Annotated in this window: 51 protein-coding genes, 1 tRNA gene and 1 pseudogene (2 of these 53 cut by a window edge); 36 read left to right on the top strand and 17 right to left on the bottom strand. The window is 40.7% G+C overall.

All coding sequences use genetic code 11. From position 1 onward, the window contains the following. The 5 genes and pseudogenes from C8P65_RS07035 to C8P65_RS07015 all read left to right on the top strand — a co-directional run. Positions 1-251, top strand: the 3' portion of a protein-coding gene (locus C8P65_RS07035; protein ID WP_232748737.1) for a hypothetical protein. It extends 55 nt beyond the left edge of the window; 251 of the gene's 306 nt are visible here — the last part of the coding sequence; its start codon lies off the left edge, out of view; its stop codon occupies positions 249-251. A gap of 49 nt (positions 252-300) precedes the next feature. Beyond that, positions 301-729 (top strand): hypothetical protein, encoded by a 429-nt coding sequence (locus C8P65_RS07030; RefSeq protein WP_107782198.1) that lies wholly within the window; start codon positions 301-303, stop codon positions 727-729. A 27-nt stretch (positions 730-756) separates the two neighbouring features. Then, positions 757-1461: pseudogene (locus C8P65_RS07025) on the top strand (Abi family protein); the annotation flags it as partial. A gap of 154 nt (positions 1462-1615) precedes the next feature. Then, complete coding sequence (gene tsaE / locus C8P65_RS07020) at positions 1616-2023, top strand: tRNA (adenosine(37)-N6)-threonylcarbamoyltransferase complex ATPase subunit type 1 TsaE (RefSeq protein WP_107782196.1); 408 nt, start codon at positions 1616-1618, stop codon at positions 2021-2023. A gap of 74 nt (positions 2024-2097) precedes the next feature. Next, entirely contained in the window at positions 2098-3123 is a 1026-nt protein-coding gene (locus tag C8P65_RS07015) for an o-succinylbenzoate synthase (RefSeq protein WP_107782195.1), read from the top strand. On the opposite strand, the gene mnmC2 is transcribed toward C8P65_RS07015, so the two are convergent. Next, entirely contained in the window at positions 3086-3748 is a 663-nt protein-coding gene (gene mnmC2, locus C8P65_RS07010) for a tRNA (5-methylaminomethyl-2-thiouridine)(34)-methyltransferase MnmC2 (protein ID WP_107782194.1), read from the bottom strand. The genes C8P65_RS07015 and mnmC2 overlap by 38 nt on opposite strands. 130 nt (positions 3749-3878) lie before the next feature. Between mnmC2 and C8P65_RS07005 the strand changes: the two genes are divergently transcribed. The 9 genes from C8P65_RS07005 (at position 3879) to C8P65_RS06965 (ending at position 13669) form a co-directional block, all read left to right on the top strand. Further along, entirely contained in the window at positions 3879-4148 is a 270-nt protein-coding gene (locus C8P65_RS07005; protein WP_107782193.1) for a hypothetical protein, read from the top strand. A 127-nt stretch (positions 4149-4275) separates the two neighbouring features. After that, positions 4276-5328, top strand: a complete 1053-nt coding sequence (locus C8P65_RS07000; RefSeq protein ID WP_107782192.1) for a branched-chain amino acid aminotransferase — start codon at positions 4276-4278, stop codon at positions 5326-5328. Between the two features lie 88 nt (positions 5329-5416). Beyond that, a tRNA-Arg gene (locus C8P65_RS06995) sits at positions 5417-5490 on the top strand. 100 nt (positions 5491-5590) lie between these two features. After that, a complete protein-coding gene (rsmH, locus tag C8P65_RS06990; protein WP_107782191.1) occupies positions 5591-6505 on the top strand; it encodes a 16S rRNA (cytosine(1402)-N(4))-methyltransferase RsmH in 915 nt (304 codons plus the stop codon). Between the two features lie 10 nt (positions 6506-6515). Next, positions 6516-6845 carry an FtsL-like putative cell division protein gene (locus C8P65_RS06985; protein ID WP_009392752.1) on the top strand — a complete coding sequence of 110 codons (330 nt, stop codon included), beginning with the start codon at positions 6516-6518 and terminating at the stop codon, positions 6843-6845. A gap of 17 nt (positions 6846-6862) precedes the next feature. Next, positions 6863-8878, top strand: a complete 2016-nt coding sequence (locus C8P65_RS06980) for a penicillin-binding protein (RefSeq protein WP_107782190.1) — start codon at positions 6863-6865, stop codon at positions 8876-8878. Positions 8879-8896: 18 nt separating this feature from the next. Beyond that, positions 8897-10360: a UDP-N-acetylmuramoyl-L-alanyl-D-glutamate--2,6-diaminopimelate ligase gene (locus C8P65_RS06975; protein WP_107782189.1), complete on the top strand. Its 1464-nt coding sequence runs from the start codon at positions 8897-8899 to the stop codon at positions 10358-10360. A 137-nt stretch (positions 10361-10497) separates the two neighbouring features. Next, on the top strand, positions 10498-12237 hold the full coding sequence (locus C8P65_RS06970; protein WP_107782188.1) for a hypothetical protein: 1740 nt from the start codon (positions 10498-10500) through the stop codon (positions 12235-12237). Positions 12238-12538: 301 nt separating this feature from the next. Continuing rightward, positions 12539-13669 (top strand): hypothetical protein, encoded by a 1131-nt coding sequence (locus tag C8P65_RS06965; protein WP_146162922.1) that lies wholly within the window; start codon positions 12539-12541, stop codon positions 13667-13669. Positions 13670-13741: 72 nt separating this feature from the next. Here C8P65_RS06965 and C8P65_RS06960 read toward each other — a convergent pair whose 3' ends face one another. Beyond that, positions 13742-14635: a helix-turn-helix transcriptional regulator gene (locus C8P65_RS06960; RefSeq protein WP_107782186.1), complete on the bottom strand. Its 894-nt coding sequence runs from the start codon at positions 14633-14635 to the stop codon at positions 13742-13744. A gap of 402 nt (positions 14636-15037) precedes the next feature. Between C8P65_RS06960 and C8P65_RS06955 the strand changes: the two genes are divergently transcribed. The 15 genes from C8P65_RS06955 to flxY all read left to right on the top strand — a co-directional run bounded on the left by C8P65_RS06955 (position 15038) and on the right by flxY (position 33701). Beyond that, a complete protein-coding gene (locus C8P65_RS06955; RefSeq protein WP_107782185.1) occupies positions 15038-18163 on the top strand; it encodes a SusC/RagA family TonB-linked outer membrane protein in 3126 nt (1041 codons plus the stop codon). Positions 18164-18176: 13 nt separating this feature from the next. Then, positions 18177-19643: a RagB/SusD family nutrient uptake outer membrane protein gene (locus tag C8P65_RS06950; protein WP_107782184.1), complete on the top strand. Its 1467-nt coding sequence runs from the start codon at positions 18177-18179 to the stop codon at positions 19641-19643. A gap of 140 nt (positions 19644-19783) precedes the next feature. Then, entirely contained in the window at positions 19784-20938 is a 1155-nt protein-coding gene (locus C8P65_RS06945) for an ABC transporter ATP-binding protein (protein WP_107782183.1), read from the top strand. A 14-nt stretch (positions 20939-20952) separates the two neighbouring features. After that, complete coding sequence (locus C8P65_RS06940) at positions 20953-22044, top strand: hypothetical protein (RefSeq protein ID WP_107782182.1); 1092 nt, start codon at positions 20953-20955, stop codon at positions 22042-22044. Between the two features lie 15 nt (positions 22045-22059). Next, on the top strand, positions 22060-23028 hold the full coding sequence (locus C8P65_RS06935; RefSeq protein ID WP_107782181.1) for a hypothetical protein: 969 nt from the start codon (positions 22060-22062) through the stop codon (positions 23026-23028). A 121-nt stretch (positions 23029-23149) separates the two neighbouring features. After that, positions 23150-23680, top strand: coding sequence for a ferritin (locus C8P65_RS06930; protein WP_009392737.1), 531 nt, complete (start codon positions 23150-23152; stop codon positions 23678-23680). Beyond that, complete coding sequence (locus C8P65_RS06925) at positions 23680-24636, top strand: NAD-dependent epimerase/dehydratase family protein (protein ID WP_107782180.1); 957 nt, start codon at positions 23680-23682, stop codon at positions 24634-24636. The genes C8P65_RS06930 and C8P65_RS06925 overlap by 1 nt, the downstream gene beginning before the upstream one ends. 2 nt (positions 24637-24638) lie before the next feature. Further along, on the top strand, positions 24639-25652 hold the full coding sequence (gene lpxK / locus C8P65_RS06920; protein WP_107782179.1) for a tetraacyldisaccharide 4'-kinase: 1014 nt from the start codon (positions 24639-24641) through the stop codon (positions 25650-25652). 22 nt (positions 25653-25674) lie between these two features. After that, positions 25675-26229 carry a thioredoxin family protein gene (locus C8P65_RS06915; RefSeq protein ID WP_095914500.1) on the top strand — a complete coding sequence of 185 codons (555 nt, stop codon included), beginning with the start codon at positions 25675-25677 and terminating at the stop codon, positions 26227-26229. A gap of 145 nt (positions 26230-26374) precedes the next feature. Beyond that, the gene (locus C8P65_RS06910; RefSeq protein ID WP_107782178.1) at positions 26375-27538 is read left to right on the top strand and encodes a sigma-54-dependent transcriptional regulator; all 1164 of its coding nucleotides are present in this window, start codon (positions 26375-26377) and stop codon (positions 27536-27538) included. 42 nt (positions 27539-27580) lie between these two features. Further along, on the top strand, positions 27581-28219 hold the full coding sequence (locus C8P65_RS06905; RefSeq protein ID WP_107782177.1) for a SanA/YdcF family protein: 639 nt from the start codon (positions 27581-27583) through the stop codon (positions 28217-28219). A gap of 24 nt (positions 28220-28243) precedes the next feature. Then, entirely contained in the window at positions 28244-28597 is a 354-nt protein-coding gene (locus C8P65_RS06900) for a 4Fe-4S binding protein (RefSeq protein WP_107782176.1), read from the top strand. Between the two features lie 73 nt (positions 28598-28670). Next, positions 28671-30308: a vWA domain-containing protein gene (locus C8P65_RS06895; protein WP_107782215.1), complete on the top strand. Its 1638-nt coding sequence runs from the start codon at positions 28671-28673 to the stop codon at positions 30306-30308. A gap of 77 nt (positions 30309-30385) precedes the next feature. Continuing rightward, the gene (locus C8P65_RS06890; RefSeq protein WP_107782175.1) at positions 30386-32389 is read left to right on the top strand and encodes a DUF3857 domain-containing protein; all 2004 of its coding nucleotides are present in this window, start codon (positions 30386-30388) and stop codon (positions 32387-32389) included. Between the two features lie 7 nt (positions 32390-32396). Then, positions 32397-33701, top strand: coding sequence for a flexirubin biosynthesis putative acyl-CoA ligase FlxY (gene flxY / locus C8P65_RS06885; protein ID WP_107782174.1), 1305 nt, complete (start codon positions 32397-32399; stop codon positions 33699-33701). Between the two features lies 1 nt (position 33702). On the opposite strand, the gene C8P65_RS06880 is transcribed toward flxY, so the two are convergent. After that, positions 33703-34146 carry an acyl-CoA thioesterase gene (locus C8P65_RS06880; protein WP_095914505.1) on the bottom strand — a complete coding sequence of 148 codons (444 nt, stop codon included), beginning with the start codon at positions 34144-34146 and terminating at the stop codon, positions 33703-33705. A gap of 120 nt (positions 34147-34266) precedes the next feature. On the opposite strand from C8P65_RS06880, the gene mraY reads away from it, so the two are divergent. After that, positions 34267-35520 (top strand): phospho-N-acetylmuramoyl-pentapeptide-transferase, encoded by a 1254-nt coding sequence (mraY, locus tag C8P65_RS06875; RefSeq protein WP_107782173.1) that lies wholly within the window; start codon positions 34267-34269, stop codon positions 35518-35520. Here mraY and C8P65_RS06870 read toward each other — a convergent pair whose 3' ends face one another. Then, a complete protein-coding gene (locus C8P65_RS06870) occupies positions 35521-36183 on the bottom strand; it encodes an alpha/beta fold hydrolase (protein ID WP_107782172.1) in 663 nt (220 codons plus the stop codon). It abuts the gene before it with no gap. Positions 36184-36381: 198 nt separating this feature from the next. Here C8P65_RS06870 and C8P65_RS06865 point away from each other — a divergent pair, with 198 nt between their 5' ends. The 6 genes from C8P65_RS06865 to C8P65_RS06840 are packed head-to-tail and all read left to right on the top strand — an operon-like array spanning position 36382 to position 42431. Continuing rightward, on the top strand, positions 36382-36663 hold the full coding sequence (locus C8P65_RS06865; RefSeq protein ID WP_107782171.1) for a GNAT family N-acetyltransferase: 282 nt from the start codon (positions 36382-36384) through the stop codon (positions 36661-36663). Positions 36664-36684: 21 nt separating this feature from the next. Continuing rightward, positions 36685-37638: a D-2-hydroxyacid dehydrogenase gene (locus C8P65_RS06860; protein ID WP_107782170.1), complete on the top strand. Its 954-nt coding sequence runs from the start codon at positions 36685-36687 to the stop codon at positions 37636-37638. Then, positions 37638-38699, top strand: coding sequence for a 3-phosphoserine/phosphohydroxythreonine transaminase (serC, locus tag C8P65_RS06855; protein WP_095914510.1), 1062 nt, complete (start codon positions 37638-37640; stop codon positions 38697-38699). Before C8P65_RS06860 ends, serC begins: the two co-directional genes overlap by 1 nt. Positions 38700-38705: 6 nt before the next feature. Further along, positions 38706-41183: a hybrid sensor histidine kinase/response regulator gene (locus tag C8P65_RS06850; RefSeq protein WP_107782169.1), complete on the top strand. Its 2478-nt coding sequence runs from the start codon at positions 38706-38708 to the stop codon at positions 41181-41183. Between the two features lie 7 nt (positions 41184-41190). Then, entirely contained in the window at positions 41191-42063 is an 873-nt protein-coding gene (locus C8P65_RS06845) for a nucleoside phosphorylase (RefSeq protein WP_107782168.1), read from the top strand. Then, positions 42060-42431 carry a hypothetical protein gene (locus C8P65_RS06840; RefSeq protein WP_009392716.1) on the top strand — a complete coding sequence of 124 codons (372 nt, stop codon included), beginning with the start codon at positions 42060-42062 and terminating at the stop codon, positions 42429-42431. The genes C8P65_RS06845 and C8P65_RS06840 overlap by 4 nt, the downstream gene beginning before the upstream one ends. Before the next feature lie 92 nt (positions 42432-42523). On the opposite strand, the gene C8P65_RS06835 is transcribed toward C8P65_RS06840, so the two are convergent. The 13 genes from C8P65_RS06835 to C8P65_RS06775 all read right to left on the bottom strand — a co-directional run. Continuing rightward, positions 42524-43684, bottom strand: a complete 1161-nt coding sequence (locus C8P65_RS06835; RefSeq protein ID WP_107782167.1) for a MalY/PatB family protein — start codon at positions 43682-43684, stop codon at positions 42524-42526. Positions 43685-43703: 19 nt separating this feature from the next. Continuing rightward, complete coding sequence (gene murA, locus C8P65_RS06830; protein WP_107782166.1) at positions 43704-45014, bottom strand: UDP-N-acetylglucosamine 1-carboxyvinyltransferase; 1311 nt, start codon at positions 45012-45014, stop codon at positions 43704-43706. Continuing rightward, positions 44995-45675, bottom strand: a complete 681-nt coding sequence (locus C8P65_RS06825; protein WP_107782165.1) for a DUF4290 domain-containing protein — start codon at positions 45673-45675, stop codon at positions 44995-44997. The genes murA and C8P65_RS06825 overlap by 20 nt, the downstream gene beginning before the upstream one ends. Continuing rightward, a complete protein-coding gene (locus C8P65_RS06820) occupies positions 45672-45962 on the bottom strand; it encodes a DUF493 family protein (protein ID WP_107782164.1) in 291 nt (96 codons plus the stop codon). The genes C8P65_RS06825 and C8P65_RS06820 overlap by 4 nt, the downstream gene beginning before the upstream one ends. A gap of 185 nt (positions 45963-46147) precedes the next feature. Then, a complete protein-coding gene (locus C8P65_RS06815) occupies positions 46148-47107 on the bottom strand; it encodes a bile acid:sodium symporter family protein (protein ID WP_107782163.1) in 960 nt (319 codons plus the stop codon). A 174-nt stretch (positions 47108-47281) separates the two neighbouring features. After that, complete coding sequence (locus C8P65_RS06810) at positions 47282-47905, bottom strand: hypothetical protein (RefSeq protein ID WP_107782162.1); 624 nt, start codon at positions 47903-47905, stop codon at positions 47282-47284. 130 nt (positions 47906-48035) lie between these two features. After that, positions 48036-48995, bottom strand: coding sequence for a zinc-binding dehydrogenase (locus C8P65_RS06805; protein ID WP_107782161.1), 960 nt, complete (start codon positions 48993-48995; stop codon positions 48036-48038). A 12-nt stretch (positions 48996-49007) separates the two neighbouring features. Beyond that, on the bottom strand, positions 49008-49718 hold the full coding sequence (locus tag C8P65_RS06800) for an ATP-binding cassette domain-containing protein (protein ID WP_107782160.1): 711 nt from the start codon (positions 49716-49718) through the stop codon (positions 49008-49010). After that, the gene (locus C8P65_RS06795; protein ID WP_425430560.1) at positions 49715-51265 is read right to left on the bottom strand and encodes an ABC transporter permease/substrate-binding protein; all 1551 of its coding nucleotides are present in this window, start codon (positions 51263-51265) and stop codon (positions 49715-49717) included. Before C8P65_RS06795 ends, C8P65_RS06800 begins: the two co-directional genes overlap by 4 nt. Positions 51266-51269: 4 nt before the next feature. After that, positions 51270-52451, bottom strand: coding sequence for an efflux RND transporter periplasmic adaptor subunit (locus C8P65_RS06790; RefSeq protein WP_107782159.1), 1182 nt, complete (start codon positions 52449-52451; stop codon positions 51270-51272). Positions 52452-52456: 5 nt separating this feature from the next. Continuing rightward, the gene (locus C8P65_RS06785; RefSeq protein ID WP_107782158.1) at positions 52457-56788 is read right to left on the bottom strand and encodes a CusA/CzcA family heavy metal efflux RND transporter; all 4332 of its coding nucleotides are present in this window, start codon (positions 56786-56788) and stop codon (positions 52457-52459) included. A gap of 85 nt (positions 56789-56873) precedes the next feature. Then, positions 56874-57194, bottom strand: a complete 321-nt coding sequence (locus C8P65_RS12400; protein WP_107782157.1) for a DUF6660 family protein — start codon at positions 57192-57194, stop codon at positions 56874-56876. Positions 57195-57255: 61 nt separating this feature from the next. Continuing rightward, positions 57256-57671 carry the 3' portion of a LytR/AlgR family response regulator transcription factor gene (locus C8P65_RS06775; protein ID WP_107782156.1) on the bottom strand. It continues 277 nt past the right edge of the window, so only the last 416 of its 693 coding nucleotides appear in the window; its start codon lies off the right edge, out of view; it ends in the stop codon at positions 57256-57258.

The following is a 57671-nucleotide window of genomic DNA, read 5'->3' as shown; positions in this document are numbered from 1 at the left end:
TATTTGCTTTGCCTTATACTTATGAAGGATTTAAATTCATTACTTCCGAAGATTTGGATGCTATAAAAGCCCATTTTCCCAAAAAGCCTTTCGCTATACGCCATTGGTTACAAGGGGCGGAGTTCTATGGCGGGGCTACTGACAGCATAGTGGTTTTAGATGGAGGTGAGCAGCTGGTGTATGCATCTTCATCAGAAAGTTCCTTTGAGGCGATGGATGATTTTTTAAAAGACATAGGAGAGGAAATGTAAGATTTGAGCAAGCAGCCATAAAATTAAAAATATTTTAATAGAATAAAAAATGAACAGCACAAAATCTATATTATTTTTAGATACTGAAAATGGAGATTTTTTTCTTATAAACGGTGTAGTGATTTCTTCTAAAACTACTTTTTCCTCGCTCAGAGAGCTGTTTCCTGATAATGATATCTGGGATGTGGGGACAGGGTTTTATTGGATTTATTTTGAAAAATGTCCTTTTGAGGGAAAAGAGTTTGATATTTCTATTTGTTTTGAAGGAGAAAAACTCGAAACGATATTTTTTTCTATGAAAGAAAGATATACACCTTGGGAAAACTGGACAGAGGAATATGAACTACAAACCGAAAAACTATATAAAAAATGGCTTGCAGCACACATAGGGGAAGAGTGGGAGTTTGTCTGGGGAGAGGTGGGAGCCGCTTTTGATAGGAAAGGAGGAAGGACAAATATGTGGGTCGCTTATATTTGATTTGCATAAAATACGAAAAAATGTAATTTTAGGTTAGAAACAAAATTTTCAGATGTAGTCGCATTGTATTATTTAGATGTAGATTTGCGAAATATTCTGATGAGATATATTAATAGAATTGAGATAAATTTTAGGACTAAGCTCATCTATTATGTTTCAAACAAGTATAAGTCTTTTCCTGCTTGGTTTGCAGATTCAGCGGTAATTTCGCAAAATTTCATAAACAATATAAATAAGTTCTACAATCAAGATTTTATAAGGAATAATGCTCTTATAAAGAGGCATCACGCTAAATATCCCAATGATATATACGCTCCTGCTTGGAAGACATTAGAGTTTTTCTCTTTTGGAATGATATTGAAGATTTATAAAAATCTTATTGAAGATGATATAAAAGAAGAGATTTCTAATCTTTACGATATAAAGAAGCCTAAAAAGTTTATCAGTTTTATGGAAACTATTGTATTAGTGACGAATACTTGTGCTCATTCTGCTGTTTTGTTTGATTTTAATACTCCAAAAGGCATTTTGTCTATTCCAGAAGTTTCTTTTGAAAGAGATAACCATTCTTTATTGGCTTGTATAAAAGTAATTGCTTATATACTCAGAAAAATATCACCTTCAAGAGAGAAAGAGATGTTAGATAGCATTCGGAGTACATTGCATAAACATAATGAAAATCAGGTGATTAATAGTATTATACAAAATAAAATGAAAATTTTTGAGTTGTAATTTTTGCTGATTAAGAAAAATATTGTACTTTTGCGGTAGAAAAATAGTGCCTCACCTCTCTCAGCATTGGTTATGCACTCTAAAATAACAATAATTCAATGCTCAGGCTTGCCCTGAGCATTTTTTTTATAACTTTGCCCAAAATAATAAGATTATGACGCAAATCACTTATACATTAGCCGATATTGAGGCGGTAGCCGAAAAGGTCTTACCGCTGCTCAAGCACAAAGTAGTTATTTTCAAAGGGGCTATGGGCTTTGGCAAGACCACCCTTATCAAGGCATTAGTCAAAGCCTTAGGCAGTACCGACAATGTGTCAAGTCCTACCTTTAGCTTAGTAAATCCTTATGAAGGTACAGATAGCAGAATTTATCACTTCGATTTCTACCGACTTAAAACTCCCGAAGAAGCCTTTGATATAGGTTTTGAAGAATACCTATTTTCAGGTGATTGGTGCTTTATAGAGTGGGCTGAACGAGTTGAAAAATACCTACCAGAGCAGTACAGTGTAATAGAGCTGATACAAATCGACAAAAACCACAGAAAACTGATAATTAGCTAATTGCCAAATCGACAAATCAGCAAATCGACAAATTGTTAAATCGACAAATTGACAAATCGACAAATCGACAAATTATGTACAAATATACGCTTCATTTTAAACGTCCAGCAGGCACTTCACGCGGAGTGCTGACCTCTAAAGACACGTATTTCTTAGTGATAGAACGCGATGGCAAGAGGGGCATAGGCGAGTGCAATCTCTTTCGGGGCTTAAGTGCCGATGATGTACCTGACTACGAGGCTACCTTGCAGTGGGTGCAGGCAAATATGCACTTGGGCGAGGAGGCATTGCTCACTCAGCTTACAACCTTTCCGTCTATACAGTTTGGGGTAGAACAAGCCTTCAGGTCGGTGGCAGCGGCTCAGTGGTATGAGCTTTTTCCCTCTGATTTTACGGTGGGCAAAGACGCTATCGCCATCAACGGACTTATCTGGATGGGTACCCCCGATTATATGAAGACGCAGATAAGAGAGAAACTCGCGCAGGGTTTTAGGTGTATTAAGATGAAGATAGGGGCGATAGCTTTTGAAGAGGAGTATCGTATTCTCAAGGCGTTGCGCAAAGAGTTTTCAGCAGAAGAAGTAGAGATAAGGGTCGATGCCAATGGCGCTTTTACGCCTTCGGAAGCCCCTGAGGTGCTCGCGCGTTTAGCCGAACTGCAATTGCATTCTATTGAGCAACCTATCAAGGCAGGACAGTGGGAGGCTATGGCGCAACTCTGCCGCACTTCACCGCTACCCATTGCCTTAGACGAGGAGCTGATAGGTGTTTTCGATTCCGCACAAAAAAAGCGACTTATCAATGAGATACAGCCGCAATATATTATCTTAAAACCCTCTCTTATAGGTGGATACAAAGGTAGTGAAGAGTGGATAACTCTAGCCGAAGCGCACCAAATAGGCTGGTGGGTAACGTCTGCTTTAGAGAGCAACATAGGGCTAAACGCTATTGCCCAATGGACGTACACCTTGCACAGCACTATGCCGCAAGGCTTAGGCACAGGGGCTTTGTACACTAACAATTTGCCTTTTCCTTTGTCTGTAGAGGGCGGACAGCTGAGGTTTAACCCTTCCGAGCCCGTAGCATTTCCCTTTTCATAGGTGGGCCTGGCAATCGTTCTACGCCGAAGCCACAAGCCTGCATAGCGCGCCGCACACTGCCCTTAGCAGCATAGGTCACTAAATAACCATTGGGTTTTAGGGCATTGTACATCTTTTGGAAGATAGAAACCTCCCAGAGTTCAGGTTGTACTTGTGCGCCAAAAGCATCGAAGTAAATAAGGTCGAAAGAAGCAGGGTCGTCAATCTCTTCAAAGCGTTGCAAACGTTTTTTGAAGCTGAAAGTAGGAGAGAGCGCAATAGGTTCGTCCCACGCACAAGTGTGCATCTGCTCAAAGATAGGCGATAGGGCAGGAGTGTTGAGTATAGAAGGGAAATTCATCAGTGAAGCCTCTTCCCACGATAGGGGATAGGCTTCTACAGTTTCGTAGCGTATGCTGAGGTTTAAATCAGTGTGTTTTAAGTAGGTAACAAGGGCGTTAAGTCCTGTGCCAAACCCTATTTCCAGTATGCTGACCGCTTGTTGCCGAAACAGTTGCAATCCGTTTTGTATAAACACGTGCAGGGTTTCTTGTAGGGCTCCGTGTTTAGAATGGTATGTTTCTTGCAGGTCTGCTATGTACAGACTTGTAGAGCCATCAGAAGTTTGTATAAGTTCGTGTTTCATAGGTATTAGGTGTAATTGTTTAATAGTTAATAGATTGTGAAATAAATATAAAGTTTTTTGAGTTTTAGGGCACAAAGTTAAAAAATAATTTGTACCTTTGACGAAATTTTGAAGTATAATAAAAAACGAAATGAAGACAACACTTACTAATAAATATGAGCCAGAGGTACTATCAGCCACAGGCTATGTACAGGAGGGAGAGCTTTCTGAAGCGTTGTTGCAACCAAAAGAAAAAAGTGTAGATGCAATAATTGATGAATGGCAAGCTAAGCAGTATGCTAAAAGGCGAGAAAATGAATATTTAGATGCCCTTATAGAAAAAGGGCGTACTGAGTTTATAGAACATAAAACCACCAAAATAAATCCTTTTAATATATGGGAGAGCCTACCTATACAATAGAACTTACTAAGAAAGATAGGGTAGTTTATCAAGTGTATGAAAGTATAAAAACGATAATAGTACTTCAATTGTTAGGTCATTATAAAGATAAGTAATTTGTAAAAAGAAATAAAAAAACTAAAACAATATGGATTTAAAAATTGAAAAAGTAAAAGAAAGTCGTATTAAAGAAGTAGACTTTTCTAAATTGAGTTTTGGGCGTACCTTTGCCGACCATATGTTTATTTGCGAATATAAGGACGGTAAGTGGCAAAACCCTACCATCAAACCTTACGGAGCTCTTTCTTTAGAGCCTTCAGCTAGCGTCTTCCACTATGGGCAAGCAGTTTTTGAAGGTATGAAAGCGTATAAAGACGATAACGGACATGTATTTTTGTTCCGTCCGCAAGAAAACTACAAACGTATCAACAAATCTTGCGAGCGTTTAGCGATGCCTGCTTTCCCTGAAGAATGGTTTGACAAAGCCCTTCGTACCCTTGTCGATATAGATAGCGAGTGGATAAAACCAGGCTTTGGCAATGCGCTTTACTTGCGTCCGTTTGTAATTGCTACCACTCCAGGGGTACAAGCCTCACCTGCTAAAGACTATTTGTTTATTATTATTACAGCTCCAGTACAATCTTACTACTCAGGCGATGTACGCGTAAAAATAGCCGACTATTACAGCCGTGCGGCTAATGGTGGTTTTGGTTTTGCTAAGGCAGCGGGCAACTACGCAGGTCAGTTCTATCCTACCCAACAAGCAGCTGCTGAGGGCTACCAACAAGTGATGTGGACAGACGATGCTACTCACCAATACTTAGAAGAAGCAGGTACTATGAACCTATGGTTTAGATTAGGCGACACCTTAGTAACTTGTCCTACTAGCGAGCGTATCCTCGATGGGGTAACACGTAAGAGTATCATAGCGGTTGCTGAAAAGTTAGGTATTAAAACCGAGATACGTCTTGTTAAAGTAACAGAGTTAATAGAGGCAGCAGAGAATGGCACTCTCAAAGAAGCGTTTGGTTGTGGTACAGCTGCGGTGATTAGTCCTATATCAGCTTTTGGCTACAAAGGCAAGGATTATGAGATAAACAGACCAGCAGAATTGTATACTGATAAAATAAAAGAAACGATACTTAACATACAGTATAACAGGTCAGAAGACCCATTTGGATGGAGAGTTCAAGTGAAGTAAGAAAAAATATTTTGAAAAAAAGTTGCCAAAAAATTTGGTAGTTTAAAAAAAGGTTGTACCTTTGCACCCGTAAAACAAAAACAACATTGGCCTCGTGGCGCAACTGAATAGCGCATCTGATTACGGCTCAGAAGGTTACAGGTTTGAATCCTGTCGAGGTCACTGAAAAATGTAACGCACTAATGAAAGTTAGTGCGTTATTTTTTTGTATTAATTATTTATTTCGTACTTTTGCCTCACGATTTTTAACCCTCTTTTTTTAATGAGCGATTCTATATCATATCACATTCCCGTATTGCTAAAGCAGAGTATTGACGGTCTGGCTATTAAGCCTGATGGCACCTATGTCGATGTCACTTTTGGTGGCGGTGGTCACTCGCGCGAAATACTCAATAGGTTAGGCGAAAACGGTAGGCTCTACGCTTTCGACCAAGATGCCGATGCGCTAAATAATACTATCGACGACCCGCGTTTTACCCTTATTCATCAAAATTTTAAGTACCTAAAGCAGTACTTGCGCTTCTATGGCGTTTCTGAGGTAGATGGTGTATTAGGCGATTTCGGAGTCTCTTCACACCAGTTTGATGTGGCCGAACGTGGATTTTCAACTCGCTTCGAGGGGGCATTAGATATGCGTATGAATCAGCAGTCAGAGCTTACCGCTCAGCAGGTGGTCAATGAGTATGACGAGGCAGCTCTTACTCGCATTTTCTCTCTTTATGGCGAACTAAAGAATGCCCGCGCTATAGCTCGCGCTATTATTGCCTTTAGGCAGCATACGCCCATTCGTTTAGGTAGTACCCTACAAGAGGCTGTCCGCGCTTTTTTACCAAAATTCAAGGAGAATAAGGTTTTAGCTCAGATTTACCAATCTATACGCATAGAGGTAAATGCCGAAATGGAGGTTTTGGAATCATTTTTGCTACAGCTGCCTGCCGTAGTAAAGGTAGGAGGGCGCATTAGTCTTATCAGCTATCATTCGTTAGAAGACCGTTGTGTAAAACGCTTTATCCGCGATGGACAAATGGAGGGTGCTCCAGAAAAAGATTGGTATGGCAATGTATCAGTACCTTTCAAAAAAGTAGGTGGACTTATCCTCCCTGACGAAGCTGAGATAGCCACTAATAACAGGGCGAGAAGTGCTAAACTTCGCATAGCTGAACGTATAAACGATTAATTTTGATAAAATGGGAACAGCTACTAATGAAATAAAGAATATTCTCAGAGGTAAATTCTTGGTAGAAGGCAAAGAAGCCAATCGCAATTGGCTTTTTATCTGTTTTCTTTTTGCCTTAGCTCTGATAGTGATTGCTAGTTCGCACATAGTAGACAAGAAAGTGCACCAGATAGCCAAACTCAATGAAGAGGTGAACGAGCTAAAAAGTGAGTTTGTCGATGTGCGTTCGCGTTTGCAGCGGGTTCGCTTAGAATCCTCATTATTAGAGCAGTTAGAATCAAAAGGACTAAAACAGCCTGAGAAACCTCCTCAAAAAATAAAAGTAATTATAGAAGAATAAATATTCCCCCTCATCAGATGGAAAAAAATGATAAAAAAATAACCTATCGCACCTATTTCATAGCGTTGGCTATGATACTAATGCTGATTGTTATTGCCGTTAAGTTAGTCACCATACAAATAGAAGGGGATACATATCGTGCTAAAGTAGACGAGAAAACGTTGCGCGAAGCAGAAATTACCCCTACACAAGGCAACTTGTACTCTGACGATGGCAGCCTTTTGGCTACCTCGGTAACGCGCTATGACATCAGGTGGGACTCAAAAGCTCCAAGCAAAAAGCTCTTCAAAGAAAATATAAAACCGCTGAGCGATTCGCTTTCCAAAATGTTTGGACGCTCAAGCAGCTACTATCAGAATATATTTACTAAAGAACGCGCTAATAATAATCGCTATATGTTGGTAGTCAGCAATATAGGCTATAGCGAATACACGCGTATTAGAAAGTTCCCAATGTTCTCAAAAGGAGCTAATTCAGGAGGCTTCATAGTAGAGAAAAAGGTTAAACGCGAGTATCCTTTAGGAGGGATTGCTCACCGAAGTATAGGCTATGCGCGTACCGATGAAACGGGCTTTACTACTCGTGTGGGGCTCGAGGGGGCTTATTCGGGCTACCTACTCGGCACTAAAGGGCGACGTATGGAGCAGAAAATAGCCAATAACCAATGGCGATTGGCGAGCGGTTTTAACATCATAGAACCCAAAGACGGCTATGATGTGGTTTCTACTATCAATATTAACATTCAGGATATAGCCCACCACGCCCTACTAACCCAGCTAAAGAAATACAAGGCACAGCACGGTTGTGTAATAGTAATGGAGGTGAATACAGGCGAGATAAAAGCTATTTCAAACCTTGAGCTTAACCCTAAAAACAATACTTATGCTGAGCGGTATAACTTTGCCATAGGCGAGGCACACGAGCCTGGTTCTATCTTCAAACTGATGACCGTAGTGGCAGCTATGGAAACTCGTAATATCGATACTACCTATGTAGTAGACATCAAAGACCGCAAGATGCAGTACTACGACAAGACTTTTGAAGACTCACAACACAAGTTCACAGGGCGTATTAGTATCAACAAGGCTTTTTCGGTATCATCTAACGTAGGGATGACCGAGTTGGTAGACCATCTTTATACCAAAAGCGAATCCGATTTTACTAATAAATTGTTGGATATGAACCTCAATCAGAAGTTAGATTTGCCTATAGCGGGCGAGGGACAGCCTTTTATACCTACCCCACGCGATAAGATATGGAGCGGGATAACGCTGAAATCAATGTCCATAGGCTATGCCGTGAAAATTACCCCTTTACAGAGTTTAACCTTCTACAACGCCATTGCTAATGGGGGCGTAATGGTAAAACCTCGATTGATAAAAGAAGTAAAAGAGTGGAATAAAACCATTGAGAAATTCAATGTAGAGATTATTAATGCAAAGGTGTGCAGCAAGCAAACAGCCGACCGTGCTAAAGGAATGTTAGCCGATGTGGTAAGGCGTTCGTATGGTAGTGCGCACAGACTCTATTCACCCGATTTTTCAATGGCAGGCAAGACCGGTACCGCTCGTAAAGATTACGCCCGAACCGATACCAAGCTGAGCTATATATCGTCTTTTGCTGGCTTTTTTCCGGTAGAAAATCCTAAATACTCTTGTATAGTAGTTATTCACGAACCAGACCGCAGTTTGGGTATCTATGGGGCAGATGTATCAGGCCCTGTATTTAAGAGTATCGCTCATAAGATATACACCAACTCTTTGCTGATAGACACAGTCGAAGATGTGGATAGAGTATCAGAAACCACCACTCATAACTACGAAGATTATTACGCCAAAGCCGCTAAGTATAAGACGGTTATGCCCGACCTCAAAGGGGTAAATGCTATGGATGCTATAGCCTTATTAGAGAATATGGGCTTGCGCGTCAGAGTATTAGGGCAAGGCAAAGTAGTAGAGCAATCAGTACTGAAAGGCACGCGTATAACACGAAATACTGTAGTAGTATTGCAGTGTGGTGAATTAGCAAATTGAACTAACAACTAATAACGAATGACTAATTTAACATCTTTATTAAACAACCTCACTATAAAAGCTTCTCTTTATGTAGAAGATAAACCTATTACTTCCGTTTGTTTTGACTCTCGCAAGGTAGAAAAAGGAAGTATGTTTGTTGCCATAGCAGGTACGCAATCCAACGGACACGAATATATAGACCAAGCTACACGCAGTGGAGCTACAGCAATAGTATGCGAGCAACTACCGCAACTGCTCTTTCCCGATGTTAGCTATATAGTAGTACCCAACAGCCATAGTGCTTTAGCCCTTATGGCAGCTAATTTCTATGGAAATCCATCTGAAAAGCTTACCCTAGTAGGCGTAACAGGCACTAATGGCAAGACTACCATTGCAACCTTGTTATACCAATTATTTAGAAAGGCGGGACAAAAGGTAGGCTTGCTCTCTACGGTGGCAGTGTATGTAGATGATCAGCGTTTCGAGGCTACCCATACTACCCCTGACCCTCTTCAGTTACATCATTATTTGCATTTAATGGTACAACAGGGGGTGAAATACTGCTTTATGGAGGTGAGTTCGCACGGTATCGACCAGCACCGTACTGAAGGATTACACTTTGCAGGGGGTATTTTCACTAACCTCACTCGCGACCACCTCGACTATCACAAAACTTTTGCAGCCTACCGCGATGTAAAGAAACGCTTCTTTGATGCGCTACCTTCTACCGCTTTTGCTTTGGTGAATATAGACGATAAGAATGGCGCTTTTATGTTGCAGAATACCAAGGCTCAAAAGAAAACATACGCCCTCAAAACACACGCCGACTATAAAGCGCATATTATAGAGAGTAGGTTTGACGGATTGCTATTGCGTATCAATCAGCACGAGGTTTGGACGAAGCTCATAGGCGAGTTCAATGCTTATAATCTTTTGGCAGTCTTTGGGGCAGCTACTCTTTTAGGGGTAGATGAGCTTGAGGCGCTCACTCTTATCAGTGCGATAGAGCCTGTCGCAGGGCGTTTTCAGTATGCCGTTTCAGCTACGGGCGTCATTACCATAGTCGATTATGCCCATACCCCCGATGCACTCGAAAACGTACTCAAAACGATTAACGATATACGCACCCACAACGAGACCCTCACTACTGTAGTGGGCTGTGGAGGAAATCGCGATAAAGGCAAGCGCCCTATAATGGCCGATATAGCCACAACCCTCAGCGATAATGTAATTCTTACATCTGATAATCCTCGTAATGAAGAGCCTGAAGCTATCTTATCAGAGATGGAACAAGGGGTACAAGCGCAGCACTTCCATAAAGTACAAACTATCACCGACCGTCGTCAGGCGATACAATCCGTTTGTAAGAACGCCCAAAAAGGAGACATTATCCTCATCGCAGGTAAGGGACACGAAACTTACCAAGAAATCAAAGGCGTGAGACACCATTTTGACGACTTTGAAATCGTCCGCGAATTTTTAGAATTATACAAGAAATAGAAGCGTAGAAAATATAATTTAAAAAATAGACTTTGCTAAGAGTTTTAGGGCTCTTAGCAAAGTTTTTTTGTACTGTATCACGAAATGATACACCTCCCCCTTTACCTTTGCCGCATCAAACTAAAAGTTTCTAACAAATGAATAAAGATACACTATCATTACAGTTGCCTATAGCGCTGCTCAGTAAGTCTAAAGTAACGATGCGTGCGCTTTTAGAGCGTGAAGTAGCGCAACAAGAGAGTTATATCAAAGAGACTCTCAAAGCTATTGAGATACCTTTTAAAGGTACACTACACCCGAAGATAGATAGAAAGGAAACTGTCTTTTCGATAAAAATGAAGCCCTATTTCAGTGATGAGGATTTTGAAAAAGTACAAAAAGCTTTTCCTAAAGGTTATGTGCAGCTCCATTCTAATTTTGTAGCTGAAGAGGTAACCTCTCGTTTTGTGTGGATAGCTATTCCTAACCAAACTACACATTTTGTATGTCTTAGTGAAATATTTGCTTCTAAGCACTTCAAACACTCTGCAATGTCTTTACCTATTGCCTTAGGAATGAATGATGAAGATCTTCATCTTATTGATTTGGCAACCGAAGCACATTTGGCTATTCAAGCTGATGATCCTACCTATCGGCGCAAATTACAACAGCTTGTATTGCTATCCTTGCTCTACAAACATACTCCTGAAACGCTTAAAATAGTGTGGATAGGAAAAGAAGACGATTGTTCCCCTGCGATGTTGCAAGTAATAGCACCTTATGCGTTCAGCACAGCTACTGATACTGAAGAAATTTTACAATCCTTAGTAGATGAAAACCAAAAACGCACTGAGAAGGCACTTACGTCACCTTATATAGTAGTCTTTATCAATGAGGCTGATACACTTTTTGAGAAACATTTTCTACTTTTGAATACTTTGAAAGATAGCCAAGCACAGGGTATTTTCCTTGTGGGTATTTCAGAGGTATTTGAGAGGAAAAGCATAACCGTAAAACAACTACTTGATTATCGTTTGCTGTTTAATAATTTGCTTTGGGTTCACGAAGAAGGAGCTGTAGGCTATGAGCGTACCTCACTTCTGTTACCCTTTTTTGAAGAAGAGGTTTTTGACAAGATCATACAATTTAGAGAAGGAAAAATAAAAGTACCACCAGAAGAGTTGCTTTCAGAGAGAGCTGAAACCCTACAAAAACAAATAGCACAGATGTTAGAAAATAGGAGTAATATTCTTTTAGAACGAAAGACTTTAAAAGACCTTAAAAAGTCTTTGCATACCCCCTTGGTAATGAGAACCCAGCTGTGTAGTACAGATGGAGCGATAGTCCTTCCACTAAATGTAATTAGGGGGTATTTTTCTCGGCTATTACAAACGAAACTATTTAATGAAATGCTTGGCAGAGTTATGGATAATATTACCTATTTTGCAGGAGAAACACCTAAGAAGTTAGGTAGTATAACTCATTTTGAAATACTTAAAGAAAGCAAACAGATACTTATTGATGGTGAACCCTTACACACTCACTCTATAGGAGATAGTTTAGCGCCTTTTATTGTAGAAGATGACTATGATATACTCAACCCAATAGCTGTTACTCCTGAGAAAGTGGTATGCCCATTGTTAGACACTTTACCTAATGCTACTTATCCACAGTTGAGCCTTATTGTAAAGAAGTTACGAGAAGTTGAGCCAATACCTTCTAATTTAGAAGAGAAAGCACTGTTAGTACACAAGCTTTTTAACAATTCAATTTTCACTTGTCAGCTTTCACCTATAGCATTGCTATCCGAAATAGAAATACTACTGTTAGGTATTGATTTTGAAGTAATTAATAAGAAGTTTATCAAAATTCGCCAACAGCCAGCACTAAATAGTTAGAAGAGAGTTTTTAAACTCTTAATAACATAGTTATATAAATATTTAACAAAAAAAATTGTATGAATGCTGAAAAAGTTATACTTTTGAGGCGTTAAATTAGTAACCATATAAAAAAAATGAGAAATCTAGAAAAAGAACAAGAGTTCAAACAGTGGCTAAAAGAAAATCCTTATGATGATAGAACGATAGACAGCCGCATTACAATTGCAAAAAGGTAAATGAAAAGTACGACTTGTACGAGTATTTTACTAAGGGGAATACCCAAGAAATTTATAGGCTTTTTACCTATACTACTAAGGATATGGATAATGGGTTAAAACCATTACATAACATACCTATCAATGGAAATCCTTACACAGGTACTCATACCTATAAATATGCTATAAAACTCTATTTTGCTTTTTTGGCTGAAGAGTTTAAAGAGAAAGAAACATTTGGTAACATTTTTATGGAAGAAGCTTTTAAAGCCTACTTACCTAAAAATGGAGTGGAAAAAAGTGTTAGTAATTATCTAAACTACATAAAAAATGTAGACCGTTTATTCGAATATAAACTATTCCCTATTATTAAGGAAATCTATGAATCTCAAAACTTTGAGGCTCTTAATAGATTGAGAGAACAAGGAGATGATTATTTAGCCGAAACTTTTAAAGGATTAAAAAACTTGAAGGATTATAGGTCTGGCTTTAAAAAGTATCTCTATTTTATAGAGGATAGTATAGCTGATGTTGCAGAAGCTGCACCTGATACTATTGATAAAATAGTCAATGACCTTGTTGATGAAGAAATTGATGAGGTTACTACTGAAATAAAAGACAGTTACAGTCACGAAGATATTCGCAAAAACTTCTTTTTTAGATTGATTAGTCAGAATCGTTTTAACCAGAAGAGTGATTTTTACTTCCCTATTCGTTTTATCCAACAGTATTTTTATAAAACCAACGATAAAGAATATTTTAATAATATTATCAATAAGCAAATTGATGGTATTCGCTTCTTTTATGACAAAAATTCAGATGAGTTTAAGCATTTAAAAGAACTTAAAATTTCTGAAGATGGCAAGTTACTCATCAATGATAAAGTAGTTTTTTCAGAAGATTTTAAAAACAATAGTACTTATGTACCTTTTGAAGTTACAAAACTTTCTGATATAGCTATTGATCATATAAAGCCTATGGATACTATTCTTAGCGAGCTAAAGAAAGCTGATTACTGTGAGTTAGAGAAAATTACTGCAGCTTTAAATAAAGGACTACATAGTAGAACTTATACAAAATTAGCAGCAAGAGGCACTAAACTTTCTAACAGTGACTTTATTAATAGTATTGACAAAGGTGAACTTAAGAGAGAGTTTGAAGATATTGTAAATAGAATGCAGTTGCAGTTAATGCACAAAAAGCATAATAGCGACAAACGCAATAAGGTTAAGTAGTGAATATGCCACAATCAAAAAAGAGTGCCAGAAATTACTCTGGCACTCTTTTTTGATTTATAAATCAGCAAATTAATGCACTTCCAAATTTCTCTTTACAGCTTCTTGCCAATACTCTACAAACCTTTCACGCAAAGAGGTGGGTTCTAATATAGTAAGCGACCAACTGCGTTTCATCAATTCCATAATAAAGTCAAGAGTGGGCTTTACATAGAGTTCAAAGGTAATATGCGTTGCGGTTTCAGCTATAACCCGCTGCGAATGGTGAATAGGCGAGGCTTTAAGGTAGTTGCCATCGCGGTGGTCAAACTGTAGTACTACCTTTTCGGCTTTGGCATCGGTGAACATACCAAAAGCATTGTAATATGGGCTATAGAAGTCTAATTCCTTATTGGGTCGGAAAGTAGCTCCAATTTCTAACGAACGCACGCGCTCTAAGGCAAAGGCTTTAAAAGGCACACTGCTGTCTTGTTTATCAACTGCCAGTACATACCACTTATAGTCTTTATGTTTTAGTTTGTAAGGTTGTAGCGTATAGGCTTTGGTTTGCTCATCGCGGTAGTCGTAGTAAGTGATGTGCAGTTCCTTATGGGCTTCTATAGCCTCTATACAGTCAGCAATATGGTTTGTACCCGTATGCTGACGACTTTCGGCAATCACACATTCAGGTAGTTTACCGTCTTGGTTTTGTACGGTAAACAAGATGTAAGCTGCCAATAGGTCATCTACTATCAGCTGATTTTCATCTTCGTATAACGCATAAGTTTCATCCTCATATCTCAAATCATAGTGCCATTCATCGCGTATTGTCTCTTTGTCGCGCTCAAACAATTGTCGGTTATACCCTTTTTCACCTAAATAACTATCCATTTCTTTGTGGATTTGTTGGTAGTTAGGGTAGATTCCTTTTCTATTACAATCGCGTATAAATCGCAATAGGTGTATGATACGTAGTAATTTATCCATTTTTTTGTTTTTTGGTTTATGGGGCAAATGTACTAAATAATTATTAATTTGACAATTATTGTTTCTCCCAGCCTTCCCAGCCTTCCCAACCCTCCCATACACAAACCTTGAGCGAACGATCAGCGAAGGATGAGCGAAGGATGAGCGAAGGATGAGCGAACAACCACCAACTTTTCTCTCTTCTTCCTCTTTGTTAAAATTTTGCATTTTTTGCAGCAGAAAGCCTCTAAAACTGATAATCTTTCAATAAAAGACCTTTTGGTTGCTTCTCTTTTGCGTTTCTTGCAAAATACTGAATATTACAAAATAACGCTAAATTGTTAAGGTTTGTTAAATTTTAGCTTTTTTCTTGGTAGTTACGAAAGATAATGATACTTTTGGCGCATTAAAACGTATAAATGTATGGATAACACACACAAAATCGCTTTGTTTATTTTCTGTTGGCTTTTCCCCTTTTGGCTGATAGCTCAGGAAGTAACTATCAAAGGTACTGTAAAAGATGAAGACGGACTCGAGCTGCCAGGGGCGGCTATCGTCATCAAAGGTACTGCTAAGGGTATGGCTACCGATTGGAATGGTAACTTCGAGATGAAAGCTCATCAGGGTGATATCTTGGTCTTTTCGACTATCGGCTATGCTCCTAAAGAGGTAAAGGTGGGCAAGGAGCGCACGCTGCATATCGTTCTCTCTGCTGATGTGCAACAGCTCGAAGGTACTGAGGTAGTAGCGGTAGCCTATGGCACTACCGACAAAAAATCGTTTACGGGCTCTATGGCTACTATCAAGGCCGACGCTATTCAGGCCAAACAGACTACCGATGTGGCCAAAACCTTAGAAGGGGCTGTCGCAGGGGTGCAAATCTCTACTTCATCAGGGCAACCTGGTAGTAGTTCAGCTATCCGCATTAGGGGTATTGGCTCTATCAACGCTTCAAGTGCTCCGCTTATTATCTTAGATGGAGTGCCTTTTGAGGGGACACTCAACGCTATCAACAACAGCGATATAGAGAGTGTGAACGTGCTAAAAGACGCTTCGTCTTCCGCACTCTACGGCGCACGTGGTGCTAATGGGGTAGTGCTTATCACTACCAAAAGTGGTTCTAAAGGGCGCCTATCTATCTCGGTAGATAGTAAGTTGGGCTTCAACTACCGCGGTATCCCTGAGTATGATATTATCAGCAGCCCTGGCGAATACTACGAAACGCTTTGGGCGGCGCTTTACAACCAGAATTTGTACGCTCAAAGACAAGCTGATGCCTTGGCGCGCAGCAATGCCAGCCAATCGCTTATCAATAATGTGGGGGCAGGCTATAATATCTATAACGTAGCTGATAATGAGGTGGTATTGCCTACCGGTAAACTTAACCCTGCCGCTACTATCAAATATTCTGATGCGGCTACTTTCAACCAATGGGAAAAGGCTCTTTTCAATACCCGTGTGCGCAAAGAGCATAACCTGAGTATGACCAAAGGCACAGAGCACAATAGCTTCTATTTCTCTTTTGGCTATTTGGGCGATGAGGGCTATAATATGAATAGTTATTTTAACCGCTATTCTACTCGTTTTGCTTACAAGGGTGACATTACTTCTTGGCTAAAGGCCAATGCTTCTTCAATGATTACTTACACCGAAAAACAAGGCAGTACTGAGGATAGCGGCTATGATAACCCTTTTGCGTGGACGCGTACCATAGCGCCTATTTATCCTATCTACGAGCACGATGCCAATGGCAACCGCTTAAATACTTACGACTATGGGGCTACCCGGAAGTTTAATGATAATACCAACCCTGTGGCTACACAACGCGAAAATCTAAACTACAGTCGCGATTATTATTTCAATCAGGCGCTTTCGTTAGAGGCACAACTACATAAGAATCTCACTTTTTCAGTAAATGGCAATTTCTATGCTAACTTCTATGATGTGAATTACTTCACCACTCCCTTAGGTGGTGCAGGTAAGAACTATGGGGGGGCATCAAGTAAGTATAAATCTGATAATATAGTGCTGACCTTCAACCAGCTGTTGCGTTATAGCAAAAATTGGGATAATTATGGTATAGAAACTCTTTTTGGGCACGAAAGCTATCAGAAGCATTTTGGCACTATAGAAGGTAGTAAGAAGAACTTTGTAGACCCTCGCAATAGCGAGTTCAATAACGCTGCGGTGCTCAGTTCGCTCACCTCATACACTCGTCGTTACTTTGTAGAAGGCTACTTCGGTCAGCTAAATGCTAACTATAACCAGAAATATTACCTATCGGCTAGTTTGCGCCGTGATGGCTCGTCAGTATTTGCACCCGAAAATCGTTGGGGTACTTTCTGGTCGGTGGGAGCCTCGTGGTTGCTAAGCGAAGAGAAGTTATTAGAAAAAGTAGATTTTGTAGATTTAGTGAAGCTCAAATTAAGCTATGGAGTGCAGGGGAATGACGAGCTTTATTTACCTGGCGGAGGGCGCTCATACGTGCCTTATATGACGCTCTACAGTGTGAGTACTAATGGCAATACCCCAGGGCTTGTAGCCAGCTATAAAGGCAATCGCAATATCACTTGGGAAGAGAGTGGCAACCTTAATGCAGGTATAGAATTGGCTTTCTTCAGAAACCGACTTACTTTAGAGGCCGATTACTTCGTGAAGAAAACCAACGACCTGCTGTTTAATATGCCACTACCTGCTTCTACCGGTTTTACTTCCGAGCCGCGCAACGTAGCTGATATGCTAAACAAAGGGGTAGAGTTTTCGTTAGCGGTAACCCCTGTACGTACCGATAAAGTGCAGTGGACGGTATCAGTAAACGGCTTGCACTATAAGAATGAAATAACTCGCCTACCTGAGGAATTGCGCGAAAAAGGATTGACACGTGGCTATCAAACACTGAAGGAAGGCGGTAGCATCTACGACTTCTATATGGTGAAATGGGGAGGCGTAAATCCTACCAATGGCGATGCGCAGTTCTATATCAAAAATGCTACTACGGGTGAGTACGAGCTAAAAGGCAGTGAAAACTATAGCAGCGACAGCAAGCAGTATGTAGGCTCCTCTATACCCGACCTACAAGGAGGTTTTGGCACTACCCTTAGCGCTTATAATTTCGACCTTGCCGTACAGTTTTCTTACCAGTTAGGGGGTAAATTCTACGACTATCAATACGCCGGACTGATGCACTCAGGCGACTTGGGTAGAACTTGGCACGCTGACATTCGCAACCGTTGGACGCCCGATAATACTACCTCAGATATTCCCCGCCTTGAGTTTGCTAACCAGAAGTTGCTCAGCCTTTCTGACCGCTTTATGATATCGTCAGACTATCTATCGCTGCGCAACATAAGTGTGGGCTATACTTTCACGCGCCAAATGGTAGAAAAATTAGGGCTTACTAAGTTGCGCTACTACCTCACGGCTGATAATGTGTATTTGTGGAGCTACCGCAAGGGCTTAGACCCTCGTACCAGCTTGTCGGGCAGTAATACGGCTGCCGTATATAGCCCTATTCGTACCGTTTCAATGGGATTAACACTCACTTTTTAAAATTGCAAAAGCTATGAAAAAATATATACTTTCCACCGCTTTTTTATCACTACTTATTACCGCTTGTTCTAAGAGTGATTTCGACCCTAAGGTAGATGAATACCTCACCGACCAGCGCAAAGAGGAGCTCAAAGCCGATGTGAATACTAAAGCCAGCTTGCTACAAGTAGAGCTCAACGGTATTTACAATAACAATGTAGCCGAACAAGATAGTTATGAAGATTCATTCGGACTCAAATCTATCCATCTATCGTCAGACCTTACAGGGCAGGATATGGTGCAGGCTTCGTATCACTGGTATAGTTTCGACTATTATTTTGATATGCGCAATGCTAATTATTCCCGCACCAGCTTTATGTGGAATTTCCTCTACCGACAAATCAGTGCTATCAACACCATTTTAGCCGATTATTTTGCTGAAGTCCCTACCGAGCAAGTGCTTTACCAGAAATATGCTGAGCTGAAGTCGTTAAGGGCTCTTTATTACTACTATTTGGTGAATTTGTATCAGCAATCTTATAAGGGCAACGAAACAAAATTAGGGGTGCCGTTAATGCTGAAGCCTACTGATGCCAAGTTAGCACGAGCTACAGTGGCAGAGGTATATGCCCAAATGATAGAAGATTTATCGGTAGTAGATGATGCTCGCTTCACCATCACCGAAAGCAAAGAAGATGTCGATAAAGCGGTAGCAGCTGCTTATTTGGCTAAAGTGTATGCGCATAAAGAAGAGTGGGCAAAGGTAGCCCAATATGCCCAAATAGTGCTTAATGCAGGTGCTTTCAACTATACTTCTATGGCTGAAGTGCAAGGGGCTAAGTGGGATATTAGCAACACCTCTTGGCTCTGGGGCTACGACATCACCCAGCAAACTACCACCTCTTGGGGCTCTTTCTACTCACATATCGACAATACCATAACACAAGGGTATGCAGGGGGTGCTGGGGCTTATAAGAATATGTATAGCAACCTCTACGCTAAAATAGCCGATACCGATGTGCGCAAGAAGTTGTACATCAATAGTACGCTTTTTCCTGCAATAGCTGACCGCTATAATTTGCCTGATTATGCTAATGTAAAGTACGCTACCGACCAGCGTTTCTTAAGCGATTACTGCTTCATACGCATCGAAGATCCTTTCTTTTTGTACGTAGAGGCTTTGGTAGAGCAAAACGATTTGACTACTGCCAAAACTACCCTCGAAGATTTTATGCAGAACTATCGCGACCCCTCTTATACACTCACCGCAACTACCCAAGCGGCTATGCGCGAAGAAGTGCGCACGCAACGCCGTATAGAGCTTTGGGGCGAAGGTACTGCTTTCTTCGATTTCAAACGTTGGCATTTAGGGGTAGACCGCTCTGAGGCGGGTAGCAATCATACGTTTAACGTAGTAGTACCTGCGGGCGATAAACGTTGGGTATACCAAATACCACAGGCTGAAATAGAATCGAACGCTAAAATGGTACAAAACGAGTAAAAGACAACCTACAACAGACTAAACAAGAACCTAAATAGACGGAGTTGCCCGAAGGAGTATTTTCTTCGGGTAACTTTTTTGTGTTTAGTCTTTCGTATTTCGTCTTTATTTAGTATCTTTGTCGCCATAAATGTTTTGTTATGAATAAACACCAGCTACGTGTGCAAGAAACACTGCAATATTTTACACAGAAAGATATAGGTTTGGCTTTCAGAAAATTGTTAGATTGTGCTGCCGATACGCAGCAGATGTCTATTTATGAGAAAGCCATCGCACTAACTGATTGGAAAGAAAAACACCCTGCTGAGGTAGAAACTCTTATCGAAAAAACTACAGTGCTACTCAGAGAGATAGCCGATTGCAAGGTAACGGAACTCCCTACAGAAACGGCTGTATTAGTAGCTGAAGAGGTGCGCAAGCACTATGCTTTAGGGCGCTTTCAGTTAGGGCCTATCTCGCTTTCTATCAAAAAAGGACAAGTATATGGTTTGGTAGGCGAGAACGGCAATGGTAAAACTACCCTATTGCGCATTTTAGCACGCGATCTGTCATACGATTCGGGAGTAGTGAAATACTACTTTACCGAGCGACCTAAGAACGACTATGACCTGCGTACTAAGCTTATCTACATACCCCAGCGCACCGAAAAGTGGTATGGCAGCCTGAAAGACAATCTGAAATTTACCCTTTCAAGCTATGGTATTCCGGCTGAAGAAAACGAGCTGCGCACCCTGCTTATGATTGCCCGCTTAGGGCTTTGGCAGTACCAACACTTAGACTGGAATGCCCTTTCGTCAGGTTATAAAATGCGCTTTGAGTTAGCGCGTACCCTTTTGCGCCAGCCCGAAATTCTCCTACTCGATGAGCCTTTGGGCAACTTAGACGTATTGGCACAACAGGTTATCTTAGAAGACCTGAAGATGATAGCTAACTCGGTAAATCACCCTATTGCCCTTATCCTTAGTTCGCAGCAACTTTTTGAGGTAGAGAAAATTTCAGATAAGGTAATATTCTTGCGCAACGGTCAGTATACAGATAATGCCGAGGCAACTACTACAGAAGAGGCTATGCCGCTGATAGTAGAGATAGATACTACTAACACCCGCGAAGAATTGATGGCAGTATTCAAAGCATTTGCGCTTGAGAAACTCAACTATAACGGAGGCGTATATGTAGCGTATTTCCGTCCTAATACCGAGTATTCGGCTGTATTAGAGGCTTTGGGTAAGGCAAAGATAGACCTGACCTACATTCGCAATATATCGGCTTCTACACGTAGGTTTTTTGTAAGTTAAATATGAGGGGAGTTATGAATAAGTATTTGTTAGAGCGTTATCCTACTATTTGGAATACGCACATCGTGTGGGTACTGCCCTTAGCACTCTTGGCGCAGGTGTTGTTTTTTATAGGCGGTTTTTGTCTTATAAATGACGATATGCTCAAAGATAACTACTACAGTATCTACAGCAGCTACGAGGGGATACCCTTAATACTAAATCTAATTGTCAGTGTGCTGCTGTTAGTAGGTTGGCTTATCTATCTGTTCCGAAATAATGCCTTGCAGCATTTTTATCCGTTAAAGGCACGACAACTCTTTGGGCAGTTCGTATGTTTTTTTCTGACTATACTGCTATCAATTTCGTTGGCAGTACCGTTTTTTGCAGGTCAGAAAGCAAAGGCACACTGGCGGTATACCGATAGCTATATAGACGAAGTGCTACAGTACTATCCAGAGGATTACCAGATGTACGACTATACCGACTATTATCCGCAAGAGCAGGTAGAAGAGTATTACATAGCCCAAAATGCCCAACGGCTTAAAGAAAGAGATTTTAAATATTGTGTATATGAGCCATTACAAGTGTTTGTAATATTGTCGTTTTTTATGGCGATGGTGCTTTTCTGCATACGTGCTACGGGGCTCCGCACTTTTTTGTTTTCGGTAGTCTTTTCGGGTGTACTGAGTCTGTTAGTCACGATGCTGGCAATACTCTTTATTCCGCTAACCGAGTTTACCTCTTATTACGATGAAGAATGCGCAATGGGGCTCTTTCTGCTTACCTATGTAGTTGTGTTAGTGCTTTCACTCAAGCTGCAGGGCAAGATACGCAAGCTCTTCAGTGGGGTGCTGTTAAATGTGTCAATAACATTTTTCGGCTTAGCATTTTTCTTTTTAGGGTATCTATTGATAAAACTTATCTATCATTGTCTCTATTTAGCTAATACATCGGAAAACTACTACGATTATGAGGCACTCAATGCATTATCAGATTGCATGGATTTTTTTGCTGGCTCTTATTTTGGGTACTACCTGATGCAAGGGATATTTGTGTTGGTGGTAATGGCTTTTACCGCCCTATACACTAAGGCAGTGCTGCGTTGGAAGGCATTGCCTGAATAACAAATTATTAAGCAAATGAAGAAAATAGAACAATATTTATTAGAGCGTTATCCTTCTCTGTGGAATACCAAAATAGTGTGGCTATTGGGCATAGCCTTCTGTGCGCACTTGTTTTTCTTTCTGTTTGGCTTCTTTTCGGTAAATGAAGAAGACTTTAGTACAAAATATTTTGGTACAATAGAAAAATTCTTTCCGATAGCCTTTTTGCTCAATTTTGTCATTTCTACTTTGCTGTTGGTAGGCTGGTTAGTGCAGATGAGCAAAAACAACGCCTTTAAGCATTTTTACCCCAGTAATGCGCTCAAACTCTTCGGGCAGTTCGTACAGTATTTTCTGATAGTTTTTGCCTCTATTACGTTTTTTATATCGTTTGTGATGGGCGAAGATGTACGTTTTAGGTGTCATTACTCGTCTTCGTATGTAGCGTCACTTAAGCTACAATACCCTACAATAGAAAACAAAATGGACTATGATGACCCTCAGCTACAAGAGGCGTATTACGTTATTACAAATGCTGAAAATAAAATAGGAGTAGTAAAGATATTAGGCTATCTTGATATTTTTATGATGATAGCCCTCTTCTTTTCGCTGATAGTATTTTGTGTGAGGGTCACTAATGTGCGTTCATTTCTTTTTGGTATTGTCTTTTCGCACGTGCTGGCACTGCTTTTGGCTATCCTGTCAATAATAACAGTCTTTGCTTTAGGTGGCGATTCGGTAGCGTGGTTGTACATACTAACCGCTTATCTGATGATATTTGCCTCAGTATACCTATTAGGGCATATCAGCAAGCTGCATTCGGCTATCCTCATCAACTTTTCGCTTATTGTATTTGTACCCGCTTGCTACAGCACCCTATTGCTTATAGAGGGTCGACTGTTGCCAAGTGGTTTGCCTACTAATTATGTAGTATTAGCAGCTACTTTCGTGTTTATATATTTCTATTCTAGGGTACTGCACCAGTGGAAGGCAGGAGCGGAATAATGATAAATGGTAAAAAATAGATTTAATTAAAATTTGGTATATAAATATCTTTTTTAGTTGCTAATTGGCGAAAAATTAGTACCTTTGCCGCACTAAAAAAACTTAATAATAATTATAACATATGTCAAAAACAAAGTACACCAGAACGCAAACTAGTTTGCACCCTGAAATTATCGACCTTCTTAACGAACAAGTAAGTAAAGAAGCAGAAGCAAGTTCGCTTTATTTAGCAATGGCTTCTTGGACAGAATACAATGGTTACTCACGCAGTGCTGAGTTTTTCTATAACCACGCTGTAGAAGAGAGAGACCATATGATGAAAATCTTCCGTTTCCTTAACGAAAACGGTGCTCGTGCTTTCGCTCCTAAAGTAGGAGAAGTACAACAAGAATTCGGTTCACTAAAAGAAGTATACGAAAAAACTTTAGAGCACGAAATAAAAGTAACTCAGTCTATTTTTGCTATTTTCAAGAAAGCGCGTCAGTCAGACGACTATGCTTCAGAAAACTTCTTGCAATGGTTTGTACAAGAGCAATTAGAAGAAGAACGCTTAGTACACTCTATCTTAGACCTATTTGAGTTTTACAATGATAACGACTCGCCTATCGCGCTCAAACTTATCGATGAACGTATACCATTAGAACAAGAATAATGATTTTAGTAACTGGCGGAACGGGGCAAATAGGCAGCCGCTTGCTTTTGAATCTTACCAAAAATAAGGCGTATAAAGTAAGGGCTATCTACCGCAATACCCAATCGCTTGAGAAAATCAGACAATTATTTGTAAAACACAGCGATAGTGGCACCGCTCAGTTTGACACTATCGAATGGATACAAGCAGACTTAAGTAACATCCCCGCACTTGAAAAAGCGTTCGAGGGTGTTACTTTCGTTTTTCATTGTGCTGGTTTAATCTCATTTCAGCCCCAAGATTTTGATAAGCTTATAGAGGTGAACGTACAGGGCACTGCCAATATAGTAAATCTAAGTATCGACTTTGGGGTGAAAAAACTCTGTTATGTAAGTTCAGTAGCGACTCTTTCAACCCTGCCTCATACTCCTATAGACGAGGAAAACGATTGGAATAATGAAGATAACAATACCGATTACGCTATCAGTAAACACGGAGCAGAGATGGAGGTATGGCGCGGTTCGCAAGAAGGCTTGCCGGTAGTAATAGTAAACCCTTCAGTAGTGTTGGGGGGCAATTTTGCTGACAGAGGCTCAGGCTTGTTGTACAAAAAAGTAGCCGACGGGTTGCGCTATTATCCGGCTGGTGCTACAGGTTTTGTAGGGGTAGATGATGTAGTGCGCGCTATGGTGCAGCTACAATTCTCTGAGGTAGAGGGCGAGCGCTTTGTGCTAAATGCTGAAAATCTGACTTATAAAGCTGTTTTAGAGCGTATTGCTAAACAATTAGGGGTAAAAGCTCCTACTAAGCGAGTGTCGCATCAGATGTTGCGCTTCTTGGCACGCCTCGATGGGGTATTGAGCTTTTTACACCTTAAGAAGCGTACCCTTACTCTTGCCTCTGCCGATGCGCTGGGCACGGTAACTACTTATAATGGCGAGAAGATAAAGAAGTATATCGATTTTAACTACGAATAACAATGCGATACTTATCGTTTTTACTTTTCCCTTTTGCGCTTCTTTATGGGGCGATAGTGCGCTTGCGGCATTGGTGCTATAATACGGGGATTTTTAAAGAGCATACTTTTACAGTGCCAACTATCTGTGTAGGTAATGTAGCGGTAGGGGGTACCGGCAAGAGTCCGATGGTGGAATACTTGATTAGGCAGTTGCACTCTAAGTGCCGTGTGGCAGTACTCAGTAGGGGGTATAAGCGCAAGACGAAAGGCTTTGTGTTAGCTGATGCACAGGCTACTGTAGCCGATTTAGGCGATGAGCCTTTCCAGTTCTGGCGAAAATTTCATAAAGATATTATTTTAGCCGTTTGTGGAGATAGGGTAGAGGGGATGCGACAGCTGTTGCAATTGCCAACCCCGCCTACAGTAGTTATCTTAGATGATGCTTTTCAGCATCGTCCTGTAAAAGCGACTAAAAATGTGGTGCTAACGGCTTATGGGCAGCTATTTACTGACGATTGGCTACTACCTGTGGGGCGACTCCGCGATGTAGTGAGCCGTGTGCAGCAAGCCGATATAGTGGTAGTAACTAAATGTCCGCCCGACCTATCTGTTGTTGAACGCGAACGTATTGTGGCACAGTTGCAGAAAAAGACCCGCCCGCAAACTCCTATTGTTTTTGCTACTATAGCCTATAGTGAACAAGTGTATTCGGCAGCAGGAGAAAGTCCCTTAGAATCGTTTATACAACAACCTTTTACCTTAGTAACCGGCATAGCCAATCCGCGACCGTTATTAGATTTTCTAAAGAGAAAAGGTGCTGACTTTCAGCATATAGCCTTTCCTGATCATCATCATTTTACTGATAAAGAACTGCAACAACTGCAAGGCTTGCGTGTACTGACTACTGAGAAAGATTATGTGCGGTTTGAGCAAAGCTGGGAGGGTTTACACTATCTGCCCATCGAGATGCAGTTCAGTACTAAAGAAGACGCAGTAAAATTTGGCACAGTTTTTGGTGCGTTTATGCAAGAATAAATGTTATTAATACAAGTACCTTATGACAAAAAAACTTATCGCTATGGTGGTGCTTTTGTTTGCAGCCACTATCACTCTTGAAGCTCAAGAAATTAAATGGATGACTTTTGACCAAGCTATTGCAGCCCAAAAGAAGAAACCTAAAAAAATATTTATAGATGTATACACCAGCTGGTGTGGCCCTTGTAAGATGTTGTCTAGCAACACTTTTGCTAACAAAGATTTAGCAAAATACGTAAACGACAATTACTATGCGGTGAAATTTAACGGCGAAGGTAATGAAGTGGTAAACTACAAAGGCCAACGTTTTGAAAACAAAGGTTATGACCCAGCTTTGGCAGACCGTAGAAACTCAATTCACCCTTTTACTAACTACCTACAGGTGCAGGCTTACCCTACTATGCTATTCTTAGATGAAAATGCTGACCTAATAACCAGCATAGCTAGCTATATGACACCTTCGCAGTTAGAAGTGTATTTGAAACTATTTGCTACTAATGACTATAAGAAAATCACTACCCAGCAAGAGTTTCAAAACTATCAAAACAACTTTAAAAGTACTTTTAAAGCTAACTAATAGCGTCCATTTTAAAATCACTTTTTCATAATTAAAAAGAAAAACTCTTGACACAATGTCAGGAGTTTTTTATTTTTTTATTATTTTTGCAAGCTGATTAGCCAATTGGCAAATTGACAAATCAACAAACTGATACATCAACAATATGACAAAAATACTTATTATAGAAGATGAATCGGCTATACGGCGGGTACTTTCTAAGATATTGCAAGAAGAAAGTAAAGAATACGAGGTCTTTGAGGCTTCAGATGGTATAGAAGGTTTAGAAAAACTAAAAAAAGACGATTACGACTTGGTGTTGTGCGACATCAAAATGCCTAAAATGGACGGATTAGAGGTGCTCACCGAGGCTAAAAAGATAAAACCAGAAGTTCCTTTTGTGATGATTTCGGGGCACGGCGACTTAGAAACCGCCGTAAATGCTATGCGTCTTGGGGCTTATGATTATATTTCGAAGCCGCCCGATCTAAATCGTCTGCTCAACACAGTGCGCAATGCCCTTGACAAACAAAAGTTGGTGGTAGAGAACAAACATCTGAAGAAAAAAGTGAGCAAGCGCTATGAGATGATAGGCGAGAGTGCCCCACTACAACAGATACGACAGATGATTGAAAAGGTAGCTCCCACTGAAGCTCGTGTGCTTATCACAGGTTCTAATGGTACGGGCAAAGAGTTGGTAGCTCACGCTATTCACTGCCAGAGTGAGCGTGCTGAAGCCCCAATGATAGAGGTAAACTGTGCGGCTATCCCTTCAGAATTGATAGAAAGTGAGTTGTTCGGACATATAAAAGGGGCATTTACCTCAGCTGTAAAAGACCGTGCAGGTAAGTTTGAAGCGGCTAATAATGGTACTATTTTCTTAGATGAGATAGGTGATATGAGTTTGTCAGCCCAAGCGAAAGTACTACGAGCTTTGCAAGAAAACAAAATTACCCGTGTGGGGAGTGATAAGGACATCAGTGTAGATGTGCGTGTGATAGCGGCTACTAATAAAGATTTGAAAAAAGAGATAGCTGAGGGGCGTTTTCGTGAGGATTTGTACCACCGCTTAGCAGTAATACTTATCAGAGTACCTTCATTAAACGAACGTCGCGATGATATTCCGCTACTTATCTCTCATTTTTCTGACAAAATAGCAGAAGAACAAGGGATAAGTCCGAAGAAATTTAGCAAAAAAGCTATAGAACTATTGCAAAAGCAAGATTGGACAGGGAATATCAGAGAACTTCGCAATGTGGTAGAGCGTCTTTTTATCTTAGGAGGTAAAGAAATTTCTGAAGACGATGTTAAAGCCTTTGCAGGAAAATAAATTTGCTGATGAGGCGATACTTTGAAAAACAAATAATAAAGAATGAAACTTTTTTTTAAACTTTTAAGGAATAAATATTTCTGGAGGGGAACAATTTTGCTATCGCTGTGGTTGTTCTTGGTGATTATCGCTTGCAATGTGCAGGTAGATAGAAAAACGGCCAATGCCTTATACAGCGATGTAAATACCGTGCCTACTTGCGAGGTAGGTTTGTTATTGGGTACTAATCCTTATCTGAAAAATGGGCAGCCTAATAAGTATTTTCTTTATAGAATAGAGGCGGCTGTACAACTGTACGAAGCAAAGAAAATACAATACATATTGGTGAGTGGTGACAATCACCGAAACGATTATAACGAACCTGAAGAAATGAAAAAAGCCTTGATGCAGAGAGGAGTACCCGAAGCAAACATCATATTAGACTATGCAGGTTTTAGGACATTAGATTCGGTAGTACGTGCTAAAAAGGTATTTGGTAAAGAGCGTTTCCTGATTATATCGCAGCGATTTCATAACCAGCGGGCGCTGTATTTAGCCCAACATCACCATATAGAGGCACTAGCTTTTAATGCTCAAGATGTGACAGCTTACTACGGACTGAAAACACGTGTGCGCGAATATCTGGCACGATTTAAACTTTTTATAGATTTGTGGTTTGAAGTAACACCCAAATTTATTTAATAAAAAATAATTGACGATAAAAAAATGGCTATAATAATAACGGATAATTGTATCAATTGTGGGGCTTGTGAACCAGAATGCCCAAATAATGCTATTTATGAGGGAGCGCAAGAATGGAGCTATGCTGAAGGGACAGCACTAAGAGGAAGAGTTGTGTTGCCAAGTGGAGCTGAAGTAGATGCCGATGAGATGATACAGGCTGTTAGTGATGACTATTATTTTATAGTAGTTGATAAATGCACTGAGTGCATAGGCTTTCACGATACGCCTCAATGTGCAGCAGTATGTCCGGTAGATTGCTGCGTACCTGATGGTAATCACCAAGAAACAGAAGAGGAACTTTACGCTAAAAAGCGCTTTATTCATAATGAGGAATAAAGTTTAATTTATTGATTAGTTTGGCACATCATTTGTTTTTATAAGGGTGAAAAACTCTAATAAAAATATCCTTATGAAAACAAATGTATCCTTATGTATAGCAGCTGCCCTAATGGTAGCGGCTTGTGGCGACCCCTCTCACCGGCATAACAGCGGTGAAATGATAAGTGTAATCAATCCAATACCAAATGAGGTAATAGAAGAAGATGTAGAGATAACGTCGAATGAAGCTGCCCTAATGGAGCCTTCTGCAAATGCAACATCTAAGATGATTCTCTCGTCTCCACCCCAACAGCGCAATGCTGAAACCTACAAAGAGATAAAAGAAAATTCATTTGTAGCAGTAGCTCAACAACCTGTAACTACCTTTTCGGCAGATGTAGATAGAGCTGCTTACGCCAATGTACGCCGCATAATAGGCTACGGACAAATACCCCCCAAAGATGCGGTACGCATAGAGGAAATGGTAAACTATTTTGATTATGACTATCCTGCTCCCGAAGAAGGAAGTGTAAGTCCGCTACGCGTATCACCCGAATTAGCACCTGCTCCTTGGAATCCTAATCACTTACTACTGCGTATTGGCTTGCAAACTAAGAAGATAGACCTTGCAAAAGCTCCCCCTTCTAATATTGTATTCCTCATAGACGTATCAGGCTCGATGGATGAAGAAAATAAATTGCCCTTATTACAATCTTCTTTCAAAATGCTATTGGGGCAACTCAGACCAGATGACAAAGTAGCGATAGTAACCTATGCTAATGGAACTAAAGTAGCCCTTCCATCTACCCGTGTAAAAGACAAAGAAAAAATAATAAAAGTGCTTGATAATCTTTACGCTAGTGGAGGTACTTCAGGTGGCAGAGGCATACAGTTAGCCTACGAACAAGCTCAAAAATCGTTTATAAAGAACGGTAATAACCGTATTATTTTAGCTACTGATGGCGACTTCAATATAGGAATAAACAATACGACAGATTTAGAAAAGTTCATCGAAAAACAACGAGAAAGTGGTATTTATATGTCGGTTTTGGGCTTTGGAATGGGTAATTACCGCGATGATATGGCAGAAACCATAGCCGATAAAGGCAATGGTAACTACGCCTATATAGACAATATCACCGAAGCTAAGAAAGTGTTGATAAATGAGTTGAGCGGGACTCTTTTCGCAGTAGCTAAAGATGTAAAACTACAGTTAGAATTCAATCCTAAATACGTAAAAGAATACAAGCTCATAGGTTATGAAAACAGAATGCTCGCCAATGAAGATTTTACTAACGATAAAAAAGATGCTGGCGAGATAGGGGCAGGGCATACGGTTACTGCACTTTATGAGTTAGTACCTTCAGACGGGAAAGTAGCACAAAGTCTTCGCTATCAGTCGCAAGAGTTAAACGAAAAAGGCAAAGGCAATGAGTTAGGATTCCTTAAAATACGCTACAAAGACCCTAAAGTAAAAGATGCTAAGAGTGTAGAAATAACTGAACCTTTAGTATTTAACAAAAAAGCCTTGAAAGAGACTAGTACTGACTATAGATTTGCTGCCAGTGTAGCCGAATTTGGTATTTTGCTAAGAGACAATAGCAACAAAGCTAACGCCACTTACGACCAAGTAATAGAATTGGCAGAAGGGGCGATAGGCAAAGACCCAGAGGGCTACCGAAAAGAGTTTGTCAGATTAGTTAAAAGTGTAAAAATGTTGCCGAAATAAAATAAAAAGTATTACCTTTGCAGCCACTTGTAGTTTGTAACTATAAGTGGCTATTTTTATAAAAATATAATAAGAACGTGCAAACAGAAGAAAAAGAACTTTACCGCTTTATACAAGCTCCCGATTGGGCAAATACCCTATCAGATACTGAAATAATAGCTTTATTAGTAGATACCGACTTCTCTCGAGAGCAAACCGATGAGGGGCGCGACTACTGCTATTTCTTGCATAAATACAGTAAAATAGACACTGATAGTACCTCCGATTATACCTTTATGGCTTATACGCTCACGCAACCAGAGAACTTAGAGCGTGCCTCGATGTATGATATGATATTAGAAGAGAATGAATTTTTTAATATTCACCGTATCAGTGTGTACCGCAATGGAGAGCTTATAGATAAAACTCCTGATACTACCATAAAAGTACTCGACAACGAAAACCAAAGCAATAGAGGTGTTATTAGTAGTTCTAAAAAGCTAAATTTTTCAATCAAAGACCTTCATTTAGATGATATTCTCATTTTGGAAGACACTAAAGAAAAAGTGTTTACTGAAAAAGAGTTTTTGCGTCGCGACTTTATGAAGTATATCTATGTAACCCCTGATACTTATTGGGCTTATGGTAGATACCACTTTAAACTTATCAATAACAGAGATAAACGAGTAGCTTATAAAAATGTATTTTTCCGCGATGAAGAAAGAAATGTGCTACCTAGTGAGGTGAAGTACTTAGCACAAGGAGAAACTTTTGAAATCATTGAAAATGATTATATCAATCCTGTAGACCCTAATCGCGAGATATTCCCTTTTATAGATTTTGCTACCGATAGCAATTGGAAAGACCTCTCTAACTATATTTATCCTTTGTATGAAGGGGTATTCAATGCTCAACTTACTGATTTTGCTCCAGATTTGGTAGCTAAATTAGACGCTATGCCTACCCTTGATGAAAAACTGCAGTACGCTATAGAATTTGTGCAAAATAACATCTACTATGTGTACAATGCCGATGAGATGAACGGACATAAGCCACAAGAGCCTGCTCTCACTTACCAAAATAAGCAAGGAGACTGCAAGGCAAAATGCGTATTGCTGAAGTGCGTACTTAACTACTTGGGGGTAGATTCATCAGTAGTATTGGTGAATTACAATGTAGATTTTTATCTAAAATACTACTTACCTTCATTGTTGTCATTCAATCATGTAGTGGTGAAAATTAACCATCAAGGGCAAGAGTATTTTATAGATGCTACTGCTCGTAATGAGTTTGGCCGATTAGAGAAACGCGCTGTTATCTCTTTCTGTTTCTATATGGAAATTTTGCCTGACCAAGAATTGCAAGTACGCAAACCTATTCGTTTTGCTGATTATTGCATAGACGAGAAGATTAGTTTGGTGGTGAAAGAAAATAAAGGTAAAATAGAGCTACTGACTACCTACCGCTACAACCGCGCTAATACAATGCGAGGCTATTTTAAATCAAGTAATAAAAACGAGCGTTTAGATAGTTGGAACAACTCATTATTTTATGCTCTTAATTACGCAAATGACCGTAAAGGCAAGGATTTTCGCGATATATTTAAAGATGCTACCCTACAAATAGTGAAAGACGATAAGGTAGAAAACGAATTGACGGTGAAATATGAGGCTACTATAGAAAATCCTTATTTTGTAGACCCGCAAGGGAAACGTTTCCTTATGTATTTTGACGGTAGTGTGCTGAAAAATAGCATAAGAGAGCACCAACACAGCGATGTGAGTTTCTGGCATAATTTTGATAGCGAACGCTATGAAATCTACCTACAAACCGATGAAAATATTGATACTAAAGAGAAATACACTATACAAGAGTGCGACATACAGAACAAGTATTTTACTCATAAAACCCAAAAGTTTATTACTAAAAACTCGGGCAAAGTGATAGTAGAGTACAATCCGCTGATGAATATAGAGATTCCGTTAGACAAATTAGAGCCAGTACGCGAAGACTACCATACAATGGCTGATAGCAACTTTGGTATTGGGATAGATGTAGTAGAGAAAGGATTTTTAAACTCGCTTAAAAGACTTTTTAAATAAAGTTTAAATGAAAGATTGGGTACCAGAAATAGAGAAGCAATCGCAGGCTGATATAGTAGCTTTGCAGGAGAAAAAGTTGCAAGAGGTGTTAGCGTATGTAAATGAGCATTCGGCATTCTATAAGCGACTTTTCAAGGAGTATAATATCAATGTTTCGGCTATTAAAACACTTTCTGACCTGACTAAGCTCCCTACTACCTGCAAAGATGATTTGCAACGTGATAACGATGCTTTCAGATGTGTACCTAAATCAGCTATTGTAGATTACGCTTCTACTTCGGGTACACTTGGTACGCCTGTTACTTTTGGTTTGACGGATAATGATTTGAATCGTCTTGCCTATAATGAGGCTATCTCATTGGCTTGTGCAGGAATAAAAAAGGGAGATGTAGTGCAGCTAATGACTACTATTGATAGGCGTTTTATGGCAGGGTTAGCTTACTTTTTAGGGGTACGCCAATTAGGAGCAAGCATCGTAAGGGTAGGGGCAGGGATACCAGAGCTACAGTGGGATAGTATTAGGCTATACGAACCTACCTATTTGATAGCTGTGCCATCTTTTTTGCTGAAAATGATAGCTTATGCCGAAAAAAATGGGATAGACTATGAAGCCTCATCAGTAAAAGGAGTAGTATGTATAGGAGAGTCTCTTAGAAATCAGGATTTTAGTAATACTCTTCTCGCTGAAAAAATAGCCGAGAAATGGAAAGGGATAAAACTTTATTCTACTTATGCTTCTACAGAAATGAGCACTACTTTTACCGAATGCGAATATCAGCAAGGGGGGCATCATCATCCTGAGCTTATCATCACTGAAGTATTAGATGATGCAGGCAATAGAGTAGGAGAGAACGAAAGTGGAGAGTTGACTATCACCACATTGGGGGTAGAAGCAATGCCTTTGGTACGTTTTAGAACTGGCGATATAGTGACGATGCATACAAGAACTTGTGCTTGTGGGCGCAATACAGCTCGGGTAAGTCCGGTATTAGGGCGCAAACAACAGATGATAAAGTATAAGGGAACGACTTTATACCTACCAGTATTAATGGATTTGCTCACTAATTTTGAAGAAATAGAGAATTACATCATAGAAATAAGTACAAATAGCATACTCACTGATGAAATACTTATCAGGATAGGTACACGCACCCCAACAGAAGCTCTAAAAGAGCGTATTAGCAATCATTTTAGAGCTAAAATAAGAGTCGTGCCTAAGATAGAGTATTGCGATATTGCTGAGTTAGAGCGAGAGTTGTACCCATTGGGCAGTAGAAAACCAATGAAATTTGTAGATAAACGAAAAGGTTAGTTTAAAAAAGTTCTTTCATTTTGTTTTTCCACTTCTCGTAGAAAGGAGGTGGGTAAAGAGCGAGAGAATTATCAGCTAGCGAGGTAAATACTTGTACAGTTTCGCCTGTACATACTAATTCGTCAGCTTTGTTATAAAGGAAGTATCGGAATACCAATTTGGCTACAGAAGTAAGCATATAGTGTGTTTCTACACGTAGTTGCTCTCCGTATTGTACCATTTTCTTATGTTCGCAGAGAGATTTTACGATAGGGGTAGCGTAGCCTTCACGTTGTACATCAAGGTATGAAAGTCCGTATTTTCGACCGAAAGCCTCTCTTCCTTCTTCAAAATATTTGATATAATTGCCGTGCCAGACAATACCTAAGGGGTCTGTTTCGCTAAAACGTACCCTAATAATGACAGAGGCAGTAAGGGCTGTAGGTGTATAAGAATCTTTTCGCATATTAGATAACTAGATACTAATTAAGCAGCAAAATTAATAAATAAAGTAAAACTACCTATTAAATTAATAATAGTTTTGTATCTTTGCAGCCATTTAAAATAAAAATAAAAGACATAAATAATGCTATATCATCTATTAGAAAACTTAGAAAATTACGATTTCCCAGGTTCGGGATTATATAAATACCTTTCGTTTAGGGCGGGAATGGCTCTGCTGATTTCGCTCTTGATTTCTACTATTTACGGTAAGCGTATTATTAGCTTTTTGCAACGTAAGCAGATAGGTGAAACAGTGCGTGACTTAGGGCTTAGTGGACAAAATGAAAAAGCAGGTACGCCTACTATGGGGGGGATTATTATTATTCTCGCTACACTTATACCAGTCCTTTTGTTGGCTAAACTAAACAATGTCTATACTATTTTGCTACTTATTACTACAGTATGGATGGGAACTATTGGTTTTATAGATGATTATATCAAGACATTTAGGAAAAATAAAGAGGGACTCAAAGGGCGTTTCAAAGTATTAGGACAAGTCGGGCTCGGTATAATAGTAGGAGCAACCCTTTATTTTAATGATGCCGTAACTATAAAAAGTGAAAAAACAGGAATAGGGCGTACGCGTACAGAATTGGTAACAACTACTAATAATGAGATAGCGGATAGTGCTAATGAAGTAGTAGTGCCAGAAATAAAATCGACTAAGACGACTATTCCTTTTGTAAAAAACAATGAGTTTGACTATGCAGACCTAATAGCCTGGACGGGCGGAAATTATCATCAATATGTGTGGTTAGTGTTTATTCCGTTGGTTATTTTGATAGTAACAGCAGTCTCAAATGGAGCGAACTTAACAGATGGTATTGATGGATTAGCGGCGGGTAGTTCAGCTATTATAGTGTTGACACTGGGGATTTTTGCTTGGGTGTCGGGGAATATCATTTTCTCGGAATATCTGAATATAATGTATATCCCCAGAGTGGGTGAGATGACCGTATTTATAGCAGCATTTGCAGGTGCTTTGGTCGGTTTTCTGTGGTATAATACCTATCCTGCTCAAGTATTTATGGGCGATACGGGTAGTTTGACTATAGGTGGTATTATAGCGGTAATCGCTATTGCAGTGCGCAAAGAGCTGTTAATACCAGTGCTTTGTGGTATTTTCTTGGTCGAGAACTTGTCAGTAATACTGCAAGTCGCTTATTTCAAATACACTAAAAAGAAATATGGAGAAGGAAGAAGAATATTCTTAATGTCGCCTTTGCACCACCACTATCAGAAACGAGGCTATCACGAAAGTAAAATAGTAATGCGTTTTCTGATAGTAGGGATTTTCTTAGCTGTAATATCAATAGTTACACTGAAAATTAGATAATTACTCCTTAATCATATTGATAAGGTGTTCGTTGAACCATTTATAACGATTGATAATCATAATATGTGTGCCACCGTGGATAACGGTGGCATTTTTTATGTACTGAATAGGAAAAACAGGGTCTTTATCGCCGTGAATATGAATTGTACGGGGTAAAGGCTCTTTTTGTTGCCAATTGACAATGCGGTCGATAGACCAATCGAGGTAGGAGGGAGAACGTAAACCGATATATTTTTCGTATAATGTCAAGCGTTTGTTCATCGTTTCAGAAAAAGAAAAACGTTTCCAGAACTCTAAATGGCTAATAGCTCTCACAGGTAATAACTTATGTAAGTACGTATAACGAGCTAATAGCATCTTCTTAGGGAGTTCGTATTGCGTTTTCACACTCGATATAATCACTACTTTTTTATAATCTATTTGCTTAGCTACTTCTTGCATTATAATTCCGCCAAAAGATACGCCCAAAAGAATAGGATTAGGAGCCGTAATCGTACTTGCTAAACGACTGGCATAATGCGCTAATGACTCATCTTCTTCAGGCATAATCCAGTCGAGGAGGTGAATGTCATAGGTATTAGGGAAGTGCAGCCGCTCGAAAATCTTAGGGCTTGCCGCCATTCCCGGCATTAAATAAATTGTAGGCTTATCTTTTATATTCATTTCTTATTGCTTTTTTACGAAAAATTAGTAACTTTGCACCGGATTAAGTATTAGTATCCTTCGATGATTGTTCGCTCATCGTTCGCTCATCCTTTGGTGATCGTTCGCTCATCGTTCGGTGAAAACTAATGCTTGGCAAAGTTACGATATTTTTTGAATAATACATATTACTAATTAAAAAACTAAAAACATATTGCTATGGAAGTAACAGATAGTGAATTTTCGCGTCAATATCAGGCTAAGCAAAATGGGGAACTCGCCTTTGTAGAGTACTCAATTCAAGAGCGTAAAATATTTTTTACAAAGACCTTACTTCCCGAATCGGCTGATGAAGCCTTTGTAGATGAATTTTTCAAAGGGGTTCTGGCTCTTGTATCGCAGAAAAAGTATAAGGTGGTACCGGTATGTCCGGCAGCTATTGCTTTTTTTAAACGCAACAAAGAGTACAAAGAGATACTATCGGCTGGCATCAGAATTTGATAATATATAAAATAAATTTATATGAAAGCAGTATTTTTAGACCGTAACACGCTCTCAGAGCGTATAGATGTTGATATTCCTAAGGGAGTAAACCAATGGGTGGCTTTTCAGAAGACTGCCCCTGATGAAATAGTACAGCGCCTGAAGCCGGCAGACATTGCTATTGTAAATAAGGTGAAAATAGATGAGGCTATCCTTAGACAATTGCCTAATTTGAAACTTATCCACCTAACTGCTACAGGTATGGATAATATCGATAGGGAGGCTGCGAAAGCCTTAGGAATTGAGGTGAAGAACGTAGCGGGCTACTCGACAGAAAGTGTGACAGAGCACTTCTTTATGTTGCTGTTATCGGCTATGCGTGCCTTGAAAACTTACCACGAGAGTGTAGCTGATGGTACTTGGCAAAAAGATGGGCGTTTCTGTTTGACAGAGCCTGCTGTATTGGAATTGCACGGTAAAACCTTGGGTATCATAGGAGTAGGCAACATAGGCAAATCGATAACAAAAGTAGCAAGAGCCTTTGGTATGCGTGTGTTATGGGCAGAGAGACAAAATGTAGCCCCTCGTAATGAAGAATATACAGACTTTGGCAAAGTGTTGTCGCAGAGTGATATAATAGCGGTAACCTGCCCTCTAACCCCAGAAACAAAACACTTAGTGAATGAAGAGTTTATTTCTAAATTGCGAAAGAAACCGTTGTTAATAAACATATCGCGTGGGGCAGTAGTAGACCCGCAAGCGGTTTATGAAGCTATAGAGAGCAATAGAATAATGGGCTTTGCGGCTGATGTATTTGAGAAAGAACCTCCAGCAGCTGACGACCCTCTGCTAAAAATAGCTAATCACCCTCGTGTGATTTATACCCCTCACATCGCTTGGGCAAGTGAGCACGCACAGGATAAGCTATGGCGCATACTCAAACAACAAGTAGAAGAATTTATAGTAAAATACAAAGCAGAACACAAGGAATAATGAAAAAACACAACTTTAGCGCGGGGCCTTCAATATTAGCTCCTGAAGTATTTGAGAAAGCTTCGAGAGCATTGTTAGACTTCGAAGGAACTGGCTTATCGGTAGCTGAAATATCGCATCGCAGTGCAGAATTTGTACGCGTAATAGAGCGCGCTCGCTCTTTGGCTTTGGAAATAGCCGGTTTAGACGATACATATACAGCACTTTTCTTACAAGGAGGAGCGAGTATGCAGTTTCTGATGGTGCCTTATAACCTATTAGAACGCAAGGCTGCCTATGTAGATACGGGTACTTGGGCAAATAAGGCTCACAAAGAGGCGACTCTCTTTGGCGAGGCTATCGTAGTGGCAAGCTCGAAGGCAGAGGGATATAAATATATTCCGAAAGAAATAAATGTACCTACAGAGGTAGATTATCTACATATCACCACTAATAACACTATCTATGGTACGGAATATCATTCTATTCCGGATACGAAAGTGCCTTTGGTAGCTGATATGAGTTCGGATATTTTTTCGCGCCCGATGGACTATAGCAAGTTTGACCTTATATATGCGGGTTCGCAGAAGAATTTAGGCGCTTCGGGTTCGACTTTAGTACTAATAAAAAAAGATATATTAGGCAAAGTGAGCCGAAAACTCCCTTCGATGATGGACTATCAGTTGCATATCAAAAATGATAGTATGTATAATACGCCTTCTACTTTTGCCGTATATGTAAATCTATTGGTATTGGAATGGCTACAAGCTCAAGGAGGGCTTAAGGCTATGGAAGTTCGCAACCGAGCTAAAGCTGACCTACTATACGCTGAGATAGACCGCAATCCGTTGCTAAAGGGCTATGCTGAGAAGGAAGACCGCTCTCTGATGAATGTGGTATTCAACCTGACAGATGAGAGTACTCAGGTGCGCCTTGATAGCCTTTGCAAAGAGGCTAACATCAGTGGTGTAAAAGGTCATCGGAGTGTGGGTGGGTATCGTGCATCTATCTATAATGCGATGCCAATAGAGAGTGTGCAGGTACTAGTAGAAGTGCTAAAAGAGTTTGAACGAACTGCTTAGAATAGAATGAGGCTCAGTAAGATAACGGTAAAAGTAATAGTAAGCTATATACTGCTCATCTGTGTATCGGTAGTGGCAGGATATATAGTATTTAAGGAAATAAACAAGCTATCGAACCAAGAGAAGATAAACCAAGAAGATAGGAATAAAATAGTGCAAATAGGCAAGATTCTATCAATGGTAAATGAGACTGAAAACGCTGGACGTATAGCTATCAGAAGTGATGAAAAGGAAGCATTGCAAACATTTTTAGAGAAAAATGTCTACCTACAAAACGAAGTGCTAAAATTTAGGCGAGATATTACTTCTGAAAAACAATTGCAGACCTTAGATACTATTAGTTCGTTATTGAATCTGAAGAGCAACAACCTGCAAGAGCTAAAGGCATTTCAGGAGAGCGATAGTACCTCTATCATTATTAGAAGTGCTATTAGGAAACTTTCGTCTTTAGAACCTTATTTGGGCTATGAGTTTTTTGCAAAAAAAGAAAATACTAAGAAGAATGCAGTATCCGATGCCTCTACATCGGATATTGCTTCTATTTTAAAAAAATACAAAGGTGTAAAGGTGCCTGCTACCTTTGAAAAAATAAAGAAAAGCAATAAGATAGATAAGGTTGTGATGGAAACGCTGTCGCTTCTGAATAAAGTAAATGAAGAAGCACAGCAATCGAAGAGCCTTATAAATGAGAAAATGCATAAACTTTGGCAAAATGATGTGCAAGTATCGAAAAAATTAGATGATTTGCTGCATAATTTTGAAGAAGAGGTGTTGATAAACTCGCAAAAACTCAGTCAGGAGCGAAAAACTATCTTTGAGAATAGCAAAAATCTATTAATATTGTCGTTTCTCATTGCTTTAGGCATCATTGCTATTTCGAGTATTATTATTATCAATGATTTTGTGACCTCGCAACGCTACAGACGTAAATTAGAGGCTGCTAATCGCAAATCGAACAATCTACTGAAAAACAGAGAACAGCTTATTTCTATGGTGAGTCACGACCTGCGTACGCCATTGAGTTCGATAGTAGGCTACTCGGAATTATTGGGTAAGTTAGACATCACTGAAAAAGGTAAAAACTATCTTTCGCATATAAAATTCTCTTCAGAATATATTTCTAAATTAGTAGATGAACTATTGGATTACACTCGTATAGAATCTGGAAAAGTAGTGATTGAGAAGATACCTTTTAACCTTCCGGAGGTGATAGATGAGGTAGCAAGTAATGTGAAATCGGCTTATAAAAATAAGCAGGTAGTCCTTTCATTTGCTTTCTCGGATATAGTGAATAACTTAAACTTTTCGACCGATGCTTATAGAGTTAAGCAGATACTTTATAACCTGATTTCTAATGCATTTAAATTTACAGAACAAGGTACTGTACGCATAGAAGCTGACGCTCGCCTTTATAAAGATGATATATATGAGATAGGTGTAGCAGTTACCGATACTGGTATAGGCATTAAGAAAGAACAGCAAAAGCATATTTTTAATGAGTTCACTCAAGCAAATGATGAAATATCGAAGTTTTATGGAGGTTTTGGTTTAGGATTGCACATCTCTCAAAAGTTAGCGCATCTGCTGAATGGTAAGATATATTTAAAAAGTGAAGAAGGTAAGGGGAGCACTTTCACCTTGCGTTTTTTAGCTGAAAAAGTGGTAGAACGCACGCGAACTACCCCTATAATCACTTCAGATAAATTGGCAGAAAACATTAGTATAGTGGTGATAGACGATGACCAAAGCATCTTGTCGTTGATAACAGAGTTGTTAAAGCAAAAGCAAATAGAAGCTATTACTTTTACGAATGGTAAGGAAGCTCTTTCAGAATTGGAAAAACTACAGTTTGACTTAGTTATTACCGATATACAGTTGCCAGAGATGAATGGTTTTCATTTTGTAACTCTTTTCAACGAAAAATACGCAGCAGCACCGCTACCTGTATTAGCAATCACAGGAAGGCGTGATGTACCCGAAAGTTTTTATACAAAAAGTGGTTTTTCAGGTATTTTACCGAAGCCTTTTACCCCAGAGAAATTTTATGAAAAGCTAAAAGTATTCTTCCCTAATCTCGACACAGAAGTAGAACATAAACCAATAATGGTAATGCCTTATAATAATACAAAAGGGTATACTCCTGAGGTATTAGAGAGTTTTATGGGTGATGACATAGAGGGCATTATAGGTATTTATAAGCATTTTTTGAATGAAACAGATGAAAATCTGCAGAAACTTAAAACCTCTGCTGAGGCACAAGACTACGCAACAATAAAGTCAATAGCACATAAGATGACTAGTATGTTTGCGCAGATAAATGCTCAACGAGAATCAGAGATACTAGTAGTATTGAATAGAATAGATAAAGAAGTGCCTGAAGATTTAGAAGAAAATATAAAGAATTTGACACAGTTCTTTAGAGAAGATTGCAGGCCTATTATAGAGAATTATTTGAATTCCTTTTCAGAAGGATATAATGATTAGTTGAATTATGATAAAAGAATCAGAACTTATTTTGAATCCCGATGGTAGTATTTACCATATCAATTTGCGACCTGAACAAGTAGCAGATACGATTATATTGGTAGGAGACCCTAACCGTGTACCCCGTGTCAGCGCTTATTTTGATACTATAGAATTTAAGACACAGAAGCGAGAGTTTTGTACCCATACAGGTACTTACAAAGGTAAGCGCTTAACTGCACTTTCTACAGGGATAGGGCCTGATAATATAGATATTGTTATCAATGAGCTTGATGCCCTCTTTAATATTGACTTACATACTCGTAAGCCTAAAGAGCAGCTTACCTCGCTCAATATTGTGCGTTTTGGCACTTCAGGATCGTTACAAGCTGATATACCAGTAGATAGCTTTGTACTATCGTCTCACGGTTTGGGAATGGACAATATGCTGCACGCTTATAAAGATGCTCCTAACGTACGCGAAATAGCTATGGAAGAGGCTTTTATCGCTCATACCCAGTGGAATACTGACAAGGGAAGACCTTATATCGTCGGTTGTGGAGAGACTTTAAAGCAACGACTCTTGACAGATAAAGTATTTGAAGGGATTACGGGTACAGCACCGGGGTTTTATGGTCCTCAGGGGCGTATGTTGCGTCTGCCAGTGCAAGACCCTACCCTGAATGATAAATTGCATAGTTTCAATTATAAGGGACACCGAATGACGAACCTTGAAATGGAGACTTCAGCCATTTATGGACTTTCTAAACTTTTGGGACATCAAGCGGTTTCACTCAATGCTATTATTGCTAATCGCGCAGCAGGTACTTTTACTAAAGATACTAAAAAAGTAGTAGAAAATCTGATAGTGTATGGTTTGGAACAATTGGCGAAGAAATGAAAAAAGCACCTCTAACAGGACAAGAACTCCATAATTTAGCAATGAACATTGTAGGTAATGCTTTGCGCGATGAACTACAATGGGAATTTCTGTTGGTAAATAGTGAGTTGAAGCGCGACCCTCAGTTTGTGTGTGTGGATAAAAACAATCAGAAATACTTTGTGATAGTACGAGCCGTGCCCTACGGAGAAGACCCTCAGCAATACGATGTGGTGTTTATGGAAATAGTACGCAAACACGCTGAAAAACATAATGCTCGCACACTATATGCTGGAGTTGGACTAACTAATACTCAGGATGAGAGCTTCCCGATTTATAAAGATGAACCTTATCGGCTGAACTTTAAAGGAGTAATAGAGATAGAGTAAGAAGTATTACTGATATTAAAAAAGGCAGCCAAAAAAGTTTAAACTAAACTTTTTTGGCTGCTTTTATTTTGTAAGGTAGAAATTATAATCTTTTACCCTATAGCTTCTTTTAGTTGGGTTAAGGCTTGTGCTACTATACTACGGGGGCAAGCTAGGTTGATACGCATATACCCCGTGCCTTCTTTACCGTAAATAGCTCCGTCATTAAGGGCTAAGTGTGCTTGGTTAGTACAGAGGACTACCAACTCTTTCTGGCTAAGTCCTAAAGCGTTAAAATCAATAAATACTAAGTAAGAGGCTTGTGGCACTATCACTTTCAGTTGTGGTAAGTGTTGTTGGAGATAATCTACCAAATAATCAATATTGCCTTGCACATAACTTAGCATCTGCTGTAGCCATTCTTCTCCTTTTGTATAGGCAGCTACTACCGTATTGAAAGCAAACACATTACCTGCTGCTAACTCATTTCCTTCTACATAGCTCTCAAAACATTTGCGTAACGTGGGATTAGCAATCACAGCATATGAGGTAGCTAAGCCTGCCATATTAAACGCCTTGCTGGGAGAGGCAAATACTACCGAAATATCACGAGCTTGCTCGTTAATACTTGCAAAAGGTATGTGCTTATATGGTGCCAAAGTCAGGTCAGCGTGTATTTCATCAGCGACTACTACTACCTTATGGGCGGCGCAGATAGCAGCTACTTTTTCGAGTTCTTCACGCGTCCAAACACGTCCACCAGGGTTGTGAGGGTGGCAGAATAAGAACAACTTACAGTCTTTAATTTTCTCTTCAAAAACATCAAAATCAATATGGTACTGTCCATCTCTGAGTATTAAAGGACAGTTTACTAACTCGCGATGATTGTTGCGTATTACCTGAGCAAAAGGGTTATATACAGGCTGCTGAATCATCACCTTTTCGCCACGCTCTGTGAAGGCTTGCACTGCCATTGCCAAGGCGGGTACTACTCCTGGTACAAACGAAATCATTTCTTTGCTAATCGTCCACTGGTGGCGATGTGCTTGCCAATTGATAATAGCCTCATACCAGCTATCAGGTTTTGAGGTATAACCGAAAATTTCGCACTCCATACGTTTGCGCATTGCCTCTACTATAAAGTCTGGGGTCTTGAAATCCATATCGGCTACCCACATAGGTAGGAGGTCGGTTCTGCCCCATCGTGGTGCCAATGCCTCTAACTTTAGAGCATCGGTGTCTTTCCTACAAATAAGTTCGTCAAAATTATACATAGTTATTAATTGTCAATAGTTAATTCACCCTTACTATATTAGCCCCAAGAGCTCTTAGTCTTTCGTCTATATTTTCGTAGCCTCGGTCTATTTGTTCGATATTGTAAATGGTAGAAGTACCTTTAGCTGAAAGAGCAGCTATTAGTAGTGCAATACCAGCTCTGATGTCGGGTGAGGTCATCAGTGTAGCACGTAGAGGCGACCTGAAATCGTTACCTATCACGGTAGCACGGTGGGGGTCACAGAGTATAATTTTAGCCCCCATATCTATCAGTTTATCGATGAAAAACAAGCGGCTTTCAAACATTTTCTGATGTATAAGCACCTGACCTCTCGCTTGGGTAGCCACCACTAATATAATACTAAGTAAGTCAGGGGTAAAGCCAGGCCAAGGAGCATCGGCTACAGTAAGTATCGAACCATCAATATAGTTTTGTATCTCATAACCATTTGTGTGCGCAGGTATGTGTATATCATCATTTACTTTTTCAAAGGAAATACCCAACTTGCGAAATATCGTAGGTATAATGCCCAAATGCTCCCAACCTACATTCTTGATAGTTATCTCGCTTCGAGTCATTGCCGCTAAGCCAATCCAGCTACCTATTTCTATCATATCGGGTAGAATAGTATGGCTACAGCCCTCCAATTGGGTTACGCCATTTATGGTGATTAGGTTAGAGCCAATACCTTGAATATCAGCCCCCATAGCGTTCAGCATACGGCATAGCTGTTGTACGTAGGGTTCACAAGCAGCGTTGTAGATTGTGGTCTTGCCTTCAGCCAAAACAGCTGCCATAATAACGTTAGAGGTACCGGTTACCGATGCTTCTTCCAATAGCATATAAGTACCTTTTAGTCGTTCAGCTACCACGCTATAAGTGAAGTTACTTTCGTCATACTCAAAGTGGGCTCCGAGTTTTATAAAGCCATCAAAATGGGTGTCAAGGCGGCGTCTACCTATCTTATCGCCACCTGGTTTAGGCATATAGCCTACTCCAAAGCGCGTAAGGAGAGGACCTACTATTAGTATCGACCCTCTTAAGGCTTGTCCTTCGTGATAAAAAGCCTCCGATTTCAGATAGTTGAGGTTTATCTCGTCTGCCTGAAATGAATAAGAGCCCTTGCCGAGCTTTTGAATTTTCACTCCTAAGTTCTCGAGCAGCGAAATGAGCTTGTTTACATCTAAAATATCAGGAATATTGTGAATGGTAACCTTCTGGTCGGTCAGTAGTACAGCACAAAGCACCTGCAAAGCCTCATTTTTAGCTCCTTGTGGAGTGATTTCACCCTTAAGAGTATGCCCTCCTTCAATTTTGAAAACGCCCATTGTTATTCTTTTTATAATTAGTAAATCCTTTCTTTTGTTGCCCTTGTCCGTAGTGGGGGGTAGTAGTAGGGGTACGCTTGGTCAGATTCATTTTTGTACGTATAAGCGACTGGCTATCAGTCAAGTCTTCTTTGCGACGTCGCAAATCTATCTCACCCCTACTGAGTTCGTACAAATGTTCAAATACTACGCTATCATCTACCGATTCTTTGTTCCACGTTAAGAAACTCTTTTTCATATGGTTAGCTATCGAGTACTCTAGCGCCTCTCGCAGTTCGCCTTTTTCCCACTTACAGCAGGTCTCAATCATACGGATAATCACATTGCCATAAAAACGGTATTTAGGGTGTGCCTGCGGATATTGCAACCGGTCAGGACGCTTGTACAAGGTCGAGCGGGTAGGCTTTTCGTATGGCGAATCTACATCTAACTTAAAATCAGACATTATAAACAGCTGATCCCATAGTTTATGCTGAAAGTCAGGCACATCGCGTAGGTGCGGAAATAGGTTCCCCATCACCGCTACGATACTACGGGCAGTGCGGTTGCGCACGTTGCGGTCTTCTAAGAGCACCGCTTTCTCTATCATTTTCTGTATGTGCCTACCATATTCAGGTATGAGTAGCGCAGGGCGCTCTGTATTGTATTCTAATGTCGTCATAATGATAAAATACCTTCTACTTTGCCAGCTTCTTTGTAATATTTAATTACTTCATCAGGGTTTTTAACGGTTAGGCTTACCGAAACACCTATATATTTGCCATTTGATGACGGACGCGTACTAATTTCAGCACTTGTTTCTTTAAAAACGTCTTTTAGTTGCACTAATTTAGCTTCATCATCAGGAATTATGAATTTGTATAGGTATTTAGTAGGGAAAAGAGAGGTCTCTACTAATTCTTTTTTAAGTCGTTCGTAAAATTCAGCAAGTTCTTGTTCTGATTTCATTGTGTTTTCTTTGTTATTATATTAAGTGAGATAGCAGATAAGTTAGACGGCAAAAGTATAAAATAATTAGCAAATTAGCAAATTTAGTTTTCTTTCAGTAGTTATACTGACTATCACATTTACCCCTTCGAAAGGGGGTGGGGGATGTTAATAATCAGTAAGTTGCTATGTTAACAGACCCTTTTTTACGCTTCATACTTTCCTCGTTTCCAGATTTCTATAGAATTGATAATATTCTGCCATAGAATATAGCAACCAGGCCCTACTGTAGAAAGAGGGTGCAGGTAGGTTGTGGCTATCCAGATAGCAAAGGCGGTGTTCTTTTGCCCTAAAGCTTGTCCCGCTTCTATCGAAGAGCAAAAAAAGCTCCCTATACGTCGCCCTATGGCGTACTGCAATAGGCATACTACTAAGCCCGAAATACCGATGAATAGCAAAAAGCTGACAGAGGTTTGCGCGTGAAAGATATTTTTCAGGGTAGTGCCTGTTACAATCATTAGCGAGCAACCCCATAGATAAAAAGAAAGGTCGGGTATATGTATGAGCCATTGGTGAAAACGATGGAGTAGGGGTAGGCTCTTGGTGAGCAAGGCTAATAGCATTGGTACAACCAGCACTAAGCATACTTTCTGCATTATTAGCACAAAAGCACTCCAGAAGGTCATTTGCGAGGCGGGTTCTATCAACGGAAAGCATAGCGGAATAAGCAAGGCACAGAGCAGATTAGAAACAAAGGTATAAGTAGTCATTTGCTCTAAATTACCACCGAGTTTGAGGGTTACTACGGCTGCCGTTGCGGCACACGGACTGATAATGCAAGCCAATATACTTTCCAAAAGAATCAGCTCCTTACCTACTATACCAAAGAGGAGAATAGCCCCCACGCCTATGCCTATTAATAGGCATTGCACTGCTACCATCCACCAATGCCAAGGTACGATGGCTATCTTCCTAAAATCGACCTTGCAAAAAGTTACGTAGAGAATGAGGAACATAAACAACGGCAATATACTGTTGAATATAGGGGCAAACCACTGCGAAGCCCCTTCCAAAGCTGGTACATAGTAAAATACCAAATACGCCACTGCCCCTATACCCATAGAGATAGGGAGCGTCCAGTTTTTTATAAATTGAAGAAGTTTCATAGGCTGCTAATTAAACCATACATCATTTGTAATATTCCTCTGTTTTACGGGGCAAAAGTACGGCGTTTTTGGCAAATAGGATGATACAAATACAAGAAATTTGTATATAAATTGAGGAAGTGAATGAAAACCCTCCCCGCTTATAGTATTCTTTACCAGTGGGGAGGGTTTATTTTAAATACCCATTATTTCTTTGATTCTTTTCTCTCTTCTGAGAAGAAAATCATCAAAACGAGCTTTTCCGTAGACAGAAACCAAGACAAGTTCCATTACTTTTAATTGTATAGTGTGTAAATTTTCGATGGGAAGGTTTGTATAAATAGTTTGTATCGTTCGAATAACAGACTCTTTGTCTATATTTTGATATTCCTGATAGGTATTGATTTCTGCAATACTACTATTGATATACATTTTTGTTTCATAAAAAAGAAAAAAGTCTTTATAAGGAGATAGAATCGAATAATTATCCTCTATAAGTATGGCTATATCATATAATTTTTCTTGCCAAAAGAAAGATTTGGCTCCTAAAAAATCTTTTTGAATAATAAAATCAGTATATTGAATATGTTTCTTACAGATATTTATAATATTTTCAGCAGTAACGAGAGTAAAGTTATTATTTTTCACAAAGTTACTATATGCGAACAAACATTTGTTAAAAGAATCCTTATCAGAGTTTATAAATACTTTCTTTTCCCCTTTATATTGATAATATATATTTCCTGTAGATTCTTCCACTAAGAAATATTCATCTTTATAAGTATCTAAATGATTTTCTATATTAATAATTGTCATCATCTATTTATTTTAGTCACCATTTATATGTATTTTCTCTATTTCTAGTTGCTCTAATAGCTTTATTATAGGAGAAAGTTCAGAAAGTGAAAGTTTTTTAAAGTCTTCAACAAAATCTGTAAGCGTTTTCCTCTTAGCTAATGCACACCACCACCTTACCATAACCTGCACTGCTTTCAACATATTGATGAGCAGCAACTATTTCTTCTAAGGTAAATACTTTTTCGGGAGCAACGGGTACATCGTGTTCGTCAATATAAGCAAATAACTGGGTAATCTTTTCGGCATTTACAGTACCTGAATAGAAAATGGTAAGATAGGCATTGTGTAGGAGGTCGCGAGTAGGGTCAAAGTCCTCTAAATACCACTTACCGCCTAAAAGTCCTGTAGCACAGATGATGCCATATTCTTTTATGTGAGCAAATGAATCCTTAATACTTGCAGGTCCCACCAACTCTAATATTTTATCAAAACACTCATCGGTAGCCAAAACGTTATCATTATCGGCGATAATAGTATCGTAACCCAACCCCAAGAGTACAGCTGCTTTCTCAGTGTTATTACCTCTGATAGAACCTACTACCCTCAGCGTAGGATATTGAGCTTTTACCAATCGTAAAAAAGCAATGCCTACCCCACTGGCAGCAGCACGCACCAGTACGGTATCAGTAGGTTTGAGTTGCAAGTTTTGCATAGAGCCAAAGGCAGTATAGTAGGTTTCGGGTATCGCAGCAAGTTCCGCCCAACTCAGTGTAGTGGTTATGGGGTATACTTGTCCGTTGGGCAAGAGGGTATATTCGGCATAACTACCGTCAAAAGCCCTGCCCATTTCACCCATTAGCGAAACAATAGTCTGCCCTTTTTGCAAAGTAGGACTGGTAGTAGCTTCCACTACCCCTACACACTCAATGCCTAAAATACGCGGAAAAATAACCGAAGGTGAGTGTCCTTGCCGCGTGAATATCTCCGAACGATTGATGCCGAAGCCTTTTACTTTTACTAACGTCCAACCCTCTTTGAGTGCTGGGATAGGACGTTCTTCTATTTGTAACTGCTGGGCATCGCCCGCTTGATGGATAACGATAGCTTTCATTTTTATAAATTATTAATGAACCAATTGTCTTACAAAATCATTAGCAGGATTGCTTTTAATCATTTCGGGGGTGTCGTATTGCTGAATAACACCCTTGTCCAACACCAATACTTTGGTACCCAGTGTTAAGGCTTCGGTTATGTCGTGAGTAACAAATACGATAGTAGCCCCTGAAAGCTGATGCAATGCTTTTAGCTCGCACTGTAGCTGCTTGCGGGTGATGCTGTCTAACGCTCCAAATGGCTCGTCCATTAGTATGATGTTAGGATTAGCAGCTAAGGCTCTTGCAATCCCCACCCGTTGTTGTTGTCCTCCTGATAGCTCGTGCGGAAAACGCTTAGCCAGTTCAGGAGCGAGGTTTACTAACCGTAGTTTTTCAGCAACAATACGGCTGATGTCGCTTTTAGGATAATTCTTTAGGACAAGCACATAGGCTATGTTCTCTGCCACGCTCAGGTGCGGAAAGAGAATATTACCTTGAATTACATAACCTATGTTGCGGCGCAAGGCAATGAGGTTTTCGTCTGCAATATTCTTGTCGTCAATACGTATTTCCCCTTTGTCAGGCAATACCAGCCCGTTAATCATCTTCAGCACGGTGGTTTTACCAGAGCCCGAAGTGCCTATGATGGTGAGGAAAGTACCGCTTTCAATGGTCAGATTCAAGTCAGCAATAATCTCCTTACCATTATAATTTTTGTGTATATCAGAAAAAGTAATCATCGTTGTGGGTCTAAAAGTCCTTTTTGTAGCAGAAAGTTCTTAGCAACTTCTTCAGGTCGTTTTCTTTCAGTTTCTACTAAGAAGTTGAGGTGCGCCATCGTGCTATCGTCTATTAGCTGGTTCAGCTTTGCCAAAGTAGTGCGCAGGGTGGGGTAGGTGGTCAGTAGCTCGGTGCGTACCACTGTGCCTGCCTTGTAGGAGGGGTACATATTACGGTCGTCTTGCAGTACCACCACCTCACTTACCGATAGCTGTCCATCGGTAGTGAAAACCACCATAACGTCAATCTTTTTATCACGCATCGCTTGGTATTTCAGTCCGATATCCATATCGAGTACCTTTCTAAAGAGCATCCCATATACCTCTTGTAGTGCTTTGTAACCATCTTCTCGCTCAAAGAAGTCGTATTCAGCCCCAAAGATAAGTCGCTCACTCACCTTAGCCAAATCGGTAAAGGTTTTGAGCTGGTATTTTTGAGCCATTTCCTTGCTTACTGCCAAGCTATAAGTATTGTTGAAGCCATATAGGTTAGCCCATTCCAATCCGTATTGCTTTTTATAGGCAGTTTCTAAGTCAGCAAACTTGTTCTCGTTGTAAGGGTCTTTGCGTTTGAGAACTGCTTCCCACGCGGTGCCGGTATACTCGGGGTACATATCAAACTCTCCACGCGCTATGGCAGGGTGAATGTTAGAGGTGCCACCCCCTACGCCATTGGTCAGTCGCACCGAAAGCCCCGTGTCTTGTTCAATAAGCAAAGAAAGCATCTGCCCCAGCAAATAGCTCTCAGTCATCGGTTTGGTAGCGATATGTATATCCTTTGTTTTCTTAGGCGAAAGCACGAAGAAGAGAGTGATGAGCAGTGCCAAAATTCCTATCCCTACCAGCTTTAGCGGATTGCGTTTATAGGCAACTTCACGGTGTACCAATCGTTGCTCTACTTTTGCCAAAAGAAAATCAAAACCTAAAGCCAAGAGCGCAATCAGCACACTGCCTATGAGGGTCATCGCACTATTATTGGTCGTGATACCTCTGTAGATAGCTACCCCCAAGCCCCCAGCACCTACAAACGAGGCAATACCTGCCAGCGCAATGGTCATCGTTACCATATTCCGAATGCCCGACATTAGTACAGGCAGGGCTAAAGGAAGTTTGATTTTCCAAAGTAGTTGCCCGCGGGTGCTACCCATTGCCTCTGCAGCTTCTACAATCAGCGGATTGATTTGGGTAATACCCGTATAAGTACTGCGGATAATAGGCAGTAAAGCATAGAGTATTAGAGCAATAAGAGCCGTGAGGTTCCCTACCCCCGTAATAGTGATAAAGAAACCCAATAAAGCGATAGAGGGGATAGTATAGAGCACATTCACAGCCCCCAAGAGCCAAACGGCATACTTGCGGTACTCGCTGATAAAGATCCCCAATAGCACCCCTATAAGGGTAGCTATGGCTATGGCGGAGAGCGAGATGAGCAGATGCTCGGCGGTGAGATGAAGGAAGAAAGGGGCATCCTTCCACAGAAGAGAAATAAGATCTCTCAAGATGTTCATTAGTTTAGTCTTCGTGTTCGTCGCTATTGACCAAGGTAGCATTGATAAAAAAGGCGCCTTTGGTAGCGATTGTTTGCTCGGGGGCGATCGGTTTTACTGGGGCAATGGCAGTATACCCACTTTCGGAAGCTCCTTTTACTACCTCCACTTTCTCAAAAGAGGTTTCTTTATCCGAAGTTTGGGTTACCAGAAAAATGTAGGATTTACCAGCATCCTCTACGATAGCCTCGTTAGGTACAGCAGGGGTCGTTTGTTTGTCAAGACTGATAACCCCTGTTACATTCATTCCATTGATGAGCCCTTGTTTGTCACCCTCTACGTGGCAATGTACAATGATGCTTTTGCTTTCGTTTTCAAACGAAGCCGCAATGTTATACACTTGGGCATCATATTCGCGAGAGGTGTTATTGGTAGGGTTGAAGTGCACTTGTTGTCCTACCTTAATGTAAGGCAAGTCACGCTCATACACTTGCAAGTGCAGGTGTAGCGAACTGTTGTCGATGATTTCCACAATAGGGGTGGAGGCATCTATATAAGCCCCTTTGTTAGTATATACCGCACTGATATTCCCACTAATAGGAGCCACTATCGCCAAAGTAGATTGCATTCCCTTATCGGTGAGTGTTTGAGGGTTTAAGCCCATTAGGCGTATTTGTTCTTCAAGCGAAGCTTTTTCGGTACGGAGAGTGCGTAGCTGAGTAGTAGCGGCTTGTAGGTTCTTACCAGTACCAGCATTCCCTTCGTAGAGGATCTGCTGGCGGTCAAGCTCTTGCTGGGCAAGTTCGATTTGGCTATTTACGGTGAGCAAGCGCTGTTGCTGTTGTAGAAAATCGGGATTGGATATGGTGGCAATTACCTGCCCTTTGTGGACATAGGTGCCTATTTCTACCTTTACACTTTGGATAATCCCTGTATATATGGTCGATACCTTTGCCTGATAATCGGCAGGCACACTCAGTACTCCATTGGCTTTCAGGGTAGCGGTAAGGGCTTTTTGTTCTATATGCCCCAGGCGAATGTCTACCGTTTTGATTTGCGTTTGGGTCAGGGTGGTCGTATTTCCTCCTTCGTAGTGGTGTTCTTCTTCCGCTTCCTGGTGGTCAGTGGTAGAGGTGTTATTATTACAAGCGGATAAAGTGAAGAGTGAGATAAGGATAAAAGCGATTTTTATACTGTATTTTTTCATGTGTGTTACTGATTTAAAAGGGATTGGAGTTCTATTACTTTTTGATTGAGCGCCTCTATACTTTCAAGGAATGCCAAGCGAGTATCTACAGCTGTCTGTAGGGTATAGAGGTATTCTACATAGCTTATTTCACCGGCACTGTAGCCCAATTGGTTGGCCTTTACGATGCGCTGTGCTTCAGGGAGGGCTTCGTCTTTGTAAAACTGATACTTTTGCAAATTCAGTTGGTAGCTCTCCCACAGATTGATCCATCGGGTGTTGAGCTGTTTTTCTGTTTGCTTAGCTTGCTCTAAGGCGGCTTGCCTTTGGTATTCGTAGGCTTTTACTTTGGTGTGAGTGGCGGTAAAGAGCGGAATTGATAGCCCCACGGTGGCAAAGTGAAAGCGCTGGCTTCTATCGGCGTAGGATTCTACTCCACCGATGGTTTGCATTCCGATGAGGGACTGATTGGTATAGCCCAAAGTAAGATCGGGTAGGGCTTGGGCACGCTCCAAATGCTGATTATTCTGGGCGATGGTAGCCTCTTGGTAGCTTAGCTGTACTAAGGGGTGCTGAGAGAGGCTGGGGGCAGAGGTCTCTTTTAGCAACAAAGGTTCGTATGCAGTGGAGGTGGCGATGGTAAAGTCCGCTTCGGTTTGCATAAGGCTATGCAGGTTGCGATAAGCCGTCTGTGCCAAGGCTTGGTTTTGCTTTAGCAAGAGGGTAATCTCTCCTTTTTTTACCTGTGCGGTGTTGATGTCTATTTTCTTGGTGTCACCTGCCTTAAAACGTACCTGGGCAATACGGATAAAATCATTGAAAAGACTATCGAGCTGTAAGAGTTGCTGCTGCTTGAAGGCTAAGTACTGCAATTGTTGGTATAGGGTACGCACCTGTTGCTTAAGTTCATTTTCCTGAAGGTTTACTTTTCCTTGTTGTAGTTGCGTCTCTGCCAGGTAGCTTTTTTTGCGCGCACTGAATACCGTAGGGAAAGGAATAGACTGGGATATACCTACCGAGAGATCTTTCTCGGGGCTGCTATACTGGCCAAACTGCCCTGTAAGTTCGGTTTTGGGAAGCTCCCAGGCGGTGCGCTCTTTGGCGGTAGCCTCTTGTAGTTTGAGTCGTTCCGCCTTGATAAGCCCATTGTTTTCGAGGGCTATTTGCTCTATTTCAGTTAGGCTGTAAACGGTTTGTGCTTGTAGGGCAATGGGGCTAAGGAGCACAGCGATAATCACCAGTCCTTTAGCTGAAGGACGGCGCCAAGAAAAGGTACTATTGAAAGCGATGTAAAGCAACGGAAGCACGAAGAGGGTGAGGAAGGTAGCCGATACTAACCCCCCAATAACCACTGTAGCTAAGGGGCGTTGTACTTCTGCTCCTGCTCCTTGACTGAGTGCCATAGGTAGGAAACCTAAGCTCGCCACCATAGCCGTCATTAGCACAGGGCGTAAACGCATTTCGGTACCCGTAATCACGCGATGCAAAAGGTTGGTCATTCCTTCTTTTTTCAGCTGGTTGAAAGTGCCAATAAGCACTATACCGTTGAGCACTGCTACCCCAAAGAGCGCGATAAAACCAATACCCGCACTAATACTAAAAGGCATTCCCCGAAGAAGCAAGGCAAATACGCCCCCAATGGCACTCATCGGGATAGCGCTAAAGATGAGCAATGATTGTTTTATAGAGTGGAAAGCAAGGTATAACAAGAAAAATATTAAAAGTAGGGCTACAGGCACGGCTATGAGCAGTCGGTCGGTGGCTTGTTGTAGGTTCTCAAACTGACCGCCATAGGTAAAGTAATAGCCCGTAGGGAGCTTTACGCCCTTTAATTTTTGTTCTATATCACTCACCACACTCTGCACATCGCGCCCTTGCACGTTGAAGCCAATGACGATACGGCGCTTGCCTGCTTCACGGCTTACTTGTGCGGGGCCTAATTCATATTTGATAGTGGCCAATTGGCTCATCGGCACCTGCCCATTTTCGGTAGCTACCATCATATGCTGTACATCGTCAATTCCGGTACGATGGAGGCTATCGAGGCGTACCACAAGGTCGAACCTTCGTTCGTTCTCGAAGACAACCCCAGCCTTCTTACCAGCAAAGGCGGTACTGAGTACCTCATTGACCTCTTGCACCGAAAGTCCGTAGTTGGCCAAACGCACACGGTCGTAAGTAACATTGATTTGCGGAAGTCCGCTTACTTTTTCGACCTGTGGGGCGGTAGCACCTTCTGTTTTCTGGATAAGTTGGCTTACTCTTTGGGCGTAGTGGGCGAGGGTATCCATGTTTTCTCCAAAGATTTTTATCGTTACATCCTGTCTGACACCTGTCATCAATTCGTTGAAACGCATTTGTATAGGCTGGCTTTTCTCAAAGAAGACCCCAGGAATATCCTTGAGCCGCTCAATGATGGCATCTCCTAATTCCTCATAGGAGCGACCACTTTTCCATTGGTCTTGGCTCTTGAGTACGATCACAATATCGGAGGCTTCCAGCGGCATAGGATCGGTAGGTATTTCGGCAGAACCTGTTTTGCCTATCACCATTTTCACCTCGTCGAACTCACGAATCAGGCGAGAGGCCTGCATGGAAGTCTCCAAGCTCTGCTTCAGGGAAGTGCCCGGTGGCAGAATACATTCAAAAACAAAATCGCCTTCTTGTAGTTGTGGAATAAACTCACCTCCCATACGGCTGAAAATGCCTACCGCAAGAACGAACAGTACCACGGTACTGCCTATTATCCATCCCCTAAGGCGGATAGAACGGACAAAGAGCGGTTGGTAGTGACGGTAGAGCCAGCTTATCATTCGCTCGGCAAAACTGCGCTTGTCACTTACTGTTTTAGGTAGGAGCAAAGCGCTCATGGCAGGGATATAAGTCAGGGAAAGGATCAGGGCACCCAAAATAGCAAAGACGACGGTTTGTGCCATAGGGCGGAACATCTTGCCCTCTACTCCTACCAAGGTAAGAATGGGAATATACACCATCAGGATGATAATCTCTCCGAAGGCGGCACTACTGCGTATTTTGGAAGCGGAATGGAATACCTCCTCATCCATTTGTGCTTGGGTAAGTCGTTGGTGGTTCTTTCGGATCGCCAAGTGGTGCATCACTGCTTCTACCACGATAACCGATCCATCTACGATAATTCCGAAATCTATCGCTCCCAAGCTCATCAGGTTGGCACTTACTCCAAAGAGGTTCATCATTCCTAAGGCAAAGAGCAAGGAGAGCGGAATGGCCGTGGCAACAATCAGTCCGGCACGCAGGTTCCCTAAGAAAAGTACTAAGATGAAGATGACAATCAGCGCCCCCTCTAAGAGGTTTTTCTCTACTGTATGGATGGCGCGTTGTACCAAGTCCGTGCGGTCTAAGAATGGCTCTATCACTACATCTTCAGGTAGGGATTGCTGTATGGTGGGCAGTTTTTCTTTGATACGACTGACTACCTCGTGGCTGTTTTCGCCCTTGAGCATCATCACTACCCCACCTACGGCATCCACCTCGCCATTATAGCTAAGGGCACCATAGCGGAGGGCACTGCCCAAGCGTACCTCGGCTACATGCTTGATAAAGAGGGGAGGGGTGTGCTTGCCTACGGCTATATTGCCTATGTCTTCAAGGGAGCGAGCCATGCCTATTCCTCGGATAAAGTAGGCATTGGGGCGCTTGTCGATATAGGCACCTCCTGTATTTTGGTTGTTCTGCTCCAAAGCAGTGAAAATATCACTGACACTCACCCCCATGGCACGGAGGCGATCGGGGTCTATAACCACCTCATACTGTTTGAGTTCGCCTCCAAAGCTGTTGATTTCGGCTATTCCTTTGGTACCATAGAGTTGGCGAGCCACGATCCAGTCCTGCATGGTGCGGAGGTCTTTGGCGGAATATTTGTTTTTGCTCTGTTCCGTAGGGCGAATGATATACTGATATACCTCCCCCAGTCCGGTACTCACGGGTGAGAGTTCGGGCGAGCCTATGCCTTGAGGGATTTGCTCCTGTGCCTCCTTGAGCTTTTCATTGACTAGCTGGCGGGCAAAGTAGATGTCCATATCCTCGCTAAAGACGGCTGTGATGACCGAGAGACCAAAGCGGGAAATACTGCGTGTTTCCTCCAGCCCAGGAATATTGGCGATGGCTTGCTCAATAGGAAAAGTAACCAGTTGCTCTACCTCTTGTGAGGCCAAAGTAGGGGTAGAGGTGATGATTTGTACTTGGTTGTTAGTAATATCTGGAACGGCATCAATGGGGAGCCTTGTAGCACTCCATACGCCCCAAAAAATAAGCATAAGGGTCATGAATCCTACAAATAGCTTATTTTTGATGCTAAATAGTATGATTTTGTCTAACATTTCTAATAAGAATTAATGATTAGTTAATGACTAATGATGGGTGAGATGACTAATGAACAATCACTTGAGATGAAGAAAGAAAAGACTATATCTTGGGAGGAGTCCAGATATTCCCATAGCAGTTCGAAGACCATACGGTCAGGGGATAGCTATAGGAGGGAATGGTTGCGGTGGCTTGAGCAATGGTTAAGGCCTCATAAGTAGTGGGCGTGCTGATTACCATTTGGCAGCAAGTGCAAATGCAGAAAGGTGAACAGCTATCCAAATGAAAATGAGAGTGTTCCCCAGTTGGGGCTGTTACAAATTCATAAGAAGCTGAAGACTCCTTACCTTCAAGCATATCCGTACAGGGCAGCCCAGTGAGTGCCAACAGATATAAGCTAAGTATGAAGGTGAAAAATCTCATATTGGGGGGCAAAGATAGTAAAATAATGACATATAGCAATCAATCAATGATAATTTTTTTGCTAATTCCCAAATTTGCTAATTACCTCATACGCCCTACCAATAGGAATTTCGGTCTCACCAATGCAAACAAATTGGTGGGTGTACGAACTGATGTGCTGTACATTCACCACGCAACTCTTATTAACGCGTATAAATAACGCAGAGGGCAGCTGGCTGTGTATATTCTTAAGGTTAATCCACGTAATGTATTTATCGGTAAAAGTGTGGATAATCACGTAGTCTTTCAGAGCCTCTATATAGAGGATATCACTGTGAGCGATGCGGTAATTCCGCCTGTTAGCACGAATGTTAATGTATTGTGTGTCAGTAGACTCAAAATCTGTTTTCTGCTGAGTGAGCAATTGGTGGTAACTCTCAGCTTTGGCAACAGCTTTCTTAAAACGTTCAGGGGTGATAGGCTTTACCAAATAGTCTA

This window comes from Capnocytophaga leadbetteri, from assembly GCF_003054025.1.
GTDB lineage: Bacteria > Bacteroidota > Bacteroidia > Flavobacteriales > Flavobacteriaceae > Capnocytophaga > Capnocytophaga leadbetteri.
Note: the sequence above shows the minus strand (reverse complement) of the source record. Positions and strands in the feature narration are given on the sequence as shown.

Coding starts and splice junctions, on each gene's coding strand:
- C8P65_RS06835 (WP_107782167.1), bottom strand. CDS start 43,684: ATGTATAATTTTGACGAACTTATTTGTAGGAAAGACACCGATGCTCTA.
- C8P65_RS06930 (WP_009392737.1), top strand. CDS start 23,150: ATGTCAAAAACAAAGTACACCAGAACGCAAACTAGTTTGCACCCTGAA.
- C8P65_RS06960 (WP_107782186.1), bottom strand. CDS start 14,635: ATGGATAAATTACTACGTATCATACACCTATTGCGATTTATACGCGAT.
- C8P65_RS06910 (WP_107782178.1), top strand. CDS start 26,375: ATGACAAAAATACTTATTATAGAAGATGAATCGGCTATACGGCGGGTA.
- C8P65_RS06810 (WP_107782162.1), bottom strand. CDS start 47,905: ATGATGACAATTATTAATATAGAAAATCATTTAGATACTTATAAAGAT.
- rsmH (WP_107782191.1), top strand. CDS start 5,591: ATGAGCGATTCTATATCATATCACATTCCCGTATTGCTAAAGCAGAGT.
- lpxK (WP_107782179.1), top strand. CDS start 24,639: ATGCGATACTTATCGTTTTTACTTTTCCCTTTTGCGCTTCTTTATGGG.
- C8P65_RS06970 (WP_107782188.1), top strand. CDS start 10,498: ATGAATAAAGATACACTATCATTACAGTTGCCTATAGCGCTGCTCAGT.
- C8P65_RS06905 (WP_107782177.1), top strand. CDS start 27,581: ATGAAACTTTTTTTTAAACTTTTAAGGAATAAATATTTCTGGAGGGGA.
- C8P65_RS06860 (WP_107782170.1), top strand. CDS start 36,685: ATGAAAGCAGTATTTTTAGACCGTAACACGCTCTCAGAGCGTATAGAT.
- C8P65_RS06840 (WP_009392716.1), top strand. CDS start 42,060: ATGAAAAAAGCACCTCTAACAGGACAAGAACTCCATAATTTAGCAATG.
- murA (WP_107782166.1), bottom strand. CDS start 45,014: ATGGGCGTTTTCAAAATTGAAGGAGGGCATACTCTTAAGGGTGAAATC.
- C8P65_RS06980 (WP_107782190.1), top strand. CDS start 6,863: ATGGAAAAAAATGATAAAAAAATAACCTATCGCACCTATTTCATAGCG.
- C8P65_RS06950 (WP_107782184.1), top strand. CDS start 18,177: ATGAAAAAATATATACTTTCCACCGCTTTTTTATCACTACTTATTACC.
- C8P65_RS06800 (WP_107782160.1), bottom strand. CDS start 49,718: ATGATTACTTTTTCTGATATACACAAAAATTATAATGGTAAGGAGATT.
- mnmC2 (WP_107782194.1), bottom strand. CDS start 3,748: ATGAAACACGAACTTATACAAACTTCTGATGGCTCTACAAGTCTGTAC.
- C8P65_RS06805 (WP_107782161.1), bottom strand. CDS start 48,995: ATGAAAGCTATCGTTATCCATCAAGCGGGCGATGCCCAGCAGTTACAA.
- C8P65_RS07000 (WP_107782192.1), top strand. CDS start 4,276: ATGGATTTAAAAATTGAAAAAGTAAAAGAAAGTCGTATTAAAGAAGTA.
- tsaE (WP_107782196.1), top strand. CDS start 1,616: ATGACGCAAATCACTTATACATTAGCCGATATTGAGGCGGTAGCCGAA.
- C8P65_RS07015 (WP_107782195.1), top strand. CDS start 2,098: ATGTACAAATATACGCTTCATTTTAAACGTCCAGCAGGCACTTCACGC.
- C8P65_RS07030 (WP_107782198.1), top strand. CDS start 301: ATGAACAGCACAAAATCTATATTATTTTTAGATACTGAAAATGGAGAT.
- flxY (WP_107782174.1), top strand. CDS start 32,397: ATGAAAGATTGGGTACCAGAAATAGAGAAGCAATCGCAGGCTGATATA.
- C8P65_RS06945 (WP_107782183.1), top strand. CDS start 19,784: ATGAATAAACACCAGCTACGTGTGCAAGAAACACTGCAATATTTTACA.
- C8P65_RS06940 (WP_107782182.1), top strand. CDS start 20,953: ATGAATAAGTATTTGTTAGAGCGTTATCCTACTATTTGGAATACGCAC.
- C8P65_RS06845 (WP_107782168.1), top strand. CDS start 41,191: ATGATAAAAGAATCAGAACTTATTTTGAATCCCGATGGTAGTATTTAC.
- C8P65_RS06865 (WP_107782171.1), top strand. CDS start 36,382: ATGGAAGTAACAGATAGTGAATTTTCGCGTCAATATCAGGCTAAGCAA.
- C8P65_RS06815 (WP_107782163.1), bottom strand. CDS start 47,107: ATGAAACTTCTTCAATTTATAAAAAACTGGACGCTCCCTATCTCTATG.
- C8P65_RS06870 (WP_107782172.1), bottom strand. CDS start 36,183: ATGAATATAAAAGATAAGCCTACAATTTATTTAATGCCGGGAATGGCG.
- C8P65_RS06915 (WP_095914500.1), top strand. CDS start 25,675: ATGACAAAAAAACTTATCGCTATGGTGGTGCTTTTGTTTGCAGCCACT.
- C8P65_RS06975 (WP_107782189.1), top strand. CDS start 8,897: ATGACTAATTTAACATCTTTATTAAACAACCTCACTATAAAAGCTTCT.
- C8P65_RS12400 (WP_107782157.1), bottom strand. CDS start 57,194: ATGAGATTTTTCACCTTCATACTTAGCTTATATCTGTTGGCACTCACT.
- C8P65_RS06965 (WP_146162922.1), top strand. CDS start 12,539: ATGGATAATGGGTTAAAACCATTACATAACATACCTATCAATGGAAAT.
- C8P65_RS06935 (WP_107782181.1), top strand. CDS start 22,060: ATGAAGAAAATAGAACAATATTTATTAGAGCGTTATCCTTCTCTGTGG.
- C8P65_RS06955 (WP_107782185.1), top strand. CDS start 15,038: ATGGATAACACACACAAAATCGCTTTGTTTATTTTCTGTTGGCTTTTC.
- C8P65_RS06795 (WP_425430560.1), bottom strand. CDS start 51,265: ATGAACATCTTGAGAGATCTTATTTCTCTTCTGTGGAAGGATGCCCCT.
- C8P65_RS06820 (WP_107782164.1), bottom strand. CDS start 45,962: ATGAAATCAGAACAAGAACTTGCTGAATTTTACGAACGACTTAAAAAA.
- mraY (WP_107782173.1), top strand. CDS start 34,267: ATGCTATATCATCTATTAGAAAACTTAGAAAATTACGATTTCCCAGGT.
- C8P65_RS06900 (WP_107782176.1), top strand. CDS start 28,244: ATGGCTATAATAATAACGGATAATTGTATCAATTGTGGGGCTTGTGAA.
- C8P65_RS06850 (WP_107782169.1), top strand. CDS start 38,706: ATGAGGCTCAGTAAGATAACGGTAAAAGTAATAGTAAGCTATATACTG.
- C8P65_RS06985 (WP_009392752.1), top strand. CDS start 6,516: ATGGGAACAGCTACTAATGAAATAAAGAATATTCTCAGAGGTAAATTC.
- C8P65_RS07005 (WP_107782193.1), top strand. CDS start 3,879: ATGAAGACAACACTTACTAATAAATATGAGCCAGAGGTACTATCAGCC.
- C8P65_RS06880 (WP_095914505.1), bottom strand. CDS start 34,146: ATGCGAAAAGATTCTTATACACCTACAGCCCTTACTGCCTCTGTCATT.
- C8P65_RS06925 (WP_107782180.1), top strand. CDS start 23,680: ATGATTTTAGTAACTGGCGGAACGGGGCAAATAGGCAGCCGCTTGCTT.
- C8P65_RS06790 (WP_107782159.1), bottom strand. CDS start 52,451: ATGAAAAAATACAGTATAAAAATCGCTTTTATCCTTATCTCACTCTTC.
- C8P65_RS06825 (WP_107782165.1), bottom strand. CDS start 45,675: ATGACGACATTAGAATACAATACAGAGCGCCCTGCGCTACTCATACCT.
- serC (WP_095914510.1), top strand. CDS start 37,638: ATGAAAAAACACAACTTTAGCGCGGGGCCTTCAATATTAGCTCCTGAA.
- C8P65_RS06895 (WP_107782215.1), top strand. CDS start 28,671: ATGAAAACAAATGTATCCTTATGTATAGCAGCTGCCCTAATGGTAGCG.
- C8P65_RS06785 (WP_107782158.1), bottom strand. CDS start 56,788: ATGTTAGACAAAATCATACTATTTAGCATCAAAAATAAGCTATTTGTA.